The 55,074-nt window shown below is 61.0% G+C and carries 58 protein-coding genes and 1 tRNA gene (1 of these 59 running past the window's edge); 37 read left to right on the plus strand and 22 right to left on the minus strand.

Translation table 11 applies throughout. The features are described 5' to 3' along the window. Window positions 1-2: 2 nt before the first annotated feature. Complete coding sequence (gene aat / locus QK296_RS12100) at window positions 3-683, minus strand: leucyl/phenylalanyl-tRNA--protein transferase (RefSeq protein WP_094774532.1); 681 nt, start codon at window positions 681-683, stop codon at window positions 3-5. Window positions 684-1,159: 476 nt separating this feature from the next. Between aat and ftsK the strand changes: the two genes are divergently transcribed. From ftsK to cysG, 6 genes are read left to right on the plus strand one after another with little or no spacing between them, the layout of a single operon-like run. Beyond that, window positions 1,160-3,568 carry a DNA translocase FtsK gene (gene ftsK / locus QK296_RS12105; RefSeq protein ID WP_003192084.1) on the plus strand — a complete coding sequence of 803 codons (2,409 nt, stop codon included), beginning with the start codon at window positions 1,160-1,162 and terminating at the stop codon, window positions 3,566-3,568. Window positions 3,569-3,622: 54 nt separating this feature from the next. Continuing rightward, the gene (gene lolA / locus QK296_RS12110) at window positions 3,623-4,246 is read left to right on the plus strand and encodes an outer membrane lipoprotein chaperone LolA (protein WP_003174700.1); all 624 of its coding nucleotides are present in this window, start codon (window positions 3,623-3,625) and stop codon (window positions 4,244-4,246) included. 27 nt (window positions 4,247-4,273) lie between these two features. Further along, on the plus strand, window positions 4,274-5,599 hold the full coding sequence (locus tag QK296_RS12115; RefSeq protein ID WP_003192082.1) for a replication-associated recombination protein A: 1,326 nt from the start codon (window positions 4,274-4,276) through the stop codon (window positions 5,597-5,599). Then, window positions 5,596-5,970, plus strand: a complete 375-nt coding sequence (gene crcB, locus QK296_RS12120; protein WP_003192080.1) for a fluoride efflux transporter CrcB — start codon at window positions 5,596-5,598, stop codon at window positions 5,968-5,970. The genes QK296_RS12115 and crcB overlap by 4 nt, the downstream gene beginning before the upstream one ends. A gap of 15 nt (window positions 5,971-5,985) precedes the next feature. Beyond that, window positions 5,986-7,266: a serine--tRNA ligase gene (serS, locus tag QK296_RS12125; protein ID WP_047711147.1), complete on the plus strand. Its 1,281-nt coding sequence runs from the start codon at window positions 5,986-5,988 to the stop codon at window positions 7,264-7,266. Next, entirely contained in the window at window positions 7,267-8,661 is a 1,395-nt protein-coding gene (gene cysG / locus QK296_RS12130; protein WP_003192077.1) for a siroheme synthase CysG, read from the plus strand. It begins immediately after the preceding gene. A gap of 123 nt (window positions 8,662-8,784) precedes the next feature. On the opposite strand, the gene QK296_RS12135 is transcribed toward cysG, so the two are convergent. The 6 genes from QK296_RS12135 to tusD all read right to left on the minus strand — a co-directional run bounded on the left by QK296_RS12135 (window position 8,785) and on the right by tusD (window position 12,221). Beyond that, on the minus strand, window positions 8,785-9,780 hold the full coding sequence (locus QK296_RS12135) for a glutathione S-transferase family protein (RefSeq protein ID WP_034134537.1): 996 nt from the start codon (window positions 9,778-9,780) through the stop codon (window positions 8,785-8,787). An 88-nt stretch (window positions 9,781-9,868) separates the two neighbouring features. Continuing rightward, complete coding sequence (locus tag QK296_RS12140) at window positions 9,869-10,870, minus strand: glycosyl transferase family protein (RefSeq protein ID WP_003192074.1); 1,002 nt, start codon at window positions 10,868-10,870, stop codon at window positions 9,869-9,871. Beyond that, window positions 10,867-11,202: a TusE/DsrC/DsvC family sulfur relay protein gene (locus tag QK296_RS12145; protein WP_003192072.1), complete on the minus strand. Its 336-nt coding sequence runs from the start codon at window positions 11,200-11,202 to the stop codon at window positions 10,867-10,869. The genes QK296_RS12140 and QK296_RS12145 overlap by 4 nt, the downstream gene beginning before the upstream one ends. Beyond that, window positions 11,199-11,477, minus strand: coding sequence for a sulfurtransferase complex subunit TusB (gene tusB, locus QK296_RS12150; RefSeq protein WP_003192071.1), 279 nt, complete (start codon window positions 11,475-11,477; stop codon window positions 11,199-11,201). Before tusB ends, QK296_RS12145 begins: the two co-directional genes overlap by 4 nt. Continuing rightward, window positions 11,477-11,827, minus strand: a complete 351-nt coding sequence (gene tusC / locus QK296_RS12155; RefSeq protein WP_137204379.1) for a sulfurtransferase complex subunit TusC — start codon at window positions 11,825-11,827, stop codon at window positions 11,477-11,479. The genes tusB and tusC overlap by 1 nt, the downstream gene beginning before the upstream one ends. Window position 11,828: 1 nt before the next feature. Further along, complete coding sequence (gene tusD, locus QK296_RS12160) at window positions 11,829-12,221, minus strand: sulfurtransferase complex subunit TusD (protein WP_003192069.1); 393 nt, start codon at window positions 12,219-12,221, stop codon at window positions 11,829-11,831. A 157-nt stretch (window positions 12,222-12,378) separates the two neighbouring features. Here tusD and QK296_RS12165 point away from each other — a divergent pair, with 157 nt between their 5' ends. Next, window positions 12,379-13,554, plus strand: a complete 1,176-nt coding sequence (locus QK296_RS12165) for a CaiB/BaiF CoA-transferase family protein (protein WP_003192068.1) — start codon at window positions 12,379-12,381, stop codon at window positions 13,552-13,554. A gap of 95 nt (window positions 13,555-13,649) precedes the next feature. On the opposite strand, the gene QK296_RS12170 is transcribed toward QK296_RS12165, so the two are convergent. Beyond that, on the minus strand, window positions 13,650-14,144 hold the full coding sequence (locus QK296_RS12170; protein ID WP_003192067.1) for a SprT family zinc-dependent metalloprotease: 495 nt from the start codon (window positions 14,142-14,144) through the stop codon (window positions 13,650-13,652). Between the two features lie 128 nt (window positions 14,145-14,272). Continuing rightward, window positions 14,273-14,875, minus strand: coding sequence for a Yip1 family protein (locus tag QK296_RS12175; RefSeq protein ID WP_003192065.1), 603 nt, complete (start codon window positions 14,873-14,875; stop codon window positions 14,273-14,275). A 362-nt stretch (window positions 14,876-15,237) separates the two neighbouring features. On the opposite strand from QK296_RS12175, the gene ttcA reads away from it, so the two are divergent. Further along, complete coding sequence (gene ttcA / locus QK296_RS12180; protein ID WP_003192064.1) at window positions 15,238-16,062, plus strand: tRNA 2-thiocytidine(32) synthetase TtcA; 825 nt, start codon at window positions 15,238-15,240, stop codon at window positions 16,060-16,062. A gap of 67 nt (window positions 16,063-16,129) precedes the next feature. After that, entirely contained in the window at window positions 16,130-16,801 is a 672-nt protein-coding gene (locus QK296_RS12185; protein WP_034127867.1) for a DNA-3-methyladenine glycosylase I, read from the plus strand. 123 nt (window positions 16,802-16,924) lie between these two features. Here the strand turns inward: QK296_RS12185 and QK296_RS12190 are convergent, their stop codons facing one another. From QK296_RS12190 to arsC, 3 genes are read right to left on the minus strand one after another with little or no spacing between them, the layout of a single operon-like run. After that, complete coding sequence (locus tag QK296_RS12190) at window positions 16,925-17,329, minus strand: DUF2069 domain-containing protein (protein ID WP_003192061.1); 405 nt, start codon at window positions 17,327-17,329, stop codon at window positions 16,925-16,927. Further along, window positions 17,313-17,927, minus strand: coding sequence for an NAD(P)H:quinone oxidoreductase (gene wrbA, locus QK296_RS12195; RefSeq protein ID WP_003192060.1), 615 nt, complete (start codon window positions 17,925-17,927; stop codon window positions 17,313-17,315). Before wrbA ends, QK296_RS12190 begins: the two co-directional genes overlap by 17 nt. Further along, window positions 17,924-18,277: an arsenate reductase (glutaredoxin) gene (gene arsC / locus QK296_RS12200; RefSeq protein WP_003192059.1), complete on the minus strand. Its 354-nt coding sequence runs from the start codon at window positions 18,275-18,277 to the stop codon at window positions 17,924-17,926. Before arsC ends, wrbA begins: the two co-directional genes overlap by 4 nt. A 115-nt stretch (window positions 18,278-18,392) precedes the next feature. Here arsC and QK296_RS12205 point away from each other — a divergent pair, with 115 nt between their 5' ends. Next, window positions 18,393-18,854 (plus strand): TlpA disulfide reductase family protein, encoded by a 462-nt coding sequence (locus QK296_RS12205; RefSeq protein WP_003192057.1) that lies wholly within the window; start codon window positions 18,393-18,395, stop codon window positions 18,852-18,854. 132 nt (window positions 18,855-18,986) lie between these two features. On the opposite strand, the gene QK296_RS12210 is transcribed toward QK296_RS12205, so the two are convergent. The 4 genes from QK296_RS12210 to QK296_RS12225 form a co-directional block, all read right to left on the minus strand. Further along, the gene (locus QK296_RS12210) at window positions 18,987-19,391 is read right to left on the minus strand and encodes an META domain-containing protein (RefSeq protein WP_014718883.1); all 405 of its coding nucleotides are present in this window, start codon (window positions 19,389-19,391) and stop codon (window positions 18,987-18,989) included. Further along, on the minus strand, window positions 19,388-19,828 hold the full coding sequence (locus tag QK296_RS12215) for a hypothetical protein (RefSeq protein WP_003192054.1): 441 nt from the start codon (window positions 19,826-19,828) through the stop codon (window positions 19,388-19,390). The genes QK296_RS12210 and QK296_RS12215 overlap by 4 nt, the downstream gene beginning before the upstream one ends. Before the next feature lie 71 nt (window positions 19,829-19,899). Then, on the minus strand, window positions 19,900-20,889 hold the full coding sequence (locus tag QK296_RS12220; protein ID WP_003192052.1) for a 2-hydroxyacid dehydrogenase: 990 nt from the start codon (window positions 20,887-20,889) through the stop codon (window positions 19,900-19,902). Between the two features lie 147 nt (window positions 20,890-21,036). Beyond that, window positions 21,037-23,790 (minus strand): response regulator, encoded by a 2,754-nt coding sequence (locus QK296_RS12225; protein ID WP_003192050.1) that lies wholly within the window; start codon window positions 23,788-23,790, stop codon window positions 21,037-21,039. A 205-nt stretch (window positions 23,791-23,995) separates the two neighbouring features. On the opposite strand from QK296_RS12225, the gene QK296_RS12230 reads away from it, so the two are divergent. Further along, window positions 23,996-24,724: a response regulator transcription factor gene (locus QK296_RS12230; protein WP_094774224.1), complete on the plus strand. Its 729-nt coding sequence runs from the start codon at window positions 23,996-23,998 to the stop codon at window positions 24,722-24,724. Next, entirely contained in the window at window positions 24,711-26,069 is a 1,359-nt protein-coding gene (locus QK296_RS12235) for a sensor histidine kinase (RefSeq protein ID WP_282390961.1), read from the plus strand. Before QK296_RS12230 ends, QK296_RS12235 begins: the two co-directional genes overlap by 14 nt. 3 nt (window positions 26,070-26,072) lie before the next feature. Here QK296_RS12235 and QK296_RS12240 read toward each other — a convergent pair whose 3' ends face one another. Then, complete coding sequence (locus tag QK296_RS12240; protein WP_003192045.1) at window positions 26,073-26,588, minus strand: DUF2062 domain-containing protein; 516 nt, start codon at window positions 26,586-26,588, stop codon at window positions 26,073-26,075. Between the two features lie 135 nt (window positions 26,589-26,723). On the opposite strand from QK296_RS12240, the gene QK296_RS12245 reads away from it, so the two are divergent. The 8 genes from QK296_RS12245 to murB all read left to right on the plus strand — a co-directional run bounded on the left by QK296_RS12245 (window position 26,724) and on the right by murB (window position 33,579). After that, window positions 26,724-28,949 (plus strand): DNA internalization-related competence protein ComEC/Rec2, encoded by a 2,226-nt coding sequence (locus QK296_RS12245; protein ID WP_282390962.1) that lies wholly within the window; start codon window positions 26,724-26,726, stop codon window positions 28,947-28,949. A 108-nt stretch (window positions 28,950-29,057) separates the two neighbouring features. After that, window positions 29,058-29,693, plus strand: coding sequence for a MotA/TolQ/ExbB proton channel family protein (locus tag QK296_RS12250; RefSeq protein WP_003192043.1), 636 nt, complete (start codon window positions 29,058-29,060; stop codon window positions 29,691-29,693). Then, window positions 29,690-30,118, plus strand: coding sequence for a biopolymer transporter ExbD (locus tag QK296_RS12255; protein WP_282390963.1), 429 nt, complete (start codon window positions 29,690-29,692; stop codon window positions 30,116-30,118). Before QK296_RS12250 ends, QK296_RS12255 begins: the two co-directional genes overlap by 4 nt. Further along, on the plus strand, window positions 30,118-31,128 hold the full coding sequence (lpxK, locus tag QK296_RS12260) for a tetraacyldisaccharide 4'-kinase (RefSeq protein WP_212614450.1): 1,011 nt from the start codon (window positions 30,118-30,120) through the stop codon (window positions 31,126-31,128). The genes QK296_RS12255 and lpxK overlap by 1 nt, the downstream gene beginning before the upstream one ends. A gap of 24 nt (window positions 31,129-31,152) precedes the next feature. Beyond that, on the plus strand, window positions 31,153-31,338 hold the full coding sequence (locus QK296_RS12265) for a Trm112 family protein (RefSeq protein WP_003174668.1): 186 nt from the start codon (window positions 31,153-31,155) through the stop codon (window positions 31,336-31,338). Further along, complete coding sequence (gene kdsB / locus QK296_RS12270) at window positions 31,335-32,099, plus strand: 3-deoxy-manno-octulosonate cytidylyltransferase (RefSeq protein WP_282390964.1); 765 nt, start codon at window positions 31,335-31,337, stop codon at window positions 32,097-32,099. Before QK296_RS12265 ends, kdsB begins: the two co-directional genes overlap by 4 nt. After that, on the plus strand, window positions 32,099-32,563 hold the full coding sequence (locus tag QK296_RS12275; protein ID WP_057710367.1) for a low molecular weight protein-tyrosine-phosphatase: 465 nt from the start codon (window positions 32,099-32,101) through the stop codon (window positions 32,561-32,563). Before kdsB ends, QK296_RS12275 begins: the two co-directional genes overlap by 1 nt. After that, window positions 32,560-33,579 (plus strand): UDP-N-acetylmuramate dehydrogenase, encoded by a 1,020-nt coding sequence (gene murB / locus QK296_RS12280; RefSeq protein ID WP_057710368.1) that lies wholly within the window; start codon window positions 32,560-32,562, stop codon window positions 33,577-33,579. Before QK296_RS12275 ends, murB begins: the two co-directional genes overlap by 4 nt. Before the next feature lie 71 nt (window positions 33,580-33,650). On the opposite strand, the gene QK296_RS12285 is transcribed toward murB, so the two are convergent. Further along, window positions 33,651-34,322 (minus strand): Bax inhibitor-1/YccA family protein, encoded by a 672-nt coding sequence (locus tag QK296_RS12285; RefSeq protein ID WP_003192030.1) that lies wholly within the window; start codon window positions 34,320-34,322, stop codon window positions 33,651-33,653. Window positions 34,323-34,474: 152 nt separating this feature from the next. On the opposite strand from QK296_RS12285, the gene QK296_RS12290 reads away from it, so the two are divergent. Then, a tRNA-Ser gene (locus QK296_RS12290) sits at window positions 34,475-34,565 on the plus strand. Between the two features lie 67 nt (window positions 34,566-34,632). Here QK296_RS12290 and QK296_RS12295 read toward each other — a convergent pair. Further along, window positions 34,633-35,409: a hypothetical protein gene (locus QK296_RS12295; RefSeq protein WP_232964647.1), complete on the minus strand. Its 777-nt coding sequence runs from the start codon at window positions 35,407-35,409 to the stop codon at window positions 34,633-34,635. 119 nt (window positions 35,410-35,528) lie between these two features. Between QK296_RS12295 and QK296_RS12300 the strand changes: the two genes are divergently transcribed. From QK296_RS12300 to QK296_RS12325, 6 genes are all read left to right on the plus strand, one after another. Then, the gene (locus QK296_RS12300; RefSeq protein WP_232964648.1) at window positions 35,529-35,906 is read left to right on the plus strand and encodes an Ivy family c-type lysozyme inhibitor; all 378 of its coding nucleotides are present in this window, start codon (window positions 35,529-35,531) and stop codon (window positions 35,904-35,906) included. Between the two features lie 130 nt (window positions 35,907-36,036). Then, complete coding sequence (locus QK296_RS12305; RefSeq protein WP_034134641.1) at window positions 36,037-36,438, plus strand: hypothetical protein; 402 nt, start codon at window positions 36,037-36,039, stop codon at window positions 36,436-36,438. A gap of 92 nt (window positions 36,439-36,530) precedes the next feature. Further along, on the plus strand, window positions 36,531-36,728 hold the full coding sequence (locus tag QK296_RS12310) for a hypothetical protein (RefSeq protein WP_034134528.1): 198 nt from the start codon (window positions 36,531-36,533) through the stop codon (window positions 36,726-36,728). Between the two features lie 331 nt (window positions 36,729-37,059). Continuing rightward, window positions 37,060-37,800, plus strand: a complete 741-nt coding sequence (locus tag QK296_RS12315; RefSeq protein WP_003192025.1) for a hypothetical protein — start codon at window positions 37,060-37,062, stop codon at window positions 37,798-37,800. Window positions 37,801-37,933: 133 nt separating this feature from the next. Further along, window positions 37,934-38,203 (plus strand): hypothetical protein, encoded by a 270-nt coding sequence (locus tag QK296_RS12320; RefSeq protein ID WP_044273968.1) that lies wholly within the window; start codon window positions 37,934-37,936, stop codon window positions 38,201-38,203. Window positions 38,204-38,346: 143 nt separating this feature from the next. Beyond that, window positions 38,347-40,464 carry a TonB-dependent receptor gene (locus tag QK296_RS12325; RefSeq protein WP_282390965.1) on the plus strand — a complete coding sequence of 706 codons (2,118 nt, stop codon included), beginning with the start codon at window positions 38,347-38,349 and terminating at the stop codon, window positions 40,462-40,464. A gap of 1 nt (window position 40,465) precedes the next feature. Here QK296_RS12325 and QK296_RS12330 read toward each other — a convergent pair whose 3' ends face one another. Then, a complete protein-coding gene (locus tag QK296_RS12330) occupies window positions 40,466-42,283 on the minus strand; it encodes a sigma-54-dependent Fis family transcriptional regulator (protein WP_057710372.1) in 1,818 nt (605 codons plus the stop codon). Window positions 42,284-42,634: 351 nt separating this feature from the next. On the opposite strand from QK296_RS12330, the gene QK296_RS12335 reads away from it, so the two are divergent. The 10 genes from QK296_RS12335 (at window position 42,635) to QK296_RS12380 (ending at window position 53,786) form a co-directional block, all read left to right on the plus strand. Further along, the gene (locus QK296_RS12335) at window positions 42,635-43,729 is read left to right on the plus strand and encodes an ABC transporter ATP-binding protein (protein WP_003192018.1); all 1,095 of its coding nucleotides are present in this window, start codon (window positions 42,635-42,637) and stop codon (window positions 43,727-43,729) included. Beyond that, the gene (locus tag QK296_RS12340) at window positions 43,729-44,826 is read left to right on the plus strand and encodes an ABC transporter ATP-binding protein (RefSeq protein ID WP_282390966.1); all 1,098 of its coding nucleotides are present in this window, start codon (window positions 43,729-43,731) and stop codon (window positions 44,824-44,826) included. Before QK296_RS12335 ends, QK296_RS12340 begins: the two co-directional genes overlap by 1 nt. After that, window positions 44,823-45,689 (plus strand): sugar ABC transporter permease, encoded by an 867-nt coding sequence (locus QK296_RS12345; protein WP_003192014.1) that lies wholly within the window; start codon window positions 44,823-44,825, stop codon window positions 45,687-45,689. Before QK296_RS12340 ends, QK296_RS12345 begins: the two co-directional genes overlap by 4 nt. Window positions 45,690-45,699: 10 nt before the next feature. Continuing rightward, entirely contained in the window at window positions 45,700-46,515 is an 816-nt protein-coding gene (locus QK296_RS12350; RefSeq protein ID WP_124527973.1) for a carbohydrate ABC transporter permease, read from the plus strand. A gap of 11 nt (window positions 46,516-46,526) precedes the next feature. Continuing rightward, window positions 46,527-46,799 carry a DUF2160 domain-containing protein gene (locus tag QK296_RS12355; protein WP_003192011.1) on the plus strand — a complete coding sequence of 91 codons (273 nt, stop codon included), beginning with the start codon at window positions 46,527-46,529 and terminating at the stop codon, window positions 46,797-46,799. Window positions 46,800-46,960: 161 nt separating this feature from the next. Further along, window positions 46,961-48,703: an ABC transporter substrate-binding protein gene (locus tag QK296_RS12360; RefSeq protein ID WP_282390967.1), complete on the plus strand. Its 1,743-nt coding sequence runs from the start codon at window positions 46,961-46,963 to the stop codon at window positions 48,701-48,703. A 293-nt stretch (window positions 48,704-48,996) separates the two neighbouring features. Continuing rightward, window positions 48,997-50,376 carry an iron-containing redox enzyme family protein gene (locus QK296_RS12365; RefSeq protein WP_282390968.1) on the plus strand — a complete coding sequence of 460 codons (1,380 nt, stop codon included), beginning with the start codon at window positions 48,997-48,999 and terminating at the stop codon, window positions 50,374-50,376. 11 nt (window positions 50,377-50,387) lie between these two features. Then, window positions 50,388-51,332 (plus strand): class I SAM-dependent methyltransferase, encoded by a 945-nt coding sequence (locus QK296_RS12370; RefSeq protein ID WP_003192004.1) that lies wholly within the window; start codon window positions 50,388-50,390, stop codon window positions 51,330-51,332. A 6-nt stretch (window positions 51,333-51,338) separates the two neighbouring features. Beyond that, window positions 51,339-52,457 carry a carboxylate-amine ligase gene (locus tag QK296_RS12375; RefSeq protein WP_282390986.1) on the plus strand — a complete coding sequence of 373 codons (1,119 nt, stop codon included), beginning with the start codon at window positions 51,339-51,341 and terminating at the stop codon, window positions 52,455-52,457. An 84-nt stretch (window positions 52,458-52,541) separates the two neighbouring features. Then, window positions 52,542-53,786, plus strand: a complete 1,245-nt coding sequence (locus tag QK296_RS12380) for a zinc-dependent alcohol dehydrogenase (RefSeq protein WP_094774109.1) — start codon at window positions 52,542-52,544, stop codon at window positions 53,784-53,786. Between the two features lie 152 nt (window positions 53,787-53,938). On the opposite strand, the gene QK296_RS12385 is transcribed toward QK296_RS12380, so the two are convergent. Then, window positions 53,939-54,370 (minus strand): hypothetical protein, encoded by a 432-nt coding sequence (locus tag QK296_RS12385; RefSeq protein ID WP_034134520.1) that lies wholly within the window; start codon window positions 54,368-54,370, stop codon window positions 53,939-53,941. Between the two features lie 92 nt (window positions 54,371-54,462). Then, window positions 54,463-55,074: the 3' portion of a helix-turn-helix transcriptional regulator gene (locus tag QK296_RS12390; protein ID WP_057710376.1), read on the minus strand. Its footprint extends 177 nt past the window's final position; 612 of the gene's 789 nt are visible here — the last part of the coding sequence; the start codon falls outside the window, past its right edge; the stop codon is at window positions 54,463-54,465.

Here is a 55,074-nt window from a genome sequence, read left to right on the forward strand (position 1 = left end):
GCCTAGGAAACCCACGGCCCAGCGTTGGGTTGGTCCAGATGTTTGTGCAGGAAGTCGGCGAAGACGCTGCGCGGTATGCCGCGGGCACCCAGGCTGTGCAGGTGATCGTTGGGCATCTGGCAGTCGATCAGCGCAAACCCCCAGGCTTGCAGTTGCCGGGTCAATGTGGCGAAACCGAATTTGGAGGCGTTGTCGGCGCGGCTGAACATGGACTCGCCAAAAAACAGCTGCCCCATCGCCAGGCCATACAGGCCGCCCACGAGTTCGCCCTGGTCCCAGACCTCGACGGAATGCGCGTAGCCTCGCTGGTGCAGCTCCAGGTAGGCCTGCTGGATGCCTTCGGTGATCCAGGTGCCATCGGCGTAGGCGCGGGGCGCGGCGCAGGCTTGGATGACGGCGGCGAAATCCTGGTCGAAGGTCACGGTATAGCGCTGCTGGCGCAATAATTTGCCCAGGCTGCGGGAAACATGCAGCTCGTCGGGGAATATCACTGTGCGCGGGTCGGGTGACCACCAGAGGATAGGCTGGCCTTCGGAGAACCAGGGGAAGCAGCCATGTCGGTAGGCCTGGATCAATCGTTCGGCCGACAGGTCGCCACCGGCGGCGAGCAGGCCGTTGGGTTCGCGCATGGCCTTGGCCAGGGGAGGGAACGTCAGGGTGTCGCGTTGTAACCAGGTCAGCATGGCATCCAGGCTTACGGTAGGGGAGGGGAGTGGCAGGTCATTCACCTGCGCCGCAAGCGTTGATTATTGACGACCCGGCGCCACGGGGCCAGCCCGAATAGGCTATTGACGTGGATTAGCATGAGCGGGTGTTTCTGCAACTCTATACACAGGGTGTGGTCGTAATCGGGTCTGGCACATGCCGGCCATTTGCCAAGCTTGCCTGGATTGCTAAATACAGCTCATAAGCCTTTGTCAGCAAAGACAATGCGTGCTCAAATTGTCCGCGCAGTCAGGTGAAGGGCAAGTGTGTGGCATCACGCACGCAAACCCGTACAATGCGGCCATTGTGGCGTTATCGCCATTTCACCTATCCGTCACCTGATGTTAAAAGTAGATTCAGCAACATTCGTTCATTTTTCAGCTGCTCCGGATAGAGCAGTCGTGTGTAGTCATTCAACAGATGGACGCGCTAAAGGCGCAGGAATAGACCCGTTTTGAAGAAATCCGCCGCAGCACCTAAAGCAGCAGTCGTACCGGCCTGGCGCCAGCACCTGCATTACCGACTCAAGGAAGGCGCACTGATTGCCATCGGTGCGCTGTGCCTGTTCCTGATGATGGCCTTGCTCACCTATGGCAAGGACGATCCGGGCTGGAGCCATAACAGCAAGATCGATGATGTGCAGAATTTCGGCGGCCCGGTAGGTTCCTACAGCGCCGATATCCTCTTCATGATCCTGGGTTACTTCGCCTACATTTTTCCGCTGTTGCTGGCGATCAAGACCTGGCAGATCTTCCGCCAGCGTCACGAGCCGTGGCAGTGGAGCGGCTGGCTGTTTTCCTGGCGCCTGATCGGCCTGGTGTTCCTGGTGCTGTCGGGCGCGGCGCTGGCGCATATCCACTTCCATGCACCGACCGGCTTGCCGGCGGGCGCAGGCGGGGCTCTGGGCGAAAGCCTTGGCGACCTGGCGCGCAGGACCCTGAATATCCAGGGCAGCACCCTGATGTTCATCGCGCTGTTCCTGTTCGGCCTCACGGTATTCACCGACCTGTCATGGTTCAAGGTGATGGACGTGACCGGCAAGATCACCCTCGACCTGTTCGAATTGTTCCAGGGCGCCGCCAACCGCTGGTGGGCCGCCCGTGTCGAGCGCAAGCAAATGGTGGCGCAGCTGCGTGAGGTTGACACCCGTGTCAACGAGGTGGTGGCTCCAAGCACGCCGGATCGACGCGAGCAAGCCAAGGTCAAGGAGCGCTTGATCGAGCGCGAGCAGGCCCTGAGCAAGCACATGTCGGACCGTGAAAAGCAGGTGCCGCCCGTGATCGCCCCGGCACCGCCCAAGGCGCCGGAGCCCAGCCATCGCGTGCAAAAAGAGAAGCAGGCACCGTTGTTTATCGACAGCGCCGTCGAAGGCACCTTGCCGCCGATCTCGATTCTGGACCCGGCCGAAAAGAAACAACTCAACTATTCCCCGGAATCCCTGGCGGCCGTGGGCCACCTGCTGGAAATCAAGCTCAAGGAATTCGGCGTCGAAGTGTCGGTGGACTCGATCCATCCTGGCCCGGTGATTACCCGTTACGAAATCCAGCCGGCCGCCGGGGTAAAAGTCAGCCGCATTTCCAACCTGGCCAAAGACTTGGCGCGTTCCCTGGCCGTGACCAGCGTGCGTGTGGTGGAAGTGATCCCGGGCAAGACCACCGTGGGTATCGAGATCCCCAACGAAGACCGGCAGATCGTGCGCTTCTCCGAAGTGCTGTCGACCCCTGAATACGACAACTTCAAATCGCCGGTCACCCTGGCACTCGGCCATGACATCGGCGGCAAGCCGGTGATTACCGACCTGGCGAAAATGCCGCACCTGCTGGTAGCCGGTACTACCGGTTCCGGTAAGTCGGTGGGTGTGAACGCCATGATCCTGTCGATCCTGTTCAAGTCCGGGCCGGATGACGCCAAGCTGATCATGATCGACCCGAAGATGTTGGAACTGTCGATCTACGAAGGCATCCCGCACCTGCTATGCCCGGTGGTCACCGACATGAAGGACGCCGCCAACGCTCTGCGCTGGAGCGTTGCCGAGATGGAGCGCCGCTACAAGCTGATGGCGAAGATGGGCGTGCGTAACCTGTCGGGCTTCAACGCCAAGGTCAAGGAAGCCCAGGACGCCGGCACACCGCTGACCGACCCGCTGTACAAGCGCGAAAGCATTCACGATGAAGCACCGCTGCTGACCAAGCTGCCGACTATCGTGGTGGTGGTCGATGAATTTGCCGACATGATGATGATCGTCGGCAAGAAGGTTGAAGAGCTGATCGCCCGTATTGCCCAGAAGGCGCGGGCGGCGGGTATCCACTTGATCCTTGCGACCCAGCGGCCGTCGGTGGACGTGATCACCGGCCTGATCAAGGCCAACATTCCGACGCGCATGGCGTTCCAGGTCTCCAGCAAGATCGACTCGCGCACCATCATCGACCAGGGTGGCGCCGAGCAACTGCTGGGCCACGGTGACATGCTCTACATGCCGCCGGGCACCAGTCTGCCGATTCGCGTTCACGGTGCCTTTGTTTCCGATGACGAAGTCCACCGTGTGGTCGAAGCCTGGAAACTGCGTGGCGCGCCGGAATATAACGACGACATTCTCGCTGGCGTGGAAGAGGCCGGCAGCGGCTTCGACGGTGGCAGCAGCGGTGGCGACGATGATGCTGAAACCGACGCACTCTACGACGAAGCCGTGGCCTTCGTACTGGAAAGCCGCCGCGCCTCGATTTCGGCGGTGCAGCGCAAGCTGAAAATCGGCTACAACCGCGCCGCCCGCATGATCGAAGCCATGGAAATGGCCGGCGTCGTGACCGCAATGAACACCAATGGCTCGCGTGAAGTCATCGCCCCCGGGCAGATGCGCGACTGATTCCGCGCCGCGTGGCAACACGCGGCGTGCCCTGACTACTCAATGAGGACTCCCATGCGCTTTATCCGCATGCTGTTGTTGCCGGCCCTGGCCCTGACCGCTGTTTCGGCTCACGCTGACCCGGCTTCCGTCGCCAGCCTGAAGAACCTGTTGGACAAATCCCAGACCCTCACCGCGCGCTTCTCCCAGCTGACCCTGGATGCCGGCGGCACCCAGTTGCAGGAAACCGCCGGTGAAATGGCCGTGCAGCGCCCAGGGCTGTTCTACTGGCATACCGAAGGCAAGGCGGAGCAGACCATCGTTTCCGACGGCCAGAAAGTCACGCTGTGGGACCCGGACCTGGAACAGGCCACCATCAAGAAGCTCGATCCGCGCCTGAACCAGACCCCGGCGCTGTTGTTGTCGGGTGATGTGTCGAAAATCAACGACAGCTTCGACATCACCTCCAAGCAGACCAGCAACGTCATCGAGTTCACCCTCAAGCCAAAATCCAAGGACACGCTGTTTGACACGCTGTCCCTGTCGTTCGGCAACGGCGTGATCAACAACATGCGCCTGGTCGACAGCGTCGGCCAGCGCACCGATATCCTGTTCTCCGGGGTCAAGGCTAACCAGCCGGTGCCCGCGTCCAAGTTCAAGTTCGACATCCCCAAGGGTGCCGACGTGATCCAGGAATAAACTGCCCAGAGGTTTCAAACGCTGCCCATGGATCTGTTTCGAAGTGACCCGATTGCCCAGCCATTGGCCGCGCGCTTGCGTTCGACCAATCTGGATGAGTACGTCGGTCAGGAACACCTGCTCGCTCGGGGCAAGCCCTTGCGTGAAGCCCTGGAGCAGGGTGCGCTGCATTCGATGATTTTCTGGGGCCCGCCGGGCGTGGGCAAGACCACCCTTGCGCGGCTGCTGGCGAAAGTCTCGGACGCGCACTTTGAAACGGTCTCGGCGGTGCTCGCCGGGGTGAAGGAGATCCGCCAGGCGGTGGAAGTGGCCAAGCAGCAGGCCGGGCAATACGGCAAGCGCACTATCCTGTTCGTCGACGAAGTGCATCGCTTCAACAAGTCGCAGCAGGATGCGTTCCTGCCCTACGTCGAGGACGGTACGCTGATCTTTATCGGCGCCACCACCGAAAACCCGTCCTTTGAATTGAACAACGCCTTGTTATCACGGGCGCGGGTCTATGTGCTCAAGAGCCTGGATGAAGCGGCGATGCGAAAGCTGCTGCACCGTGCCTTGAGCGAAGACAAGGGCCTGGGCAAGCGCCAGCTGAGCCTCAGCGATGAAGGCTTCAAGATTTTACTGACCGCCGCCGATGGTGACGGGCGTCGCTTTCTCAACCTGCTGGAGAACGCCTCCGACCTGGCCGAAGACGGTGGCGAGATTGGCGTCGACCTGTTGCAAAGCCTGCTCGGTGACACACGCCGGCGTTTCGACAAGGGCGGCGAAGCCTTCTATGACCAGATTTCCGCGCTGCACAAGTCTGTACGCGGCTCCAACCCTGACGGCGCGCTGTACTGGTTTGCGCGCATGATCGATGGCGGTTGCGACCCGCTGTACCTGGCGCGTCGTGTAGTGCGCATGGCCAGCGAAGACATCGGCAATGCCGACCCGCGCGCCCTGAGCCTGTGCCTGGCCGCCTGGGAGGTGCAGGAGCGCCTGGGCAGCCCGGAAGGCGAGCTGGCGGTGGCCCAGGCCATCACCTACCTGGCCTGCGCGCCGAAAAGCAACGCGGTGTACATGGGCTTCAAGTCGGCCCTGCGTGCGGCCGCCGAGCACGGCTCCCTCGAAGTGCCGCTGCACCTGCGCAACGCGCCGACCAAGTTGATGAAGCAACTGGGGTATGGCGACGAATACCGTTATGCCCACGATGAGCCGGACGCCTATGCGGCCGGCGAAGACTACTTCCCCGATGAGCTTGAACCGCAGCCGTTCTATCAGCCAGTGCCCCGTGGCCTGGAGCTGAAGATCGGTGAGAAGCTCAATCACCTGGCCGCCCTCGACCGTCTGAGCCCCCGGCAGCGGAGAAAATCATGATTCCTTTGGTGGTCGCCGTCTCGGCCGGAGGTATCGCCGGTACACTGCTGCGCTTTGCTACCGGCAATTGGATCAACGCCAATTGGCCGAAACACTTCTATACGGCGACGCTCGCCGTTAATATCGTGGGCTGCCTGTTGATCGGCGTGTTATACGGCCTGTTTTTGTTACGCCCGGAAGTGCCTGTCGAGGTACGTGCCGGCCTGATGGTTGGCTTTCTTGGCGGCCTGACGACTTTTTCATCCTTTTCACTGGATACCGTGCGCCTGCTGGAAAGCGGGCAAGTGCCGCTGGCGATTGGCTATGCGGCCATCAGCGTATTCGGCGGGCTGCTCGCCACCTGGGCTGGCCTGTCCTTGACCAAACTTTGATAACGAGAGACCGACATGCTCGATTCCAAACTGTTACGTAGCAACCTTCAGGACGTAGCGGACCGCCTGGCATCCCGTGGCTTTGCCTTGGATGTTGCGCGCATCGAAGCGCTGGAAGAACAGCGCAAGACCGTCCAGACCCGCACCGAAGCACTGCAGGCTGAACGTAATGCGCGCTCCAAGTCCATCGGCCAGGCCAAGCAGCGCGGCGAAGACATCGCGCCGTTGATGGCGGATGTCGAGCGCATGGGCACTGAGCTGTCCGACGGCAAAATCGAGCTGGAAGGCATTCAGACCCAATTGGATTCGATCCTGCTGGGCATTCCGAACCTGCCCCACGAATCCGTCCCGGTCGGCGAAGACGAAGACGGCAACGTCGAAGTGCGCCGCTGGGGCACGCCGAAAACCTTCGATTTCGAGATCAAGGACCACGTCGCCCTGGGCGAATTGACTGGTGGCCTGGATTTTGAAACCGCGGCAAAAATGTCCGGCGCGCGCTTTGCCTTGCTGCGCGGCCCGATTGCGCGCATGCACCGTGCCCTGGCGCAGTTCATGATCAACCTGCACACCGGCGAACACGGTTACGAGGAAGCCTACACCCCGTACCTGGTTCAGGCGCCGGCGTTGATGGGCACCAGCCAACTGCCGAAATTCGAAGAAGACCTGTTCAAGATCAGCCGCGACGGCGAAGCCGACCTGTACCTGATCCCGACGGCCGAAGTGTCGCTGACCAATATCGTCGCCGGCGAAATCCTCGACGCCAAGCAACTGCCGTTGAAGCTGGTGGCCCACAGCCCGTGCTTCCGTAGCGAAGCCGGCGCGTCGGGGCGCGATACCCGTGGCATGATCCGCCAGCATCAGTTCGACAAGGTTGAGATGGTGCAGGTAGTAGAGCCGTCGACCTCCATGGACGCCCTGGAAGGCCTGACTGCCAACGCCGAGCGCGTGTTGCAGCTGTTGGAGCTGCCTTACCGTGTACTGGCCCTGTGTACGGGCGACATGGGCTTCAGCGCCGTGAAAACCTACGACCTGGAAGTGTGGGTGCCGAGCCAGGACAAATACCGCGAGATTTCGTCGTGCTCCAACTGCGGTGACTTCCAGGCCCGTCGCATGCAGGCGCGTTTCCGCAACCCGGAAACCGGCAAGCCGGAGCTGGTGCACACCCTCAACGGTTCGGGCCTGGCCGTAGGCCGTACCCTGGTGGCCGTGCTGGAAAACTACCAGCAGGCCGACGGTTCGATCCGTGTACCTGAGGTGCTCAAGCCGTACATGGCGGGCGTTGAGGTCATCCGCTAAATGGAATTTCTGCCGCTGTTTCATAACCTGCGCGGCAGTCGTGTGTTGGTCGTCGGTGGTGGGGAGATTGCCTTGCGCAAATCCCGACTGCTGGCCGACGCCGGCGCGGTGTTGCGGGTGGTTGCTCCCCAGATCGAAAGCCAGCTGCGTGAGCTGGTGCTGGGCAGTGGCGGGGAATTGATGTTGCGCGGTTATCAGGAGGCCGACCTGGACGGTTGCACCCTGATTATCGCGGCCACCGACGATGAGCCACTGAATGCGCAGGTGTCCAGTGATGCCAAGCGTCGCTGCGTGCCGGTCAATGTGGTGGACGCGCCAGCGTTGTGCAGCGTGATCTTCCCGGCGATTGTCGACCGTTCACCCTTGGTGATTGCCGTCTCCAGCGGCGGTGACGCGCCGGTACTGGCACGCCTGATCCGTGCCAAGCTGGAAACCTGGATACCTTCCACCTACGGCCAACTGGCCGGTTTGGCGGCGCGTTTTCGCGCCCAGGTCAAAGGTTTGTACCCGGATGTGCAGCAGCGTCGCGCGTTCTGGGAAGAAGTGTTCCAGGGCCCGATTGCCGACCGCCAGTTGGCCGGGCAGGGCGAGGAGGCCGAGCGCCTGTTGATCGAAAAGGTCAATGGCGCGCCGCCTTATGCGCCCGGCGAGGTGTACTTGGTGGGCGCGGGCCCAGGTGACCCGGATTTGCTGACCTTCCGTGCACTGCGCCTGATGCAGCAGGCCGATGTGGTGCTGTACGACCGTTTGGTGGCGCCGGCGATTTTGGAACTGTGCCGTCGTGATGCCGAGCGCGTGTACGTCGGTAAGCGTCGCGCCGATCACGCCGTGCCCCAGGACCAGATCAACCAGCAACTGGTCGACCTGGCCAAACAAGGCAAGCGCGTGCTGCGCCTTAAAGGTGGCGATCCGTTCATCTTTGGCCGTGGTGGCGAAGAGATTGAGGAATTAGCAGCCCACGGCATCCCGTTCCAGGTGGTGCCGGGTATCACGGCAGCCAGTGGTTGCGCGGCTTATGCCGGGATTCCGCTGACGCATCGCGACTATGCCCAATCGGTGCGCTTCATCACCGGCCACCTGAAGAACAATACCTCGGATCTGCCCTGGCAGGACCTGGTCGGGCCGTCGCAGACCCTGGTGTTCTACATGGGCCTGATTGGCTTGCCGATTATTTGCGAGCAGTTGATCAAGCACGGGCGTGCAGCCGATACCCCAGCGGCGTTGATCCAGCAGGGCACCACGTCCAACCAGCGCGTGTTCACCGGCACCCTGGCCGACCTGCCGCGCATGGTGGCGGAGCATGAAGTGCACGCGCCGACATTGGTGATCGTGGGTGAGGTGGTGGTACTGCGTGAAAAGCTCAAGTGGTTCGAGGGCGCCCAGTCCCAGGTCTGAACGACTGACCCACTGTAGGAGCGAGCTTGCTCGCGAAAAACTCAAGGACGCCAAGGGCTACCTGATAGCTGCGTTATCGTTGGCGTTCTTCGCGAGCAAGCTCGCTCCTACAGGCGGTTTATGTCAGCTCCATACACCTTTGCCGTGCAATGCATGGCGATCATGCTCGGTATCAAACCCCTGCAACGGCCCCTTCGGCACAATCCCCGTCGGGTTGATCGTGCGATGGCTGGCATAGTAATGCCCCTTGATATGCTCGAAATCCACCGTCTCGGCCACCCCTGGCCACTGATACATCTCCCTTAGCCAGTTCGACAAATTCGCATAGTCGGCAATCCGCCGCAGGTTGCATTTGAAGTGGCTGTAATACACCGCATCAAAACGAATCAGCGTGGTGAACAGCCGCACATCGGCTTCGGTCAGGTACTCGCCGGCCAAATAACGATGGCTGCCCAGGTGCTGTTCCAGATGATCCAATTCGGCAAACACATCATCAAACGCGCTTTCATACGCCTGTTGTGAGGTGGCGAAGCCTGCGCGGTACACGCCGTTGTTGACGGCGGGGTAGATGCGTTCGTTGAGGGCGTCGATGGTCGGGCGTAGGGCTTGGGGGTAGAAATCCAGGGTATTGCCGGTCAGCTCATTGAACGCACTGTTAAACATGCGGATGATCTCCGCCGATTCATTGCTGACGATGCGCTTGAGCTTTTTGTCCCACAGCACCGGCACGGTGACGCGCCCGGTGTAGTCGGCGGTATCGGCGGTGTAGCGTTGGTGCATGAAGTTGAAATCGTCCAGTTTGTCGCCGCTGGAGCCGTGGGCCTGGTCGAAGGTCCAGCCGTTTTCCAGCATCAGCCAACTGACCACCGAGACGTCGATCAGGCTTTCCAGGCCCTTGAGCTTGCGCAGGATCAAGGTGCGGTGCGCCCACGGGCAGGCGAGAGACACATAGAGGTGATAGCGACCGGCCTCGGCCTTGAAGCCGCCTTCGCCGCTCGGGCCTGGCGCGCCATCGGCGGTCACCCAGTTGCGGCGTTGCGCCTGTTCCCGTTGGAAAGCGCCGTCTGCGCTACTTTCGTACCACTGGTCTTTCCATTGTCCTTCGATCAATAAACCCATGACTGGCTCCTTGGCTGATAAGCGTTGGAGCCCAGTCTAAAGAGATGAGTTCGAACTAAAAGCGCAAAGAACCGGCGTGAATGATCGATTAAATCGATTTATCCCGCGCGTCCCAGTACTGCTGGGCCAATTCGAACGCCTGTTGCCGTGGGTGGCCAAGGCCGCGCAGGGCCAACGCCATGGTGGCGATCAACGCCAGTTGTGGGTAGCTGTCTTCAGCGTCGCCGCGCCACAGCGCTTTGAGGTGCTCGGGCTCAAGCGTTGCCGGCTTGACGTGGCGCTGGTCGGAGAGGGCGGGCCACTCTTCGTCCCAGCTCTGGCCGCCAGTGGTGCCGTACAAGTGACTCAGGGTGTCGGGGTTGATCTCGATCTCACCGCCGTCGCCCTTGACCACAATCACGTTGTCACCCAGCAGGCCGCTGGCATCACGATGCACGCCCTGGTAACCGGGGTGGAAAATGCTTTGCAGGCCACAGCGGGCATTCAGTGGGTTGAGCAGGCGCGCCAAGGAATGGATAGGCGAACGCAGGCCCAGGGTGTTACGCAGGTCGATCATGCGTTGCAACTGTGGCGCCCAATCACCCAGCGGGATAAACGCCAGGTTGCCGTGGGCAAAGGCGCTCTCGACCTGTTGCCAATCGCGGCACAGCGGGATGTTCAAGCTGTCCAGCAATTGTTCGGTGTACAAGCGCCCCGCGGTGTGGGCGCCGCCGCCGTGCATCAGGATGCGCACGCCGTTCTGTGCCAGGCATTTGGCTGCCAGCAGGAACCACGGCAGGTGGCGCTTTTTACCGGCGTAGGTCGGCCAGTCGATATCGACGTTCAACGCTGGCGCGTGCAGGCGCTCACGGACCGCTTCGGTGAAACCGGCGAGTTCTTCCGGGCTTTCTTCCTTGTGGCGCAGCAGCATCAGGAAGGCGCCGAGCTGGGTGTCCTCGACCTTTTCATCGAGCAGCATGCCCATGGCTTCCCGCGCTTCCTCGCGGGTGAGGTTGCGCGCGCCACGCTTGCCTTTGCCGAGGATGCGCACGAATTGTGCAAAGGGATGCTCTTGGGGCGTTACGAGAGTCAGGGGGGCAAAGTCGGTCATAAGCAATTCGTCGGCCTGGGCAGGCCCGCCAGCTTGGCGGCGAGTTTGGCGGGAGTGCCGTTGAACAATCTGTTGAGGTGCAGGCTGTTGCCCTTTTCCGGGCCAAGCTTCAAGGCGGTGTACTTGATCAGCGGGCGCGTGGCGGGAGACAACTGGAATTCGGCGTAGAACTGGCGCAGCAGGTCGAGGATTTCCCGGTGATCCGGGGTCAGCTCGATGGCTTCGGCGGTGGCCAGGGCATGCGCCACTTCATCGGACCAGTCGTTGAGGTCGACGAGGTAGCCGTCCTTATCCAGTTCCAGGGTGCGTGCGCCTACGGTCAGGGTGTTCATAGCCAGGTGTTGACCTTGTCGTAGTCGATCGACAGCTGCACGAAGCCTGGGTAATCGACGCTGTCAGCCCAGTCGGGCAGCGGCAGGTTACGCGCCTGCATGTCTTCGGCCAGCACAAACACCTTTACGCCTCTGGTTTGCAGGGCGGGCGTGTGCAGGCCGTAGGCTCCGTCACCACACAAGAGGATTGCGTCTTCGGCGCCACAGAGGCGCAGGCAGCTGTCGAGGCGGCTGTCAGTAAACGGGGAATGAGACACCACATGTAGAGTCGACATCAGAGGGTAATCACCTGGTCGTAAAGGTCAATCAACTGGGAAATAGCTTGGCTGTCGAGCGCCTGCGCATTGGCGGGCGGCGGCAGCCCGCGTGCGGACAGGCTGTGGTCGCAGGCGAACACGTCGTCAATGCCGAACAGACCCAGGGCCTGCAGATTGGCACTCAGGTCTTTCTGTTGCACGGATTTGGCAGCTTGGTTCGGCGCCAGTTGGAACACACCGTCATCCAGAAACAGCAGGCCAATGGGCAGATCGAAAGCGCCACCGGCCAGCACGATATCCAGCGCTTCCCGCGCACTCGGCCCGGACCACGGGGCCTGGCGGCTGATCACCAATAAGGATTTGGACATGTCACGGCCCTCCAAAACAGATCAGGCGGTCGGCGTCCTGGATCGCGTCATGCAATTGCCCCAGGCCCGACAACGCCCAGGGGGCTTCCAGGTTGACTGCGCTGCGTTGATAGCGCGCAGCTTCCTCGGCATTCAGCACACCCCGGCGCAGGGCGGCGGCGATGCACACCACGCCGTCGAGTTGGTGCTGGCTGACAAACTCGCGCCATTGGCGCGCAATGTCTTGCTCATCCTGGGGCGCGACAATGTTGTTGGACGCGCTGTACACGCCGTCCTGGTAGAAAAACAGCCGCACAATCTCGTGCCCGCCGGCCAGCGCTGCCTGGGCGAACAACAGGGCGCGGCGCGAAGAGGGCGCGTGGGCGGCGCTATACAGTGCAATCGCGAACTTCATGGAAGACTCTGCCAACAAACGTCGGCCAATGATAAAGCCGCCGCCGCGAAAAAGCCCGCCGTGATCAAAACGGTCACTGTGGTTGATCGTTCTGACGATTGCCGGCAGGCGCCCGGCTGCCTAGTCTGTGGGTATTCGCAACCCAACTGGAGTCTCTATGTCAGGTCCCTTGGCGTCCCTTAAAGTGTTGGATTTTTCCACCTTGCTGCCCGGCCCATTTGCCTCCTTGATGCTGGCGGACATGGGCGCCGAGGTGCTGCGCATCGAATCGCCCACGCGGATGGACCTGTTGCGTGTATTGCCGCCCCATGATCGTGGCACCTCGGCCAGCCACGCCTACCTCAACCGCAACAAACGCAGCCTGGCCCTGGACCTCAAGCAGGCCGAGGCGCTGGAGATTGTGCGTGAGTTGGTCAAGGGCTATGACATCTTGCTCGAACAGTTCCGCCCCGGCGTCATGGAGCGTCTGGGCCTGGGCTATGAGGCGCTGAAGGCGATCAACCCGCGGCTGATCTACGTGTCGATCACCGGCTACGGTCAGACCGGCCCCTATAAGGACCGCGCCGGGCACGATATCAACTACCTGGCGTTGGCCGGCGTGGCCAGCCATACCGGGCGCCAGGACACCGGCCCATTACCGCTGGGCGTACAACTGGCGGATGTGGCGGGCGGTTCGCTGCATGCCGTGGTGGGCTTGCTGGCGGCGGTGATTGCCAGGCAGCAAAGCGGGGTGGGGCAATACCTGGATGTGAGCATGACCGATTGCTCGTTCAGCCTGAACGCCATGGCTGGGGCCGGTTACCTGGCTTGCGGGGTCGAGCCTGGGTGGGAGAACCATGTGCTCAATGGCGGGAGTTTCTACGACTACTACCGCACACGCGATGGGCGCTGGATGTCGGTGGGCAGTCTGGAGCCGGGGTTTATGCAGCAGCTGTGCGAGGCATTGGGGCGGCCGGAACTGGCGGCACACAGCGTGACGCCCGAACGCCAGGCCGTGCTCAAACAGGCGTTGCAGGTGGAGTTCGAGAAGCGCAGTTTTGACCAGTTGTGTGAGTTGTTTGCCGGGGTGGATGCGTGTGTGGAGCCGGTGTTGAGTTTGAGTGAGGCGGTGGAGCATCCACAGTTGAAGGCGCGGGAGCTGGTCAGCCAGGTGCCCCGGGGGGATGGCTCGACACAAGCGCAATTGGCCTGCCCGCTGAAGTTCTCCGAGGGTTTACCAGCGCCCAGGCATATTGGGGTGGCGGTGGGGGCGCACAGTGATGAGGTGTTGGTGGAGTTGGGGATCAGTGCTCAGCGGATAGATGAATTGCGCCAGGCCAAGGTTGTAGGTTGACTGAGCGGGCGCTTTCGCAGGCAAGCCAGCTCCCACATTTTGGATTGCGCTCACAGATCCAAATGTGGGAGCTGGCTTGAACTGCGATGAGGCCCTCATTCCACCCGAGTTTCCCCGGTGAACACCAAGGTCTGCCGACACCGCCGACACAAATACCGCCGCCCCTGATTCACCAGCCCATGGCGCTGCGGTGAAAACGGAAAATCACTGTCCGCACACGGGCAGCGGTAAATATAGCGAGTCACCTGTCGGCGCTTGACCTCGTAGGTATGGCAACGGTCGGGCGGCAGTTCGTAAACCCCGCGCATGATCAACTGCCATTCCTCGCCATGAGGCTGGATACGCTCGCCAAACAACTGGTGGGCAATCAGGTGCGCCACTTCGTGGGCCACGGTTTGCTTGAGAAAGTGTTGGCTGTTTTCACGGTACAACTGAGGGTTGAAGCGCAGCAGGTTCTCGTGCAAATGCGCGACACCGGCTTTCTGGCCCCGCAGCTTGAGGCTGACCTGGGGGCGTTTGAAGCTTCGTTTGAAAAAGGATTCGGCTTGCAGGAAACAATCTTCGACGCGGGTATTGAGTTGCTCGGGCATGCTGTACATATCTCCAGAGACGCCCAGTATGCCGCAAAGCTGGGTGTTTCCGAATCTGTCAGGCGCCGAATGGTCATGCATAACGCACAAAGCCACCTTGCGGTGGCCTTGCCTGCGGTTTTTTTCGGTCAACTGGTGTAGATCGGCCCGACGCCCAGGCCCCAGACGATCACGGTAAAGGCCATGATCGCCACTAGCACCACCAGGCCGACGGCCAATACCGAACTGGAGAACAGGAAGCCTTCATCCGGGTCGATACTCATGAAGGTCGGCAGCCCTACATACAACAGGTACACCGTGTAGCAGATCGCCGCCGTGCCCACGACCATGCCCAGCCACATATGCGGGTAGAGCGCCGCCAGCCCGCCGATAAACAACGGTGTGGCAGTGTAAGTGGCAAACGCCACGCAGCGGGCCATGCTTGGGCTGGCGTCGTAGGTGCGGGCCATCCAGTGAATGAATGCGCCCATCACGGCCACGCCGCATAGCATGGCCGCGTAAGACATGAGGGTCATCCACAGCGCGCTTTCCTGGGTCAGCATCACCGGGGCGCGGTTGCCGATGACCCAGCCGACCTGGGTGGTACCAATAAAGGCGGAAATGGCGGGGATCGCCGCGAGAATCAGGGTATGAGTGAGGTACATGTGGCCGATGCTTTCTTCTTTATCGCCACGGATTTCCCGCCATTCCTGGTCGGGATGGGTAAACAGCCCCACGACGTGATGGATCATGCCAGTCACTCCTGTCGTTATTACCATCGCCCCCCATCGGAGCGCCCACGGGCCAAATGGCCTGAAAGGTCTGGATAGATGTGCGACCTCAAGTCGCAGTATAGGAAGGGATGACCGGAATAACCGTAGGGCCTTTAGAGCAAATTGCGCTGTAAACACGGGCGCTAATCGCGGTGCGGTCTGTCAGGGCTCATGCGACCCAGTGTGGGAGCTGGCTTGCCTGCGATGGCGGCCTGTCAGGACCGCAGGTGTTGACTGGCACACCGCTATCGCAGGCAAGCCAGCTTCCACATTGGAACTGCGCCAGTCTTGCCGGTAAAATGCTGCGCTTTTCGTCACACACCTTTGCGGATCCAAGCGCCATGGGCACTCTTACAGTCAACCAGAACAAACTGCAAAAACGCCTGCGTCGCCTGGCCGGTGAAGCAGTCGCCGATTTCAACATGATCGAGGACGGCGACAAGGTCATGGTCTGCCTCTCCGGCGGCAAAGACAGCTACACCATGCTCGACGTGTTGCTGCACCTGCAAAAGGTCGCACCGATCAAGTTCGAGATCGTGGCGGTCAACATGGACCAGAAGCAACCCGGTTTCCCCGAGCATGTGCTGCCGGCCTACCTGAAAGAACTGGGCGTCGAGTACCACATCGTCGAGAAAGACACCTACTCGGTGGTCAAGGAACTGATCCCGGAAGGCAAGACCACCTGCTCACTGTGCTCGCGCCTGCGCCGTGGCACGCTCTACACCTTTGCCGATGAGATCGGCGCGACCAAGATGGCCCTGGGTCATCACCGCGATGACATCGTCGAGACCTTCTTCCTCAATATGTTCTTCAACGGCTCGCTCAAGGCCATGCCGCCCAAGCTGCGTGCCGATGACGGGCGCAATGTGGTGATCCGCCCGCTGGCGTATTGCAACGAGAAGGACATCCAGGCTTACTCCGACTTCAAGCAATTCCCGATCATTCCGTGCAATCTGTGCGGCTCCCAGGAAAACCTGCAGCGCCAGGTGGTCAAGGACATGCTGGTGGACTGGGAGCGCAAGACCCCAGGGCGTACCGAAAGTATCTTCCGCAGCCTGCAAAACGTGATCCCGTCACAATTGGCCGACCGCAACCTGTTCGACTTCACCAGCCTGAAAATCGACGAGACCGCCGCATCGCGTTTCGTCAATGTAGTGAACCTCTGAGCCTTCCCAAGGCTCTAGTACACGGCGCTTGCGAGCGCCGTTTTCAATTCGACTGACAGGAGAGGGCATGCGCGATTACAAGTGGCTGCACGAATATTGTCTGAACCGCTTCGGTTCGGCGGCCAAGCTGGAAGCCCATCTGCCGGTGCCCAAGACCCCGGCGCAATTGCGCAAGATCACGGATGACCGTTACCTGTCGACCTTGGCGCTGCGAGTGTTCCGCGCCGGTTTGAAGCACAGCGTGGTCGATGCCAAATGGCCGGCGTTCGAGCAGGTATTCTTCGGCTTCGACCCGGAAAAAGTCGTGCTGATGGGCGCCGAGCACCTGGAACGGCTGATGCAGGACACCCGCATCATCCGCCACCTGGGCAAGCTCAAGAGTGTGCCGCGCAATGCGCAGATGATCCTGGATATCGAGCAGGAAAAAGGCAGCTTCGGCGCATTTATCGCCGATTGGCCGGTGACTGATATTGTCGGGCTGTGGAAGTACCTGAGCAAGCATGGCCACCAGTTGGGCGGGCTGTCGGCGCCGCGCTTTTTGCGCATGGTCGGCAAGGACACCTTTGTGCCAAGCGATGACGTGGTGGCGGCGCTGAATGCGCAGAAGATCGTCGACAAGGCCCCGACCAGCCTGCGCGATTTGGCGACGGTGCAGGGTGCCTTCAACCAGTGGCACGCCGAGAGTGGGCGGCCGATGTGTCAGCTGTCGATGATGTTGGCCTACACCGTCAACCATTGATACTGATCGTTCCCACGCTCCGCGTGGGAATGCATCCTGTGACGCTCCGCGTCACCCTTGCACTAGGCCCGGGACGCAGAGCGTCCTGGGCAGCATTCCCACGCGGAGCGTGGGAACGATCAGTCAATCGGCCAGTCGCCGGTTCAACTGATGCCGCCAACGCACATACAGCAACGCCGTGCAAAACACCGCCAGGCTAGCGAGCATTTCCAGCACCCCAAACCACTGGCGGTTCGGGTCATACGCGGCCAGCGCGCCCTTGATGAAATACAGGTTCACCACAAAACACATCCACGAATGCCCGCGTGCGCTGCCCATCAGCATGCCTGGCGCGAGTATCAGCAGCGGCACCAGTTCGATCAGCAGGATGACCCACGGGCGCGCCCCATGCAGGTCGGCGACAAACAGGTAATAGCCACACAGCAAGCCCACCAGGCCCAAAAACGCCAGCAGGCTCAGCGCGCGTGCCACCTTGACCCGCGGCTCCAGCCACTCCCGTGGCGGCAGGACCTTAGGCTTCCTGGCCACGGCCGTTCTCCAGCAGCGTGGCGGTCTTGGCCAGGCGCAGGCCCAGGGCCCGGCACAGGGTTATTTCATGTTGGTCGAGCATGCGCTTGCCGTCTGGCCCGGAATGGTGGCTGGCGCCATACGGCGTGCCGCCGCCCTGGGTGTCGAGCAGGGCCTGTTCGCTGTAGGGCAGGCCGGTGATCAGCATGCCGTGGTGCAGCAGCGGCAGCAGCATCGACATCAGCGTGGTTTCCTGGCCGCCATGCAGGCTGGCGGTGGAGGTGAACACGCCGGCTGGCTTGCCGACCAACGCGCCGGTAAGCCACAGGTTGCTGGTGCCATCGAGGAAGTACTTGAGCGGCGCGGCCATGTTGCCGAACCGGGTCGGGCTGCCCAGGGCCAGGCCCGAGCAGTGCTTCAGGTCATCCAGGCTGGCATACAGCGCGCCTTCGTCGGGAATGCTTGGTGCCACCGCTTCGCACTCGGTGGAAATCGCCGGCACCGTGCGTAACCGCGCCTCCATTCCGCCTTGCTCGATACCCCGGGCAATCTGCCGGGCCATCTCGCTCACCGAGCCGTTGCGGCTGTAATACAACACCAGCACATAGGGCGTACTCACGGCAGAATCTCCAGCACGTTCTCGGGCGGGCGGCCGATGATGGCTTTATCGGCGGTTTCCAGGATCGGGCGTTCCATCAGCTTGGGATGGGCGGCGATAGCGGCGATCAGTTGCGCTTCGCTCAAGCTGGCGTCGGCCAGGTTCAGGGTTTTGTATTCGTCCTCACCGGTGCGCAGCAGTTGGCGTGCGCTGATGCCAAGTTTTTTCAGCAGGGCCTTGATTTGCGCGGCATTCAGCGGGGTTTCCAGGTAGCGCACCACGGTCGGGGTAAGGCCGCGGGCTTCCAGCAGTTCCAGCGCACCGCGCGATTTCGAGCAGCGCGGGTTGTGATAAAGCGTCAGATCGGTCATGTGCGGGTCGCATCTTGCGTAAGGTGGCGGGTATTCTACCTGCGCTGGCGCCTGTCCTTAAACCGTAAGAGGCGATAGGCCGCAGCCAACGTTCATTTTTGCGAAGGAATACCCCATGACAAGGCGACTGATCGGTGCATTGGCGATCATCACAACCCTGCTGCTCAGCGGCTGCGGTAACGATTACGGCGTTGACCAATATGGCCAGAAAGTGGCGGCCGAACGCTTGGACAAACAGTGGCTGGTGGTCAACTACTGGGCCGAATGGTGTGGCCCGTGCCGCACGGAAATCCCTGAGCTCAATGCCCTGGCAGAACAGTTGAAAGGCCAGAATGTCGGGGTGTTCGGCGTCAACTTCGACAATGTGCAGGGTGAAGAACTGAAGGCCGCCAGCGACAAGCTGGGGATCAAGTTCACGGTGCTGGCCCAGAACCCGGACGGGATCTTCGAGATTCCGCGCAGCGAGGCCTTGCCGGTGACCTACATCATCGACGACAAGGGCAAGGTGCGTGAGCAGTTGATGGGTGAGCAGACAGCGGAAGGGGTGTTGGCCAAGCTCAAGGCGCTGAAAGGATAAAACTGTGGGGGCTGGCTTGCCTGCGATGGCATCGCTGCGGTGTACCTGATACACCGCGTCGTCCGCATCGCAGGCAAGCCAGCTCCCACAGAACCAGAGGACACCGCGTTAATACAGGAGAGTGCGCCTAGATCAGCCTTCTTCGAGCCACAAGCGGATCGGCTTGCCTTCGGCCGGCCAGAACCGCGTCTGCTCGATCGGCGAGATGTCCCAACGCTGCACGCCTTGCAGGGCCTGGAAGAAGCGATGTTCTTGCTCCATCAGGGCCTCGGCGCACATTTTTCGGGTGCTGCCGACTGGGCCGAAGCTGAGCTTGTCGCCTTCGACCGTGTACGGCGCAAACCAGTGGTTACAGCCGCCATTGCCATAGGCGCGGCCATCGGCGCCCAGGGTGACGGTGAGGTGCGCGTAGTCCATCAACGGCCGCTCACCGATCCATTCCACTACGTAGCTGTGGTCGCGCTCGAGCTTGGCGCCATCGGCAGCGCAGCCTGCCAGGCCCATGCCGATGGCGGCGAGCAGCAGCGGGCCTTTCATTGCGCGGCCTGCTGGCATTTCGGGCAGCGGTGCTTATCGCCTTCGCTGGCCCAGCCCAGTTCTTTGATACGCGCGTTGGCGGCCGGTTGCAGCGGTGCCTTGGTCAGCTTGGTTTCTACCGCGAATTCAAACTCCAGCACGGCGTCGCAGCTGTCGCAATTGACCTTCCAGGTGTGAATCTCCAGTTCGCCGAACTTCGGCCCTTGGGCCATGGCGACCCACTGGCCCGCTGGGCGGATGGAGTAGCGTGCGTCACCTTCGACGGTCAGTCGCATCGACAGGGTTTTACTGCCGCGCAGGCTGACGATCAGGACGTCGCCATGTTTGATCGAACCACCGTTGCCGGTGACCTGGTAACGGCCCGGCACCAGGGCGCGGCATTCGATCAGGGTGTGTTGCGGGCTCAGCAAGCTGAAGCGGAAATCGTGTTCGGCCATGGATCCTCCAAATAGGCGCGGCATCCTATCACGGGTGCCGGCCTATCATGAGCCTGGTATGTGACCGCTGATCATCCCTCGACCAGGTTCTGCGCCCGGCCATCGGCCCACGCGGCAATGTTGGCCAATGTGGTGCCGGCAATCGCCGCCAGGGCCTCACGGGTGAGGAAGGCCTGGTGCGCGGTGATGATCACGTTGGGGAAGGTCAGCAGGCGGGCGAGCACGTCATCTTGCAGGGGCAGGTCCGAGCGGTCCTCGAAAAACAATTGAGCTTCTTCTTCGTAGACGTCCAGCCCCAGGTAGCCCAACTGGCCCAGCTTGAGCGCTTCGATCAGTGCCGGCGTATCGACCAGGCCACCGCGCCCGGTGTTGATCAGCATCGCACCGGGCTGCATCTGCGCCAGTGAGCGGGCATTGATCAGGTGTTTGCTGTCGGCGGTCAGCGGGCAGTGCAGGCTGATGATCTGCGCCTCGGCCAACAGTTCAGGCAGGCTTACGTAGCGGGCGCCAAGTTCATGCACCTGTGGGTTGGGGAAGGGGTCGTAGGCCAGCAGTTGGCAGCCGAAGCCGGCCATGATCTTGGCGAAGGTCGCGCCGATCTGCCCGGTGCCGACCACGCCGACCGTTTTGCCGACCAGATCGAAACCGGTGAGCCCGTGCAGGCTGAAATCACCGTCGCGGGTGCGGTTGTAGGCACGGTGCAGACGGCGGTTGAGCGCCAGAATCAGCGCGACCGCGTGTTCGGCCACCGCGTGGGGCGAATAGGCGGGCACGCGCACGATACTCAGGCCCAGGCGCTGGGCGGCGGGCAAGTCGACATGGTTGTAGCCCGCCGAGCGCAGGGCAATCAGGCGTGTGCCGCCCTTGGCCAGTTGCTCCAGCACGGGGGCGCTGAGGTCGTCGTTGATAAAGGCGCAGACCACTTCGTGGTGTTCGGCCAGGGCCACGGTATCGAGGTTCAGGCGTGCCGGTTGGAACTGCAGTTCGATACTGGCCGGCAGCGGTTCGCCGAGGAAACTCTCGCGGTCGTAGGTTTGGCTGCTGAAGAGAATGACGCGCATTGAAAAGGCTCCCTGCAATGACAGAATAGATGCGTACTTGTAGGAGCGAGCTTGCTCGCGAAAAACGTCAACGATAACGCGTTCATTCTGGTTTAACGCGGTGTTCTCTGGTTTTTCGCGAGCAAGCTCGCTCCTACAGTCGGACGGTCAGGCACTCACTCTGGCTTCACTGGCCAACCGTGCAATCGCCATGTCCAGTTCATCCAGCGCAGCCATGGCCTTGGCGTCATCCTGCTTGAGCAGGGTTTCGGCGCGCTGGCAGGCCGCCCGCAATTGCGGCACGCCACAATAGCGCGTGGCGCCGTGCAGGCGGTGCACGCGTTCGATCAAGGCGTGGTTGTCATTGGCTTCGCGGGCGACGGTAATCGCCAGGCGATCAGCCTCCAGGGAGGCCAGCAGCATGGCGAGCATATCGGCGGCCAGGTCGGCCTTGTTGGCGGCCAGGCGCAGGCCTTCTTCGTGGTCGAGTACCAAGAGCTGCACGCCCTGGGCTGCACCCTCATGGGTGCGCTCCGGGCCTTGGTTACGCAGCGCCAGGCCGGTCCATTTCAAGACCACCTGGGCCAATTGCCGCTCGCTGATGGGCTTGGTCAAGTAGTCGTCCATGCCGCTTTGCAGCAGGGCGCGTTTTTCGTTGGCCATGGCATGGGCCGTGAGGGCTACCACCGGCAGCGGCGTGCCGTGGCGTTCGCTTTCCCACTGGCGGATCGCCTCGGTGCTCTGGCGGCCATCCATGCCGGGCATTTGCACGTCCATCAGCACCAAATCGAAAGTTTCTTGCTTCACGGCGTCGACCGCCGCGTAACCGCTTTCCACCGCCTGCACCTTGGCACCCATGTCTTCCAACAGGGTTTGCACCAGCAGCAGGTTGGCCGGGTTGTCGTCCACGCACAGCACCCGTGGCGCACGGCTGGACAACGGCTCACCGGGTTCGCTGCGCGAAGGGCGCGGGCTGATCAGATCGGCCAGCGAGCGGCGCAGCTTGCGCGTACAAGCGGGCTTGGCCTGCAATTGGCTGTTGGGGTTGGGCACCGATTGGTTGAACAGCATCTGCTCGGTGGTCGGGCACAGCACCAGCACCTTGCAGCCCAGGTGTTCAAGGTCCCACAGGTGTTGGTTGAGGCGCTCGGGCGGAATGTCATTGGCCGTGACACCCAGCACCGCCAGGCTGATGGCCTGTTCGGTCTGGTGCGCACTGGTGATGCCATTGGTCAGGCTTTCCAGGGTGTTGAAGGGCGTGACTTCCAGGCCGCAGTCTTCCAACTGATGTTGCAGGGCCTGGCGCGCCAGTTCGTGGTTTTCCAGCACGGCCACACGCCGCCCCAGCAGCGGCGCGGCGGGTAGGTCCTCGACGTCGTCACGGGTTTTGGGCAGGTTCAGGCTGATCCAGAATTCGGAGCCTTCACCCGGCGTGCTGTCGACGCCGATTTCGCCGCCCATCTGCTCGATCAACCGCTTGGAAATCACCAGGCCCAAACCGGTGCCGCCGGGCTGGCGCGACAGCGAGTTGTCGGCCTGGCTGAATGCCTGGAACAGGGCGCGCACATCCTGGTTGGACAGGCCGATGCCGGTGTCTTGCACGCTGATGCGCAATTGCACGCTGTCTTCTTGTTCATCTTCAATCATCGCTCGGGCCACAATGGTGCCTTCGCGGGTGAACTTGATCGCATTGCTGATCAGGTTGGTCAGAATCTGCTTGAGCCGCAGCGGGTCGCCCACCAACGCCAGCGGCGTGTCGCGGTACACCAGGCTCACCAGTTCGAGCTGCTTGGCATGGGCGGCGGGGGCGAGGATGGTCAAGGTGTCTTGCAGCAAGTCGCGCAGGTTGAAAGGCACGCTGTCGAGCACCAGTTTGCCGGCTTCAATCTTCGAGAAATCGAGGATTTCGTTGATGATGCCCAGCAGGTTATCCGCAGATTTTTCGATAGTGCCCAGGTAGTCCAACTGGCGCGGCGACAGCTCGCTTTTTTGCAATAGGTGAGTAAAACCGAGGATGCCGTTGAGCGGCGTGCGGATTTCATGGCTCATGTTGGCCAGGAACTCCGACTTGATACGGCTGGCCTCCAGGGCTTCCTTGCGCGCCAGGTCGAGCTCGATGTTCTGGATCTCGATGGTTTCCAGGTTCTGGCGCACGTCTTCGGTGGCCTGGTCGATGCTGTGTTGCAGCTCTTCCTGGGCATTTTGCAGGGTTTCGGCCATGCGGTTGATGCCCGAGGCGAGCTGGTCCAACTCCTGGCTGCCCAAGGGTGGCAAGCGTGTCTCCAGGTTGCCGTCCTTGAGTTGGGCCACCGCTTGCTTGATCTGGCCAATCGGCGAATTGATGGTGCGGCTGATACGCAGGGCGAGGGCGGCGGTGCACATCAGGCCGATGGCGATCAACAGCAGGCTGGCGAACAGGCTGCGATAGCCACGCAGCAACATGCCATTGTGAGACAGCTCCACTTCGACCCAACCCAGCAGGCGGTCGGCCTCATCCGGAATCAGCTCGCCCGCCAGGTTGCGATGGCGGCCAAACACCGGCAGTAAATAGCGGGTGGCGTCGTTGCCGGTGCGCTGCAACAGGTGCGAACTGTTGCCGGTGGGCGGCTGGTTGAGCATGGTCGGGCCGGCGTGGGCCAGGGAAGAGCGGTCTGGCGCCAGGAACGACACCGCGCGCACATCCGGCTGCTCCAGGGACTGGGTCGCGATGCGCTCCAGCAGGTCGGTGTTCTTATGACCGAGGGCAGGTGCCACCAACGGCGCCAATTGCTCGGCGATCATTTCGCCGCGTTGCAGCATCTGGGTTTGCAACTCCGAGAGCTGCATCCAGGTGAAATAGCCGCCCAACAGCAACGCCATCAGGCTGGTCGGTAATAAGGTCAGCAACAGTACGCGGCCTTTTATCCCCATTCTTCTAAGCACGCCACTCTCCTGCTACCACGTTGTTATCAATCATCCACGCCGGCATCCGGCCCGCGCCACCTGCGCAGTGTAGCCATTTGCACGGCCTGGAATCTTGCAAATTAATGACATACGGCAATCTTCGGGCCATTCGGCGCCGGGTGGCGATTGCCTGTGAACGTTTAATCTTGAATAATCAGTGATTGAGAATGACTTGCAGACGCTAATGACTCCCGCAGCAGTTGGCCTACCCAGTATCCTGACCATCGAAGACGACCCGGTGTTGGGCGCCTATGTGCACGAGCAGCTTGGCCGCAGTGGCTTCCAGGTGACCTGGTGCCGGAACGGTCAGCAGGGCCTGCAACTGGCCCGCGCCCAGGCCTTCGACCTGGTGCTGATGGACATTCTGCTGCCGGGGCTGGACGGTTTGTCGATCCTCACCCATTTGCGCCAGAGCCACGCCATGCCGGTGATCCTGATGTCGGCCCTGGGCGCTGAAGCTGATCGTATCAGCGGTTTTCGCCTGGGCGCGGACGACTATCTGCCTAAGCCGTTCAGCATGGTTGAACTGTGCGTGCGTATTGAAGCGATTCTGCGCCGCGTTGCCCTGGACCGCCGACCCGAGCCGCCGCGTGCCCCGGCACCCGAAGATGCCCGCGTGCTGCACTTTGATGATGAGCGCTGCGATGTGTCCTGCCAGGACCAGTGGGCCGCGCTCACGCGCAGCGAATACCGCCTGCTGGAAACCCTGCACCGCAATACCGAAGAAGTCCTCAGTAAAGCCTTCCTGTATCAGCAGGTGTTGCAGCGCGGTTATGCACCCCATGACCGCAGTCTCGACATGCACGTCAGCCAGATCCGCCGCAAGCTCAAGGCCATCGGTTACATCGAGCGTGAAGTGCGCACCGTGTGGGGCAAGGGCTACGTGCTGAGCGGTCACGATGAAGGGCTTTGAGCGACTGCCCGGCAAACACTCGTTGTTCTGGAAGCTGGCCTGCCTGTTGATCGCCTTCTGTTTGCTGATGATTTGGCTCAGTTGGTCGTGGGGCCGCTACATGGAGCAGCAGAGCGCGTACCTGTCCGAGAAGTCGCGGGAGATTCTCACTGGCTATGCCGCCGGCGCCGAACTGGCGTGGAGCACACAGGGCAGTGCTGGCGTGGACGCTTGGCTGCAGCGAATGGCCGAGCGTGAAAGCACCTGGGTTGGCGTGATCGGTAACGACTTGCAGTCCCTGGGCAGCACCCCCTTGAGTGACAAGGAAAGCCAGCGCCTAACGTTTTTGCGTGGATTGGACTGGCCGGTCAGCCGGCATGTCATCGGTTTGCCCTGGATGAAGGTGCCGTTTCCGGTCGACCCTGGCGCGGGGTCGCTGGTGATCGAGCTGCCGCAGCGCTTTATGCCTGGGCGCTATCAGCTGTTCTGGCGAGTGGTCACCCATGGTGTGATTCCAGGTCTATTTACCCTGTTGCTGTGCATCGGCCTTTATCGGCTGCTGATCATGCCCCTCAATCAATTGCGCGAGCAGGCCAACGCCTGGCGTGCGGACCAACTCAATACGCGAATGTCCCGTGATGCCACCAGCCGCCAGGATGAACTGGGCGAGCTGGGCCGCGCCTTTGACCATATGTCCGAACGCCTGCAGGGCACCGTGCGTTTGCAGCAGCAGTTGCTGCGCGATATGTCCCATGAACTGCGCACACCCTTGAGCCGCCTGCGGGTAGCCTGCGACAGCGAGCAAGACCTGGCCAAACTGCGCGAACGCCTGGGTCGGGAAATCGACGCCATGCAGCGCCTGGTGGAAGACAGCCTGCAACTGGCCTGGCTCGACAGCGAAACGACGCCACTGCCCCAGGAAGATATTCAGCTCCAGGCGTTATGGGACATATTGAGTGAGAACGCGTGTTTTGAAAGCGGTTGGCCCGCATCGCGCTTGCCGTGCCTGTTACCGGCGGACAGTTGGGTGCGAGGCAACCTGAATGCACTGGCCCAGGCCCTGGAAAATATCCTGCGTAACGCCATACGCCACTCGCCCAAGGGCGGCTGCGTGCAACTCGACGGCTGCCGTGAGGGAGATTATTGGCATATCTGGCTGCAGGATCAGGGGTCGGGGATTGTGGAGGGTGACTTGGAGCGCATCTTCGCGCCCTTTACCCGCCTGGACGGCTCGCGGCCCGGCGATGGCGGTTTCGGCCTGGGCCTGAGCATTGCCCGCAACGCCGTGCAGCGCCAGGGCGGTCGCTTATGGGCAGAAAACACCGGGCAGGGTCTGCGGGTGCATTTGCGTTTGCTGGCCCGTTAGCGCTCAGCGCCTACGCAGTTTGCGTTTTTTCCACTGGTGCGCTACCCACCAGCGCCAGTACGCCATGGTCAGGCAGTAGGCCAGGGCGCCCAATACCACCCCCAATACCACCGAACCCAGCAAGAATGGCTGCCACAGGGTGCTCAACTGGCCGCTGATCCATTCCCACGTCAGGTTATCGGGCAAGCTGCGTGGCGGCACGTTCATCAGCCAGGCGCCGGTCATATAGGTGCAGATGAACACCACCGGCATGGTGATGGGGTTGGTCAACCACACCAGGCTGATGGCAATAGGCATATTGCCGCGCACCGAGATCGCGAGCACTGCGGCGAGCAACATCTGCAACGGAATCGGGATAAACGCCGCAAATAAACCCACCGCCATGGCGCGCGCCACGGAGTGCCGGTTCAGATGCCAGAGGTTGGGGTCATGCAGCAGCGTGCCAAGAAACTGTAATGACTTGTGTTCCCTGATACTGCTGGGATCGGGCATGTACCGTTTGAATAAGCGCCGGGGCATATGGGGTCCAGGTCAATTCGAGGGGCAAGTATGCCCGGATTCTATAAACAGAAAATTCAGACTTTGTGACAAAACATCATAGGCGCTGTCGTTCAGCCGGCTAAGACTGAGTGGATCACTGGAAAAGGATGATCCATGAAGACAGGGATGTTGGCGTTGGCGCTGGGGTTGCTGACGTTGCGTTGGTTGCCGGTGTTGCCGCCTGGTGCCGGGTTATTGGCCATGCTGGTGCTGGCCTTGATGCCGTTGCCTTTTCGGTCCTATCCCGTGGCGTTCTTTCTGGTCGGCTTGAGTTGGGCTTGCTTCAGCGCGCAGCGGGCGTTGGATGATCGACTGCAGCCGGCCCTGGACGGGCAAACTCGCTGGGTGGAGGGGCGTGTGGTCGGCTTGCCCCAGCAGACGGTTACGGGCGTGCGCTTTGAACTGGCCGACGGCCGGTCGCGCAAGGTCCGGCTGCCCAAACGTATCCGCGTGTCCTGGCACGGCGGGCCAGTGGTGAACAGCGGCGAACGCTGGCGCCTGGCGTTGACACTCAAGCGGCCTGCGGGCCTGCTCAATTTTCATGGAGTTGACCACGAAGTCTGGCTGCTGGCCCAGCGTATCGGTGCCACTGCAACGGTAAAAGACGGTGAGCGTCTCGCATCCGCCCGCAATGCCTGGCGCGATGCTGTTCGCCAGCGCCTGATGGCGGTGGATGCCCAAGGCCGCGAGGCAGGGCTGGCGGCGCTGGTATTGGGCGACGGTTCCGGCCTGGCACCTGAGGATTGGCAGGTGTTGCAGGACACGGGCACGGTGCATCTGCTGGTGATTTCCGGGCAGCACATCGGCTTGCTGGCGGGCTTGATCTACGGCTTGGTCGCGGTATTGGCGCGCTATGGTTGCTGGCCCCGAACCTGGCCGTGGCTGCCGTGGGCGTGCGGCCTGGCTTTTGGCGCAGCGTTGGGTTATGGCCTGCTGGCGGGGTTTGGCGTGCCGGTGCAGCGGGCCTGTGTGATGGTCGGCCTGGTGTTGCTGTGGCGTCTGCGTTTCCGCCATTTGGGGCTGTGGTGGCCGTTGCTGCTGGCGCTGAACGGCGTGCTGGTGCTGGAGCCCTTGGCCAGCCTGCAGGTAGGGTTCTGGTTATCGTTTGCGGCGGTCGCGGTATTGTTGCTGGCGTTCGGCGGGCGCTTGGGGCCGTGGAGCGTCTGGCAGGCGTGGACCCGGCCTCAGTGGTTGATTGCCATTGGCTTGTTTCCGGTGTTGCTGGTGCTGGGTCTGCCCATCAGCCTCAGCGCACCGGTGGCCAATCTGTTTGCCGTGCCGTGGATCAGCCTGGTGGTGCTGCCCTTGGCGCTGCTGGGCACGGCGTTGTTGTGGGTGCCGCTGGCGGGGGAAGGTGTGCTGTGGCTGGCTGGCGGCGCGCTGGACGGATTGTTCAAGGGCCTGGCACTGCTGGCTGCGCAGTTGCCGGCGTGGGTGCCGCCCGAGGTGCCGCTGGGGTATTGGCTGGTCAGCCTGATGGGCGCAGTGGTGTTACTGCTGCCCAAAGGGGTGCCGTTCCGGGTGTTGGGCTGGCCCATGCTGTTGATGGCCGTTTTTCCGCCCCGGGAGTGGGTGCCCCACGGACAGGTAGAGGTGCTGCAACTGGATGTCGGCCAGGGGCAGGCACTGATCCTGCGTACCCGCCACCACACCTTGCTCTACGATGCCGGGCCGCGCTCGGGGCCTGTCGACCTCGGCGCGCGCGTCGTGTTGCCGTCGTTGAAAAAACTCGGGGTAGGGCAGTTGGACATGATGCTGCTCAGCCATGCCGACGCCGATCACGCCGGTGGTGCGGCGGCGGTGGCTCGGGGGCTGCCCGTCAAACGCGTGGTGGGCGGCGAAACCGAGGGCTTGCCATCCTTTCTCGCCACCCAGCCCTGTACCAGCGGCGAGCGCTGGGAGTGGGACGGCGTGTCGTTTGAGCTGTGGCAGTGGGCGGGTGGGCTTGAGGGCAATCCGAGGTCGTGCGTGCTGCAAGTCGAGGCCAATGGCGAACGCCTGCTGCTCACCGGCGACATTGATCGCGCCGCCGAACAGGCGTTTCTGGCATCCCCGCTGGCGGTTCCGACCGACTGGCTACAAGCTCCGCACCACGGCAGCCGTAGTTCTTCGTCCTGGCCTTTCGTACAACGGTTGGCGCCCACCTCGGTGTTGATTTCCCGCGGGCGCAGCAATACGTTCGGCCATCCTCATCCGCAGGTCCTGGAACGCTACCAAGCGCTGGGCAGCCGGGTGTATGACAGCGCCGAACAGGGCGCCGTGCGCCTGCGCCTGGGGGCGTTTGTGCCTGCGACGGTTGCGCGCAGCCAACGTCGTTTCTGGCGCGGACCGTTACCGTAATCAGGCGTTACCAACGTCTCGAACCGCGACAGACGGACCTGTAGCCGGTGAACCCCTCTGTTGACCCTATATGGTAAAGTGGCGCACTTTTTCGAGGGGACATTCACTGTGTGGGAATTGGTCAAATCCGGCGGCTGGATGATGTTGCCGATCATTCTGAGCTCCATCGTCGCACTCGGCATCGTCGCCGAACGCCTGTGGACCCTGCGCGCCAGTCGCGTCACCCCCGAGCACTTGCTGGGGCAGGTCTGGGGCTGGATCAAGAACAAGCAGCTCGACAAGCAAAAGCTCAAGGAGCTGCGTGCCAATTCGCCACTGGGTGAAATCCTCGCCGCCGGCCTGGCCAATTCCAAGCATGGTCGCGAGATCATGAAGGAGTGCATTGAAGAAGCGGCCGCCCGGGTCATCCATGAGCTGGAGCGCTATATCAACGCCCTTGGCACTATCGCCGCCATGGCGCCGTTGCTGGGTTTGCTTGGCACGGTCCTGGGCATGATCGATATCTTCAGTGCGTTCACGGGCTCGGGTATGACCACCAACGCGTCGGTGCTGGCCGGGGGCATTTCCAAGGCCTTGATCACCACCGCCGCGGGTTTGATGGTGGGTATCCCTTCGGTGTTCTTCCACCGTTTCCTGCAGCGGCGCATTGATGAGCTGGTGGTCGGCATGGAACAGGAAGCTATCAAGCTGGTAGAGGTGGTGCAGGGCGACCGTGATGTAGACCTGGTCGAGGGCAAAGCGTGAAATTTCGCCGCAAGCAACGGGAAAATGTCGATATCAACCTCGCGTCGTTGATCGACGTGGTGTTTATCCTGCTGCTGTTTTTTGTCGTGACCACCACCTTCACCCGCGAAACCCAGCTGCGTGTCGACTTGCCTGAAGCGGTAAGCGGCTCGCCTGCCGAAGACCAGCAGGTCAAGCAACTGGACATCGCCATCAGCGCCGAAGGGGTGTTTTCGGTGAATAACCAGTTGCTCGAGAAAAACGACCTAGCCAGCCTGATGGAGGCCTTGCAGAAGGAGTCCGGCGGCGACACCCAGTTGCCTCTGTCCATCAGCGCCGATGGCAAGACTCCGCATCAAGCTGTGATCACCGCCATGGACGCTGCCGGCAAGCTCGGTTTCAGCCATTTGCGCATGACCACCGTCGAGGCGGCGAGCTCGCCCTGATGGCCATGTCCGAGCGTTTACTCAAGGCCTGGTACGAGGGCCACCCGGCACTGGCATTGTTGCGGCCGCTGGAATCGCTGTATCGCCGCGTGGTGCAACGTAAGCGTGCGCGCTTTGTGGCAGGCGAGGGCGAGATTTATCAAGCGCCGGTGCCGGTGGTCGTGGTGGGCAATATCACTGTAGGAGGCACCGGCAAGACGCCGTTGATCCTGTGGTTGATCGAGCACTGCCGCCGCAGCGGTTTGCGCGTGGGCGTGGTCAGTCGAGGCTACGGTGCCAAGCCGCCGCAGTTGCCGTGGCGGGTCGAGGCCGGCCACAGTGCCGAGGTGGCCGGTGATGAACCCTTGCTGATCGTGCAGCGCAGTGGCGTCCCTTTGATGATCGACCCCGATCGCAGTCGCGCGGTAAAGGCCCTGCTGGCCAGTGAGCCCCTGGACCTGATCCTCTCCGATGACGGCCTGCAGCACTACCGCCTGGCCCGCGATCTTGAACTGGTGCTGATCGATGCCGCCCGCGGCCTCGGCAACCGCCGCTGCCTGCCTGCCGGGCCGTTGCGCGAACCGGTGGAGCGCCTGCACAGTGTGGATGCGGTGCTCTATAACGGTGCCGTCTCGGACCGTGAAGAAGGTTTTGCCTTTCGCCTACAGCCCACAGCGCTGGTCAACCTGCACAGCGGCGAGCGCCAGCCGGTCACCTATTTCCCGCAGGGCCAGCAGGTGCATGCGGTGGCCGGTATCGGTAACCCGCAACGTTTCTTCAATACCCTTGAAACGCTACACTGGCAGCCGCTGCCCCATGCTTTTGCCGACCACGCGCCCTACAGCGCCGAGGTCTTGAGTTTTACCCCGTCATTGCCGCTGGTCATGACCGAAAAGGACGCGGTGAAGTGCCGCGCCTTTGCCCAGCCCGACTGGTGGTACCTTGCGGTGGATGCGGTACCGTCGCCGGCGTTCGTCGCCTGGTTCGACACGCAGCTGATGCGTCTGCTGCCCAACCGTCTCTTGCCTTAAAACGCTTCTTTCCAGGAAACACTCATGGACACCAAACTGCTCGATATCCTCGCTTGCCCGATCTGCAAAGGCCCGCTCAAGCTCAGCGCCGACAAAACCGAGCTGATCAGCAAAGGTGCCGGCCTGGCTTACCCTATCCGTGATGGCATCCCGGTCATGCTCGAAAGCGAAGCCCGTACCCTGACCACCGATGAGCGCCTGGATAAATGACCACCGCCTTTACCGTTGTCATCCCCTCGCGCTATGCCTCGACGCGCCTGCCGGGCAAACCGTTGCAAATGATCGGCGATAAGCCGATGGTTCAGCTGGTGTGGGAGCAAGCCTGCAAAAGCAGCGCCGAGCGCGTGGTAGTGGCCACCGATGACCCGCGTATTATCGAGGCGTGCAAAAGCTTTGGTGCCGAAGCGGTACTGACCCGCGAAGACCATAACTCCGGCACTGATCGCCTGGCCGAAGTCGCCACTCAGCTGGGTCTGGCACCCGACGCGATCGTAGTGAACGTGCAGGGTGACGAGCCATTGATACCGCCGGGTGTCATCGATCAGGTCGCTGCCAACCTCGCGGCCCATGGCGAGGCGCGTATGGCGACCCTGGCCGAACCGATCGAAGACATCGAGACGCTGTTCAACCCGAACGTGGTGAAAGTGGTCAGCGACATCAACGGCCTGGCACTGACGTTCAGTCGCTCCACCTTGCCGTGGGCGCGGGATGCCTTTGCCAAGAATCGCGACGTGTTGCCGGAGGGCGTGCCATATCGCCGCCATATCGGCATCTATGCTTACCGCGCCGGTTTCCTGCACGACTTCGTCAGTTGGGGCCCTTGCTGGCTCGAGAATACCGAGTCCCTGGAACAACTGCGTGCCCTCTGGCACGGCGTGCGTATCCACGTGGGCGATGCCTTGGAAGCACCGCCAGCCGGTGTCGACACTCAGGAAGACCTCGAGCGCGTCCGTCGCCTGCTGGGCGCCTGATGGAAGTTCTGTTTGTATGTCTGGGCAATATCTGCCGCTCGCCAACCGCTGAAGGCATCTTGCGCCATAAATTGCGCGAGGCCGGCTTGGCGGGGCAGGTTGAGGTGGCGTCTGCTGGTACCGGCGAATGGCATGTCGGTAACCCACCGGACCAGCGCAGCCAACGTGCGGCGCTGGCGCGAGGTTATGATTTGTCGAGCCAGCGTGCCCAGCAAGTTTCCCGCGCTGACTTTGCCCGCTACGACCTGATCCTGGCCATGGACCACAGTAACCTGCGCAACCTCAAAGCCATGCAGCCAGGGCAGGGCAAGGCCGAGCTGGATTTGTTCCTGCGTCGCTTTGATGGCGAAGTGGACGAGGTGCCAGACCCTTACTATGAAGGTGAGCAAGGTTTCGAACGGGTCCTGGACCTGATCGAACGCGCCTGTGATTTATTGGTGATCGAATTGAAGGGGCGGTTATGACCTTGCAAGTGCTTGCGCAGGTATCGCTCAAGCCATTCAACAGCTTTGGCATCGATGTGAACGCGCAATTGTTCGCCGAGGCCCACAGTGATGCTGACGTGCGCGAGGCCATCGCCTATGCCTCGGCAAACGCGGTGCCGTTGCTGGTGATCGGTGGCGGCAGCAATTTACTGTTGACCCAGGATATTCCGGCGCTGGTGTTGCGTATGGCGACCCAAGGCATTCGCGTGCTGAGCGACGATGGCACGCACGTGGTGGTCGAAGCCGAAGCGGGCGAAGCCTGGCATCCGTTTGTGCTGTGGACCCTTGAACACGGCTTCTGCGGCCTGGAAAACCTCAGTCTGATCCCCGGCACTGTCGGTGCGGCACCGATGCAGAATATCGGTGCCTATGGCGTAGAGATCAAGGATGTGTTTGCCGGTCTCACCGCCCTGGATCGCCAGACGGGCGAACTGCGGGACTTCAGCCTCGACGAATGCAACTTTGCTTACCGTGACAGCCTGTTCAAGCACGAAGTCGGGCGTTGGCTGATCGTGCGGGTACGCTTTGCCCTCAGCCGCGCCACTCACCTGAAACTCGACTACGGCCCGGTGCAACAGCGCCTGGTCGCGCAGGGCATCACCCACGCCACGCCAAGCGATGTGAGCCGCGCGATCTGCAGCATTCGCCGCGAGAAACTGCCAGACCCGGCGGAGCTGGGCAATGCGGGCAGCTTCTTCAAGAATCCGCTGGTACCCCAAGCCCTGGCTGTGGAGCTGCAAAGCCAATATCCGGACCTGGTGGCCTACCCTCAGGCCGACGGCCAGATGAAACTCGCCGCCGGTTGGCTGATCGACAAGGCCGGTTGGAAGGGCTTCCGGGAGGGCGATGTGGGCGTGCACAAGCTGCAAGCGCTGGTGCTGGTCAATTACGGCACTGCCACCGGGCAGGAGATTGCCCAACTGGCGCTACGCATCCAGCAAGATATCTTCAAGCGCTTCAAGGTCGAGTTGGAGATGGAACCTAATCAGTACTGAGCTTTATCGGGCCTGAAAATGAAAATGCCCCGTATCTTGCGATACGGGGCATTTTTTATAGCGCTTGCTGATCAGTCATCGCGGCTCATGATGCCGAAGATCTGCAACAGGCTGATGAACAGGTTGTAGATCGACACATACAGGCTGATGGTCGCCATGATGTAGTTACGCTCACCGCCGTGGATGATGGCGCTGGTCTGGAACAGGATGCACACCGAGGAAAACAGCACAAAACCCGCGCTGATCGCCAGTTGCAGGCCGCTGATCTGGAAGAACATGCTGGCCACCACGGCCGCCAGCAACACGAAGAAACCTGCGGTGATGAAGCCACCCAGGAAGCTCATGTCCTTACGGCTGATCAGCACGTAGGCCGACAGACCACCAAACACCAGGGCCGTCATGGCAAATGCCGAACTGACCACTTCCGCACCGCCGGCCATGCCCAGGTAACGGTTAAGGATCGGGCCGAGGATAAAGCCCATGAAACCGGTCAAGGCAAACGCCGACACTAGGCCCCAGGCCGAGTCACGTAGCTTGTTGGTCAGGAAGAACAGACCGTAGAAGCCGATCAACACGACAAAGATATTCGGGTAACCGACGCGCATCTGCTGGGCCACGTAAGCCATCACGCCGCTGAATGCGAGGGTAAGGGCGAGCAAGCCGTAGGTGTTGCGCAACACGCGGCTGACTTCAAGCTGCTCAGCCTGCGCGTTGCCATTCACTGCGTAATTCTGTTCGCGCATGGCGACACTCCTTCAGTTTTGAAACGTTCAGTCGCAAAGATCATAACAGACGCCTTGTAACAAGCGATGCAGAGAGTTTGACAGTGTGTTTCATTCGGGTATTATGGCGCCCGCTGACACGGGATGGGCTACTATAATCCTGTGATGCACAAGGGAAATTGGCAGAGTGGTTGAATGCACCGGTCTTGAAAACCGGCGGACGTTAATAGCGTCTCCAGGGTTCGAATCCCTGGTTTCCCGCCAAGATTTACACGAAAGCCTCGCGAAAGCGGGGCTTTTGCGTTTCTGGGGTTTGGTTATGCCGGGCTATTCATGCAATAGGCCTGACTCGAAAGGCCAGAAACACCGGCCCGAATGGGAAGGTACTGACTTCCAGCTCATCCAGTGGATTGAGCGTGTGCGTGCGGCTTCCAGCGTTGCTGTAGATCACGTGGCTGCTGGATACAGCAATGTTGATCTTGCCGGCGGCCGCCTGGATTAGATTCACCTTGAACCCTTCAATTACGTCATCACCGATTGTCAGCGTGACATCTGTATCGCTGATGACCAGGATCGACTTGCCTGAATCCGCCATGGTCAAGGGCCTGCTGCCGGTGATAGAGACATTGGTGTGCACATGTCCGCCAGCGTGATAGCTGACCATCCTCGGATCAGCGAAGACCCGGGCAAAGGAGCCGACATAATTCACACTGGCGCGCATGTCGTCGAATTGCTCGACCACATAAGTACCGATGCTGCCGGAGACTTCCCCGTTGGGGTCCAAAACCCATTTGCGTCCCACCATCAACCCGATCTGGGTATTGGCACGTACACCGGCACGCATTTCTTCCAGAAAGAGTTGGCTGATCTGGCCACCGCCTTTGCCCTGAACATAGGTAAATCGCGCAATGGAATGGCTGTCGCCAGTGGGGCTGCCCTGGGCAGTATCGACCTTGTAGTCGACAAAGTCTGCCGAGACGATGGTGGTCGTGGTGTTGGCGTTTGGCGCCCAGGTAAAATCCAGGACTCTGCCGGTTTTGACCTGCTCTAGAGAGGTAGTGGCTTGTGATGTAGTAGTAGAGCCTGACTGCTTCAAATCGTCATTCATGATACTCATCCGTAAGTGGGGTGTGGGTCGAAAGTACACGAAGCAAATGACCGCCGTCATCACGCCACGTTTTCTACAAGACCATGCTGTCTTGCCTTTCAATGCTTGCGGGTGCCTCCATGATGCTAGTGTCTGAAGGCGTTTGGGCTAAACAATATCTGCCCGAGATTGCCAGCAAAGCGCCTTACAAAAAAGCCTACGCAGAGATGCTCAGTTATCCGGACTGGGTCAGTAAAGCTCAGGGCACAGCGTCGCCAGTCGAGACAGTTTCGGCGGATGGTAAACGCTTTACGGTAGGCCACATGTGCAAGCCACATGATTGTGCAGACAATCAGCTAATCGTGGTCTTTAACGCAGATGGAACAAAGTCCTGGGGGCTACTGGCGACTCGTCCAGCCGATGGAGATGCATTCAGTAAGCAATTACTGGGTTATCCCGACAGTGTCGTTCAGGGCCTACTGAATAAGTCGTTTGCTGACAACAATCCCGAAGATTGATGACCGGTGTCGCTCTGCTGCGGCAAGCGGTGGGTGGGTAGAACGACCATCAGATAAGATGTAGCGACCAGCCAGCTTGTTACGGTTATCGTGGATGTTAAAGTCGCACAAAATTTTTCGAGGGAACGATATGCGAGGCTTAATCGGAGCATTACTGCTTGTTGCTATTGGGGGGTGCTCCACATCGCCTATATCTGCAGACATCGCAGACCCTGTGCCATCCACAAGAATGTATGCCTTTACGGAAAAGAACGCGGCTCAGTTGGTGGTGACTAGAGACTCGGGCATCTACGGAGCTGAAGTCCGTTTTATTTTGCATATTGATGGAAAACCGGCTGCCGAGTTTCACCCTGGGGAGGTTGCCAAGTTTGGGCTGGCCCCTGGCAAGCATATTCTTGGTGTCTCGAAATACATGCTTTTCGGCACCTCAAGAATCATCGAATCAGAAATTGATATAAAGCCGGGAGACCTTGTTCGCCGCAGAATTTCTCAGCACGGCAGCAGTTTTTCTTTCACCCCGACTGCCTACTAAACGCCATTCGTCTAACGCCTGGCACTCTCAATCCCGTCGCAGCATCTCAATCCTAAGCGCGGATATCCCGAGCCTATAAACGGAGTGCCAGCATGGAAATCAACGAAAAAGCCCCAGGCAACATTTCCCAGCAAGCGGTTACCCGGGGCACCGACAACGAGACAGGGCATGACCCGCGGCGTGACGAGGACAATATCCCGCTGCCGCCGGATGACGAGGCGCCTCTTGAAGAAGATATGTCGGATGTAGATGCGGCCGATTCCGTAGCAAGTGAACATCCCGACACCTGAAGGCGTTCAGGCAAACGAGCCCGGCCCTGTGCCGTAATGCCGTTGTAGGAGCAAGCTTGCTTGCGAAAACCTCACAGGCGCCGCGGTCATTCAGGAAACACGCGTTATCGTTGACGTTTTTCGCGAGCAAGCTCGCTCCTACAGAGGACGATGTATCGGGCTTTGTCTGCTGGGCGCTTGATGGCTCAGGTAGCGTGGTCTCGTTCACCTCGTTGCTGTAGTCCTATGCTGATCCGACCCGCACCGCTGCACTTTTTTCCATTTTGCTGATCTACCCCTGTCCCGGCCACCCGACTCCCGTAGGTGGCCAACAGAATCAGACCCGGTGCCGATGGATCGAACGTCAACTGTTTTTACCTCCCGATGGCCGCTGCTGCTTGCTGCGGTTTTCGCGCTCTGCGCAACAGGTTGCAGCCAACAACAGGGCCGCGATATCGCCAGGCAGTTCAGCGATGGCAAGCCTGATGAGTTCTTCCAGACCAGCGTCGACCGCATGGCCACACTCGGCATGCGCGACAACCTGCAAAGCCTCTACTTGCTGATGAGCAAGCTCTACCTGCGCAACCCCAACCAGTGGCGTCAATCGGGCTACCCGGATGCGGTGACCGCCGCCCGGCAAATCCGCCAGGCCATCGAAAATCGCCAACCCTTGCCCGCACTGGGTGACCGGCGTGACCTGGCTGCCCTGAGTTATTCCTTGAGCCCTGACTTTCGCGGCGACCGCGTCGGCGCGTTTATCTACGCGATTGGCAGTATGCTCGTGACCGCCCACGGTGGGCGCACGCAGTTTTATGTGACTGACTCGATCAACCCGCAGTTTGTCAGCAACGCCGCGCGCAATATCGAAAAGGCCACTTGGTTGCTCAGCCAGCGTCAGGATGCCAATGGTGTGTTGCTGTTGTTTTCCAATGAAATATCGGAGGAGGGCAGTAACCTCAGTTTCGCCGTTGAGTTCGGCAAGATCGTCGCGCGTTTGGACCTGCTTACCCAAATCCTCGATGAGCGCTACCGGCGCATTGGCCTGAATTACGCACAAAGCCTGTTGCTGATGAATTTCCTGCCGGTGCAATAAGGCCCATCGCATCGACCAATCGGTGCGGTGTTTCCCTTTCCGCTGTAGGAAGCGGCCTATCTTGCCTCCTGTGGCTTGAAACGCTTGCCTGCGGGCAATAGCCTCGGATTTTTCTTAAACACGAGGCCCTACCTTGGGTAAACGAAAAACGGTTTGGCCCACGGATCGCGAAATACGCTTGCGGTTTATCCTCTATGCGGTGATCGACGCCGCGACGGCCCAGGGCGTGTCTGCCGAGTTGTTGCTGCCGGCGCATAAGTTATTGCGTGACTCGCCCACGGAAGCCCAGTTGCGCGACACCTTGGGGGAGATTCTCGCCACTGACGAAATGTATGGCTTTCGCTTTGCGCCGGGGTCGGATGCAGATGATCTGCTGCGGGCATTGTCGGCGCCCGATGGCTGAACCTGCCACCGGGTTCGCCGCTGTTTTTAAATCGTCCTTGTCCTTCATTAAGGAGTGACCTGAGGGGCGTGCCTGCCTTCCCATCACTGTTCGCGTGGTGGGCTTGGCCTGGCACGTTCCCGGATTCCAAGGACCTGCCCCCAATGCTGCTGCGCCACCCCCCGTTTATTTTTGCCGCCTTGACCCTCAGTTCGCTGGTACAGGCCGAAGGCCTGCAATTGGCGCCGGTTGAAGTCACCACGGCCGAGGCCAGCGCCGCAGAAATCGCCCAGGCGCAGCTCAAAAGCGTGCCCGGTGGCACCAATTACATCGATATGGACAGCGTGCAACAGGGGCGGGTCAGCAGTAACGAAGACGTTTTCAAATATCAGGCCGGTGTGTACGCCAAGGCGGCCAATAACGAAGGGGTGAAGGTGTCCATTCGTGGCTCGGGCCTCAACCGCGCCCCCGGTGCCCACGCCTCCGGCCTGTATGAAATGTTCGACGGTCTGCCGCTTACCGGCCCAGGTGGTACGCCTTATGAGCTGAAGGACCCGCTGTGGCAAAGCCGGGTAGAGGTGCTGCGTGGCGCCAACGGGTTCGATCAGGGTGCATTGGCCTTGGGCGGTGCGGTCAACTACGTCACCCGCACCGGCTTGGACGCGCCCAAGCTGCAAGTGCGCTATGAGGTCGGCAGTCGCGGCTATGCCCAGCGTGAAGTCAGTTCGGGGCAAGTGCTGGGGGACGCCGACTATTACATCAGCCTCACCGATTCGGAGTCCGACGGTTATCAGCACCAAAGCGCTGGTACCGGCAAGGGCATCGCTGCCAATTTCGGCTACCGCTTTAACCCGGACCTGGAAACGCGCTTCTATTTGCGTTATCGCGAAACCACCAACGATTCTCCCGGCAGGCTCACGCGTGACCAGATCAGCCATGATCCGCGTGCCGCCAACAGCCTCAATGCCGCCCGCGACTCAAAACGCCTGCAACCGGGCTCCACCTGGATCGCCAACAAGACCACCTTGCGCTTGGACGATAATTCACGGGTCGAGGTCGGGCTGGCTTACCACGATTACCCTATGGACCTGCGCGAAGGCACCAACCGCCTCAAAGTTGCCTACACCGATATCAGCGGCACCCTGAATTACATCCGCCAGGACAGCCTGTTCGGCCACGCGAGTACTACCACTCTCGGCCTGCGTACCACCCAGGCGATGCCGAACAATGGGGCGTCGGAATATGTTCGCATTCCTGCGGGCAATACCGCCATTTATGCCCCCGGCACCAAAACCCGCGACTACAGCTACCTGGGCTCCGACACCGTGCTGCATGTAGGCAACGAACTGGAACTGGTTGAGGATCTATGGCTGACCAGCGGCCTTGCCGCGATCTACACGCGCCGCGAAACCCAGGTCACTTACCCCGACGGCCAGGCGCCGCTCAGTCAGCATGACTGGGATTACGCGCCGCGCATTGGCCTGCGTTACGACCTCACCCCGCAGTTGCAGGTCTACGGCAACCTGAGCCGCTCGGTAGAGCCTCCGCATGCGTGGTCGATGATTTGGGGTTCGAACAAATATTTTGGCCCGGGCAATGGGGCAGCTACGGGATTGCAGCGTGAAGGCGTAAAGCTGCGTAATCAGACCGCCACCACCCTGGAAATCGGCGGGCGCGGTGAAGCCTGGCTCGGCCAATGGGACCTGGCGCTCTATCGTTCTGAGGTTCGCCACGAGCTGCTTTCGGTCGAGACCCAGGCCCAGACCGCCACCAGCAACGCCATCATCGCCGAATCCAACGCCAGCCCCACCGTGCACCAGGGTGTGGAACTGAGCCTGCTCAGCCCGCTGTGGGACGGCGGGCGCAGCGGTAAGCTCGATCTGCGCCAGGCCTACACTTTCAACGACTTCCATTACCGCGACGACGACCGTTTCGGCGACAACACCTTACCCGGCATTCCCAAGCACTATTACCAGGCGCAACTGCGCTACAGCCATCCGACGGGTTTCTACACCAGCCTCAACACCGAGCATGCCTCACGGGTGGCGGTGGACTACGCCAATTCCTACTACGCGGCGGCCTACACCACCTTTGGCGCCACCTTCGGCTACGACGCGGCCAAGCAGGACTGGCAAGCCTGGGTCGACCTGCGCAACCTCACCAACCGCCGTTACGCCAATACCGTCACGCCGGGCTACGACGACAAAGGCATGGACGCCGCACGCTCCACCCCGGCTGATGGGCGTGGTATCTACACCGGCGTTTCCTGGAGCTGGCGTTAAATCAAACTTCGTGTTGGCGCAGGCGCTTGTACAGGGTGTTGCGACTCACCCCCAGCTCTCGCGCCAGGTGGGAAATATTCCCGCCCACGGCTTCCAGGCGCTGGCTCAGGTCAAGGTGTTCATCCAGGTGTTCGGGTTTGGACTGCGGCACCGTCGCCTGCAAATCCACGAAAAAATCATCGGGCAGGTGCTCTGCGCGGATCGGCTGCTCTTCGGCCATTGCCAACGCTACCTGCAACACGCTGCTCACCTGGCGTAAATTCCCCGGCCACGGGTGTTGCTCGAATAGCCTCAGCACCTCGGCGCTCAGCCCGGCCCATTGCGTCGGCTCGCGGTGTTGCTGCCACAGTTGCTGGAACAGCGCCTGCTTGTCGGTACGCTCGCGCAATGGCGGCAATTCCAGGGTCAGGCCGCCGATGCGGTAGTACAAGTCCTCGCGAAAGCGTCCGGCCTGCACCAGCTCGCGCAGTGCGCGGTTGGTCGCCGAGATGATGCGCAAGTCCACCGAGAACACCTCGCTGCTGCCCACCGGCTGCACACAGCGTTCTTGCAGCACCCGTAACAGACGGGCTTGGGTGGGCAGCGGCATATCGCCGATCTCGTCGAGAAACAACGTGCCCTTGTCCGCCTTGCGGATCAGGCCGATGCTGCCTTTTTGGTTAGCGCCGGTGAAGGCGCCTTTTTCGTAGCCGAACAGTTCCGATTCCACCAGCTCTGCGGGAATCGCCGCACAGTTCACCGCGATCAACGCCTGTCGGCTGCGGGAACTTGCCTGGTGCAGAGCTTTGACGAACACCTCTTTGCCTACGCCGGTCTCGCCGTGGATCAACAGCGGAATGTCCTTTTCCAACAGGCGCTCGGCCTGGCGCACGGCTTTTTCCACGCGCACATCGCCAAAATGCAGGGTTTGGAGGTTGATCGACGTCGGTGCTGGCGGCGGCGGTTGGCTGAACACCCGGGCCTGCACCGGCATCTGCTTGGGCCGCTTCAACAGGCACTGGAACCGATTGCGTCCCGCTGCCTGCAAGGCGAAGGGCAGCCCTTCCGGTTGGTTGAGCAACTCCAGTAGCGAGACCTTGAACAGGCTGTCGATCATCACCCGCGACAGGCTGATGCCCAGCAGGTTATCCGCACGCCGATTGGCCGACAGCACCTGGCCGCTTTCATCAAAGATCAGCAGGCCGGCCCATTGGCTGTCGAGGTTGCTCAAGCCGGTGTTGAAGGTCAGTTGGAAATGTTCGCCGCGAAACAGGTTGAGGATCAGCCGGTTTTCCACGGTCTGGCTCATCATCTTGACCATGCCCAGGGTGTGGGAGGGCGGCAGGTAACTGTCGCTGGATACGTCCAGCACCGCGATGATTTCGCGCTGAGCGTCGAAAATCGGCGCCGCGGAGCCGGTCATGAAGCGGTTGGCCTTGAGGAAGTGTTCATCGTGTTCAATATGCACGGCCTGGGCGCAGGCCAGCGCGGTGCCGATGGCATTGGTGCCGCTGGCGCGTTCCATCCAGCTGGCGCCGGGGCTGAAGCCGCGGGCCAGCGTGGGTTCGATAAACCGTTGAGTGCCCCACGAGGTCAGCACCTGGCCCTGATTGTCGGCCAGCATGATCAGGCAATTGGAATTGCTGAGGATGTTCTCGTAGTAGGGCAACACTTCCTGATGGGTGGTCTGCACCAGGGAATGCTGGCTTTCCAGCAGTTGGCGAATGCCTTCGGCGGGCAGTTGGTCAAAGCTGGGGGCACTCTGGTGGTCCAGGCCATAGGCGCGGCAACGGCGCCAGGATTCCTGGATAAGGGTGTCGTGGGTCAAGGGTTCGGCCATCGTGCGACCTTCTTTATTATTGTTGTCGGGTCTTGCGCCATCTAACGTCAGACATCGAACAATGTGGGAGCGGGCTTGCCCGCGATGGCAATGGGTCAGGCACAGCATCTACAAACTGATGCACCGCCATCGCGGGCAAGCCCGCTCCCACATTTGATCTTCGTCGCGCATAAAGTGTTGTTCACAACTGTTCATTGTCAACCCCGGCAGTGTTCAGTTGTTCAGCCGGATTGTTCACTCCTGAACATCATGGTTCACCCATTTCCTTACACATCAAGCGCTTGCGGTTTTGGCACGAAACTCGCTCTGACAACGGACCAGATTCATTCCAATAATAAAAAAGGTCGTGTCATGTCATTGACCCTGGAACATGTCTCCCGCGTTGTCGACGGCCAAACCTGGATCGACGACGCCAACCTGCGGTTCGAAGCCGGTTCTTTCAACGTCCTGCTCGGTCGCACCCTGTCGGGCAAGACCAGCCTGATGCGCCTGATGGCCGGCCTGGACAAGCCCGACAGCGGTCGCATCCTGATGAACGGCGTGGACGTCACGCAAAAGCCGGTGCGCCTGCGCAATGTGTCGATGGTCTACCAGCAGTTCATCAACTACCCGACCATGACCGTGTTCGAGAACATCGCCTCGCCGTTGCGTCAGGCCGGTGTGTCCAATGAGGTTATCCAGAGCAAGGTGCTGGAAACCGCCAAGATGCTACGCATCGAGAAATTCCTGCAGCGCCACCCCCTGGAATTGTCCGGTGGCCAGCAACAACGCACCGCCATGGCCCGCGCCCTGGTGAAAGACGCCGAACTGATTCTGTTCGATGAGCCGCTGGTCAACCTGGACTACAAACTGCGCGAAGAGCTGCGCCAGGAAATGCGCGAACTGTTCAAGGCGCGCCACACCATCGCGATATATGCCACCACCGAGCCCAACGAAGCCCTGGCCTTGGGGGGCACCACCACCATTCTTCACGAGGGGCGGGTGATTCAGAGCGGCAAGGCCGCCGAGGTCTACCACCAGCCGCAAACCGTGCTCGCCGCTGAGCTGTTCTCCGAGCCGCCGATCAACCTGATGCCAGGGCGCATCAGCGGTAACGAAGTGAGCTTCGCCAATTTCGTGCATTTCCCACTCAATGTTGACCTGCGGCCCATCGGCGAAGGCGATTTCCGCTTCGGCGTGCGCCCCAGCCATATCAGCCTGGTGCCCAGCAACGATGATGACCTTGAGTTGGCGGTGACCGTGGAAGTCGCCGAAATCAGCGGCTCGGAAACCTTCCTGCATGTGCGCAGTGAGCATTTCCTGCTGGTGCTGCACCTGCCGGGGGTGCATGAGTACGACGTGGACGCGCCGATCCGCGTGTATATCCCCACCCATAAACTGTTTGTGTTCGATGGTCAGGGCCGCTTGGTCCAGGCCCCCGGGCGCCGTGTCGCGAGGGTTGCCTGATGGCCGAGATCCATTTGCGCAACCTGGCCCATAGCTACAACCCTACGCCTACAGGGCCAGAAGACTACGCCATCCGGGAAATGAATCATGTGTGGGAGCAGGGCGGTGCCTACGCCTTGCTCGGGCCGTCAGGCTGCGGCAAGTCCACGCTGCTCAATATCATCTCCGGCCTGCTCAGCCCGTCCGAAGGCCAGGTACTGTTCGATACCCAAGTGGTCAACGACTTGACCCCGGAAAAGCGCAATATCGCCCAGGTGTTCCAGTTCCCGGTGGTGTACGACACCATGACGGTGTTCGACAACCTGGCGTTCCCGCTGCGCAACCAGGGCATGGCCGAAGCGAAAATTCACAGCAAGGTGCAGGAGATCGCCGAAGTCCTCGACTTGCAAAACCTGCTGAGCAAAAAAGCCCGTAACCTCACCGCCGACGAAAAACAGAAAGTCTCCATGGGCCGTGGCCTGGTGCGCGATGACGTGTCGGCCATTCTGTTCGATGAACCGCTGACGGTGATCGATCCGCACCTGAAGTGGAAACTGCGGCGCAAGCTCAAGCAGATTCACGAGCAGTTCAATATCACCATGGTCTACGTCACCCACGATCAACTGGAAGCCTCCACGTTCGCCGACAAGATCGCGGTGATGTACGGCGGGCAGATCGTGCAGTTCGGTACGCCGCGTGAATTGTTCGAGCGGCCCAGCCACACCTTTGTCGGTTATTTCATCGGTAGCCCTGGGATGAATCTGATCGAGGTGCAGGCCAAGTCTGGCGGTGTAGGGTTTGCCAATACCCTGTTGCCGCTGTCCGAAGCGTTGCAGCAACGTCTCAACACCACCGACTACAAAAAGCTCCAGGTTGGTATCCGTCCGGAATTTATCCACGTGTGGGACGAGTACAACCCTGACGCCCTGCAAGCCGAAGTCGTCCATGTGGAGGACCTCGGCACCTACAAGATCATGACCCTCAACCTCGATGGCGCCACCCTCAAGGTGCGGCTGGCCGAGGACAAGCCGGTGCCGGAAGGCAAGGCTTGCATCAGCTTCCCCGCGCAATGGCTGATGCTCTACGCCGACGATTACCTGCTGGAGGTGGCACCATGAACAAGGTGCAGAATAACAAGGCCTGGTGGCTGGTGTTGCCGGTGTTCCTGCTGGTGGCGTTCAGTGCGGTGATCCCGATGATGACCGTGGTCAACTATTCGGTGCAGGACATTTTCGACCAGTCCAGCCGCTATTTTGTCGGGGCCGACTGGTACAAGCAGGTGCTGCTCGACCCGCGCCTGCACGATTCGCTGCTGCGCCAGTTCATCTACTCGGCCTGCGTGCTATTGATTGAGATCCCGTTGGGCATCGCCATCGCGCTGACCATGCCCACCAAGGGCCGCTGGTCCTCGCTGGTGCTGATCATCCTCGCCATTCCGTTGCTGATCCCGTGGAACGTGGTCGGCACCATCTGGCAGATTTTTGGCCGTGCCGACATCGGCCTGCTGGGCTCGACCCTCAACGCCCTGGGCATCAGCTACAACTACGCTGCCAATACCATGGACGCCTGGGTCACCGTGCTGGTCATGGATGTGTGGCATTGGACCTCGCTGGTAGCACTGCTGTGCTACTCAGGCTTAAGGGCCATTCCGGACGTGTACTACCAGGCCGCGCGGATTGATCGTGCATCGGCCTGGGCGGTGTTCCGACATATCCAGTTGCCGAAGATGAAAAGCGTGCTGCTGATCGCGGTGATGCTGCGTTTCATGGACAGCTTCATGATCTACACCGAACCCTTCGTGCTGACTGGCGGTGGACCGGGTAACGCCACCACCTTCCTGAGTCAGACGCTTACCCAGATGGCCGTCGGCCAATTCGACCTGGGCCCGGCGGCGGCGTTTTCCCTGGTGTATTTCCTGATCATCCTGTTGGTGTCCTGGCTGTTCTACACCGCCATGACCCATTCCGACGCCAACCGCTGAGGCCGCCAACATGAGCAAGCGTCTTACGTTTATGAAGAAAGTGATCCCACTACTGATCTACATCCTGTTCCTGCTGGTGCCGATCTACTGGCTGCTGAACATGTCCTTCAAGAGCAACACCGAAATCCTCGGCGGCCTGACCCTGTTTCCGCAGGATTTCACCCTGGCCAACTACAAGGTGATCTTCACCGACCCGAGCTGGTACACCGGTTACCTCAACTCGCTGTACTACGTGAGCCTGAACACGGTGATCTCCCTGAGCGTGGCGCTGCCGGCGGCCTATGCGTTCTCGCGTTACCGCTTCCTGGGTGACAAGCACCTGTTCTTCTGGCTGCTCACCAACCGTATGGCGCCGCCGGCGGTGTTCCTGCTGCCGTTCTTCCAGCTTTATTCATCCATTGGCCTGTTCGACACGCACATCGCCGTGGCCCTGGCCCATTGCCTGTTCAACGTGCCGTTGGCGGTATGGATCCTGGAAGGCTTCATGTCCGGTGTACCGAAGGAAATCGACGAAACCGCTTACATCGACGGCTATAGTTTTCCCAAGTTCTTCGTGAAGATTTTTATCCCGCTGATTGGCTCCGGTATCGGCGTCACGGCGTTTTTCTGTTTCATGTTTTCCTGGGTCGAACTGCTGCTGGCGCGCACGCTCACCTCGGTCAACGCCAAGCCCATCGCAGCGGTGATGACCCGCACGGTGTCGGCCTCCGGCATTGATTGGGGCGTGCTGGCAGCGGCGGGGGTGTTGACCATCCTGCCGGGCATGCTGGTGATCTGGTTTGTTCGCAACCATGTGGCCAAGGGCTTTGCCCTGGGCCGGGTCTAGAGGAGTCGATGATGGAATGGATGGCCTGGACCACCCCCACAGCGCTGTTCTTTGGCGGTATTGCCCTGATTCTGGCGGGCATGACCACTTGGGAATTGCGTTCGCCGAGTATCCCGCGGCGCGGTTTGCTGCCGATCAGCACCACCCGTGGCGATCGCTTGTTTATCGGTCTGCTCGGCAGCGCCTACCTGCATTTGCTGGTCATTGGCGTTACCGACTGGAGCATCTGGGTGGCGTCCGCGCTCTCCCTGTTATGGCTGTTGAGTGTGATGCGTTGGGGCTAGGTCTACACGACCCTGTAGGAGCGAGCTTGCTCGCGAAAATCGTCAACGATAACGCAGTGTTCCTGGTAGCCCGCGGTGTCTTTGAGTTCTTCGCGAGCAAGCTCGCTCCTACAAGGGAGGTGGTTGCCGATAGCCCTTTTGAAACTAACCTGGAGGTCTCTATGTTGAATAAAAACAATAAGCTGCGACATAGCATTTCATTGGCCGCCGTACTGGCCCTCAGTGGTTTGAGCGCTTCGGCCTGGGCCGATGCGTATGAAGAAGCCGCAAAAAAATGGATCGGCAGCGAGTTCAAACCCTCGACCCTTACCGAAGCTCAACAGTTGGAGGAGTTGAAGTGGTTTATCAAGGCGTCGGAGCCGTTCCGTGGGATGAAGATCAACGTGGTGTCGGAAACCCTCACCACCCACGAGTACGAATCCAAGGTGCTGGCCAAGGCCTTCAGTGAAATCACCGGCATCAAGCTGACCCACGACCTGCTGCAGGAAGGCGACGTGGTGGAGAAGCTGCAAACCCAGATGCAATCCGACAAGAACATCTATGACGGCTGGGTCAACGATTCCGACTTGATCGGTACGCACTTTCGCTATGGCAAGACCGAATCCATCACTGACCTGATGGCCAACGAAGGCAAGGATTTCACCTCGCCCACCCTGGACCTCAAGGACTTTATCGGGCTGTCTTTCACCACCGCGCCGGACGGCAAGATCTACCAGTTGCCCGACCAGCAGTTCGCCAACCTCTATTGGTTTCGCGCCGACTGGTTCGAGCGCCCGGAGCTGAAGGCCAAGTTCAAGGAAAAATACGGCTACGACCTGGGCGTACCGGTGAACTGGTCGGCCTATGAAGACATCGCCAAGTTCTTCAGCGAAGACGTCAAGGAAATCGACGGCAAGCGCATTTATGGGCACATGGATTACGGCAAGAAAGACCCGTCCCTGGGCTGGCGCTTCACCGATGCCTGGTTCTCCATGGCCGGCGGCGGCGACAAGGGCTTGCCCAACGGCTTGCCGGTGGACGAGTGGGGCATCCGTGTGGAGGACTGCCACCCGGTGGGTTCCAGCGTCACCCGTGGCGGCGACACCAACGGCCCGGCAGCCGTATTCGCCACGCAGAAATACGTGGACTGGATGAAAGCCTACGCGCCTCCGGAAGCGGCGGGCATGACTTTCTCCGAATCCGGCCCGGTGCCGTCCCAGGGCAACATCGCCCAGCAGATCTTCTGGTACACCGCGTTTACCGCCGATATGGTCAAGCCGGGCTTGCCGGTGGTGAATGCCGACGGTACGCCGAAATGGCGCATGGCGCCGTCGCCGGTCGGGCCGTATTGGGAAAAGGGCATGAAGAAGGGCTATCAGGACGTAGGTTCTTGGACCTTCCTCAAGTCCACCCCCGAGAAGCAGAAACTCGCGGCCTGGCTCTACGCGCAGTTCGTGACCTCAAAAACGGTGTCGCTGAAGAAAACCATCGTTGGCCTGACGCCGATTCGTGAGTCGGATATCAACTCCCAGGCCATGACCGACATGGCGCCCAAACTCGGTGGGCTGGTGGAGTTCTACCGCAGCCCGGCCCGCACCGAGTGGTCGCCGACCGGTACCAACGTGCCCGACTACCCACGCCTGGCGCAACTGTGGTGGAGCAACATCGCCGCCGCAGCCAGCGGCGAGAAAACCCCGCAACAGGCGCTGGACAACCTGGCCAAGGAGCAGGACGCGATCATGACGCGCCTGGAACGCTCCAAGGTGCAACCGGTGTGCGGCCCGAAAATGAACCCCGAGCGTGACGCGCAATACTGGTTCGACCAGCCGGGCGCACCGAAGCCGAAACTGGCCAACGAGAAGCCCAAGGGCGAAACCGTGAACTACAACGACCTGCTCAAGCAGTGGGAGGCGGCGCGTAAGTAACAGCGCCATCTCAACCTCTGTAGGAGCGAGCTTGCTCGCGAAAAACGTCAACGATAACGCGTGCTTTCTGAATAAACGCGGCGTCTGCGGCTTCTTCGCGAGCAAGCTCGCTCCTACAGGCATTTTGGTTTTGTGAGCCCTGACAAACGACCGCTTATCCCTCCCAACCCAACCCCGTTTGAATTTTCTGCACACCCCGAGGCTCTGCATTTTAGAAGCGCGTGATGTTGAACGCTCTTGCGGGGCCACCTTGTGGGAGGCCCGTTGTAACGGACTTTGCGGAAACTGCCATCATGACACTCCTTACAGCGCTGTCTGGCCAGCCGGCCTCTCTCACCCATTCGGCCCAGGGCCGCCATCAACAGGTGTACCAACAGCTGCATGGCGAAACCCAAGGCGCCACCGAACTGGCGCGTGAATACCTGCACGATCAATTGGCCCTGGTAGAAGCCACCGACTGCGACTTGCCAGAGGCGCCCGAACAGCTGCTGGCCTGGGTCGAGCAGCGCTGCGCCGAGGTGGCCCAGGCCTATGCCGACTACCTTGAGCAGCGCCGGCAAGGCGGGCCACGGCGGTATTTCCAGAACAAGGCCCATGCGTTGTATTTCCTGCAGTGCGTGGCGCCCACCAAACAGGTCGACGGCGCCTGGCTCTACGGCTTGCTGCGCTATTGGCAAGACCAGCGCTTCGACGGCCTGCTCACCACTTACCTGGAAGAGTTGGGCGACGGTGAAGCCGCGCAGAACCATGTGGTGATCTACCGCAAGTTGCTCAGCGAGCACGATGCCGACAGCGAAGCCGGCCTTGAGGATGATCATTACCTGCAAGGCGCCCTGCAACTGGCGCTTGGCGTGTGCGCCGACGAGTTCCTGCCGGAGGTCATTGGCTTCAACCTGGGTTACGAGCAACTGCCGCTGCACCTGTTGATCACCGCCTATGAACTCAGTGAGCTGGGTATCGACCCTTATTACTTCACGCTGCATGTCACCATCGACAACGCCAGCAGTGGTCACGCGTGCAAAGCTGCACAATCGGTGCTGAACCTGCTGCCGCTGGGCGAGGGCAGGGCAGACTTCTATCGCCGGGTGGCCGCAGGCTACCGCCTGAATGATCTGGGCGCGGGTACCACGTCTGTGATCAAACAATTCAACCTGCAGGACCAGGTGGTGGCGATGCTCGAACGCAAGCGCGCCTTCGGCCAGCATATGCATTCGGACTACTGCCGCTTCGAAGGCCAGACCGTCAACCAATGGCTGGCCCAGCCTGGGCAGATCGGCGCGTTCCTCAAGGCCCTGGAAGACAAAGGCTGGATCCAGCACAACCAGGACCCTGCCAACAGCCGCTTCTGGCAACTCATCGAGGGTGCTGGCGCCGCGATGTTCGGGGTGTTCAGCGGTTATGAAAAACAACTGATCCATGACTGGATCGCCGGGGAATGGGTGGCCAGCGAACGCGTGCCGCCCGTGCGGCCGGGACGCGGCAGCCGGTTTTCCCGCGAACAGCATCGTCCAGCGGACCCAGATACCCAGGCCCTGGCGGAGTCGTTGTGCAACTTGCCTGATGTGCAACAGCTCAATGCGCTGATCCCGTGGCTGTCGGCACGCCGTCACTGCACGCCTGCCGGGCTGTATGCCACTCGCCGCTTTATCCAACTGCGTGCGCGCTTGCGCTAAGGAATATGCCTATGTCTGCGCAACAACTGGCTGATCGCGCCTTGTTGAATTTGGGCCGGGGGTTGAAGGAGGGCGGTTATCGCTTTATCACACCGACGCCCTTGACCCACGAGCGTGTCTACCGGCGGCTGGCAACGCCCCTGGCAATGACGCTGCGCGATGTGTTCGGGTGGTCGATGCCGTTCGATCAAGGCCTGTTGCCCGAGGCCCTGCGTGAAGAGTTGCAACAGGCGGATGTGATCGAAAAACACGGCGCGCTATGGCGCAGCGCGGTGCGTTGGTCGAGCCTCGATGAGCTGTTGTTCGCGCATTCACCTTATCCCACCGACCAGGCGGACGCGGTGTTTTTCGGCCCCGACAGCTACCGCTTTGCCCAGGTAATCGAAGCCTACCTGCAACAGCGTTTCGAGCCGCTCAAGCGCGCCGTGGACATCGGCTGTGGCGCCGGTGTCGGCGCGCTGGTGATTGCTAAAGCCAGGCATGACGCCCAGGTGCTAGCAGTGGACATCAACCCCCGGGCGCTGCGCATGACGGCGGTGAATGCCGAGCTGGCCGGGCTGAATAACGTCAGCGTTTACCACAGTGACGTGTTAGCCAGTGTGGAGGGCGAGTTCGACCTGATCGTCGCCAACCCGCCGTACATGAAAGATGACCGTCAGCGCGCCTATCGCCATGGCGGTGGCGCCCTGGGGGAGCAGTTGTCGCTGCGCATCGTCAGTGAATCCATCGGGCGCCTGGCCCTGGGCGGTAGCCTGCTGCTGTATACCGGGGTGGCGATGGTGGCCGGCAGCGATCCCTTCCTGGAGGCGGTCAAGCCGCTGCTGGGCAGCGACGCCTACGGCTGGACCTACCGCGAACTGGACCCGGACGTCTTCGGTGAAGAACTGGAAAAACCAGGCTATGAGCAGGTGGAGCGCATTGCCGTGGTCGCACTGACTGTCACCCGACTGCGCTGAATGTCGATGCTCACCTTTGGCATTGAAGAGGAATACTTCATTACCGACCTGCACAGCCGCCAGATGGTGTGCGAGCCCTCGGCAGCGGTGCTGGCGGCCTGCCGCGAAGCGATTGGCGCAGGCTTCTCCTATGAGATGTTCCAAGGGCAGATCGAGGCGGCCTCACCGGTGTTCACCTCCAGCGCCGAAGCGGCGGATTACTTGCGGGCAGTACGCGGCAACCTGGCGCAATCCCTGGCTGAGTTCGGCCTCGGTGTGGTGTGCGCCGGCAGCCACCCTCTGGCCGATTGGCGTGGGCAGCGGCCGACCGATCAGGCGCATTTCCGGCAACTGTTCGACGATATTCAGTATGTAGCGCGGCGCAGTGTGTTGTGCGGGCTGCATGCGCATGTGCAGGTGCCGCAAACGCTGGACCGCATAGCGGTGATGAACCAGGTGTCGCCGTGGTTGCCGTTGTTGCTGCTGCTCAGTTGCTCGTCCCCCTTCTGGGACGGCGCGCCCAGCGGCTTCATGAGCTACCGCCAGGCCGCGTGCGACGAGTGGCCCCGCATGGGCGTGCCGGAACACTTCAGCGATTGGGCCGAGTACCAGCGCTACCTGGTCATGTTGCAGCGCATCGGCGCGATCAAGGCCGATGGCAATGGCTGGTGGGGCATCCGCCCCGCGGCGCGTTACCCCACACTGGAACTGCGCATGACCGACGCCTGCCCACGGCTGGCGGACGCCTTGGCCCTCGCCACGCTGTTTCGGGTAATGGTTACCCATGCCTGCGCGATGCAGCGCCCTGGAGCCAGGTTCAGTGCCGAGGCGCGCTGGCTGCTCAAGGAAAATCGCTGGCAGGCCAAGCGTTATGGGGCCGCTGGTACCTTTGCGTTGGACGACACCGGCACCCTGGGCAGCGCTGAGCAATGGCTGCAATACGCCCGACAGACCTTTGCCGCCACCGCAGAGGCCATGGGCGAGCCGCTGTTGTTCAATACCTTGGATGCCTTGCTGCAACGCGGCAACAGCGCGACTGAGCAGTTGCGCTGGCACGCCCAGGCCCAGGCCACCGGTGCCGATGCGCTTGCCAGCTTGCGCCAGGTAGTCGACCTGCTGTTGGCCCAGACTCGCGGCGACCATTGATCGGGTCTTGATCGAGGTTGATGGAACACTGAGGGGGTTGCTCCGCCCTTAATCAGTAACCCCTCAACGGCAGGAGCGCAGAGCATGCGAGCGATGACTTACCAGGGCGCACACAAGGTGCAGGTGGATACCGTGCCCGATCCGATCATTGAACAACCCGACGACATCATTCTGCGGGTCACCGCCACCGCGATCTGTGGCTCGGACCTGCACCTGTACCGGGGCAAGATCCCGACCGTGGAGCACGGCGATATCTTCGGCCATGAGTTCATGGGCATCGTCGAAGAAACCGGCCCGGCCGTCACCGCGGTGCAACGCGGCGACCGTGTGGTGATTCCGTTCGTGATTGCCTGTGGCGATTGCTTTTTCTGCCAGCTCCAGCAATTCGCCGCCTGCGAAACCACCAATGATGGGCGCGGTGCGATCCTGAATAAAAAAGCCATCCCACCGGGTGCCGCGCTGTTTGGCTACAGCCGCCTGTACGGCGGTATTCCCGGCGGTCAGGCGGAATGGGTGCGGGTGCCCAAGGCCAATACCGGGCCGTTCAAGGTGCCCGGCACCCTGGCGGATGAGAAGGTGCTGTTCCTCTCCGATATTCTGCCCACCGCTTGGCAGGCGGTGACCAACGCTGGCATCGGCAAAGGCTCCAGCGTGGCCATCTATGGCGCCGGGCCCGTGGGTCTTCTCAGTGCGGCATGCGCGCAGATGCTGGGCGCCGAACAGATCTTCATGGTCGACGACCATCCGTATCGTTTGGCCTACGCGCAGAAAACCTACGGCGTGATTCCGATCAATTTCGAAGAAGACGATGACCCGGCTGACACCATCATCCGCCAAACTGCCGGCATGCGCGGCGTCGATGGCGTGGTGGACGCGGTGGGTTTCGAGGCCAAGGGCAGCACTACAGAAACCCTGCTCACTGCCCTCAAGATCGAAGGTAGCAGCGGCAAGGCGCTGCGCCAGTGCATCGCCGCCGTGCGTCGCGGTGGCGTGGTCAGTGTCGCCGGGGTGTATGCCGGGTTTATCCATGGCTTCATGTTCGGCGATGCCTTCGACAAGGGCCTGACCTTCAAGATGGGCCAGACCCATGTGCAGCGGTTCTTACCCGAGTTGTTGGAGCATATCGAGCTGGGGCATCTGCACCCGGAGGCGATCATCACTCACCGGCTGCCCCTGGAGCAGGCGGCGCGGGGGTATGAGCTGTTTGATAAAGCCGAGGAGGAGTGCCGCAAGGTGATCCTCCTGCCGGGTGGGAGCGACCGGCCGCTGACCGAACCGCTGGACGAACTGAACCCTGAGTTGCGCGTACAAGGCGTTCCCGGTTTCTAAATTAATATCCGGAAAAATGTGGGAGCTGGCTTGCCTGCGATGGCGGTGCGACAGTCACTGCATCTGTGACTGCACTACCGCTTTCGCAGGCAAGCCAGCTCCCACATGGATCTTCTTTGCTTCGACAGTGGTGTTTCCCACATTAGCCGGTGTCAAGCTGCGGCTTGCGGCTGGATGCGCAGTTCGCCGTCGACATCCTTGACCAGCCCACTGGCGACAAACAGCGGCGCCAGGCGTTTGTGCAGCTGCGGCTCGACGAATTCCTTCACCGTATCCAGCGCCAACACACCACTGAGCGGCAGCTCGGCCTTGGTGTACGACAACCAGGCCTTTTTCAACGCCATTAATACATCACTGCCCGCCGTCGAAGCGAAGCGACGGTGCACGGGCTTACCCTCGAAGGTAAAGGTATGTTGGAACTCATAACCGCTTTCATCGCCACCGTTGGCCGTGCAGCGCACACAGGTGCAAGGGCCGTCGCCGAAGGCGCTGCGTAGGTAGGCGTTGAAGTCCACCACGGGCTTGAGTGACAGGCGCTTATCAACCTCGAACAGGTCCCCGGTCATTTTTTCGTCAGTGTTCAACGTCCATTTCCTCGCAGTCGGTTGCTGTGTTTCAAAGCGCGGCACAATACCAGCCGAGCGTGGGTTTGGGGATTATTTGCGTCAAGGGAGGGTCAGCGGAAGAATTCACCGGGGGTGGAGTCAAACTGCTGACGAAATGCATTGATAAAGGCTGAGGTCGATTCATAGCCACACCCCAATGCCACATCCGTCACCCGCTCGCCTTGTTCCAGGGCGGGCAGGGTGCTCAACAGGCGCAGGCGCTGGCGCCACGCGCGGAATGTCAGCCCGGTGTCACTCAGGAACACCCTACTGAGGGTTTTTTCGCTGACTCCCAGCTTGCGGCTCCAATCGCCCAACGTGGTCTGCTGCTCGGGGTGCAGGTTCAGGCTGCGGTAGATCTGCCGCAGCCGTGGGTCGTGAGGCAGCGGCAACATCAAATCCACCTGGGGCGCGGCAGCGAGTTGGTCGAGCAGTACCTGAGCCAGGCGTCCGTCCGGTCCGTCCTCGGTATATTCGACCGGCAATTGGCTGAAGTTGCGGATCAACTCGCGCAACAAACTGCTCACCTCCAGCACTTGGCAACGCTCGGCGGCCCAGGCGGTGACGCTGCAGTCGAGGTACAAGCTGCGCATTTCCGTATGGGGCGAACTGAACACCCGATGGGGCATGCCGGCCGGAATCCACACCGCGCGCTGGGGTGGTGCGACGAAACGGCCGACGCT

The organism is Pseudomonas sp. AL10, from assembly GCF_029960685.1.
GTDB classification, from domain to species: Bacteria; Pseudomonadota; Gammaproteobacteria; order Pseudomonadales; family Pseudomonadaceae; genus Aquipseudomonas; species Aquipseudomonas lactis.

Bases quoted from the DNA above. Each gene is read 5' to 3' on its own strand.
- tusC (WP_137204379.1), bottom strand. From the start codon at position 11,827: ATGTCCAAATCCTTATTGGTGATCAGCCGCCAGGCCCCGTGGTCCGGG.
- QK296_RS12210 (WP_014718883.1), bottom strand. From the start codon at position 19,391: ATGAAAGGCCCGCTGCTGCTCGCCGCCATCGGCATGGGCCTGGCAGGC.
- QK296_RS12380 (WP_094774109.1), top strand. From the start codon at position 52,542: ATGCGAGCGATGACTTACCAGGGCGCACACAAGGTGCAGGTGGATACC.
- aat (WP_094774532.1), bottom strand. From the start codon at position 683: ATGCTGACCTGGTTACAACGCGACACCCTGACGTTCCCTCCCCTGGCC.
- QK296_RS12355 (WP_003192011.1), top strand. From the start codon at position 46,527: ATGGAATGGATGGCCTGGACCACCCCCACAGCGCTGTTCTTTGGCGGT.
- QK296_RS12325 (WP_282390965.1), top strand. From the start codon at position 38,347: ATGCTGCTGCGCCACCCCCCGTTTATTTTTGCCGCCTTGACCCTCAGT.
- QK296_RS12330 (WP_057710372.1), bottom strand. From the start codon at position 42,283: ATGGCCGAACCCTTGACCCACGACACCCTTATCCAGGAATCCTGGCGC.
- lpxK (WP_212614450.1), top strand. From the start codon at position 30,118: ATGGCCATGTCCGAGCGTTTACTCAAGGCCTGGTACGAGGGCCACCCG.
- tusD (WP_003192069.1), bottom strand. From the start codon at position 12,221: ATGAAGTTCGCGATTGCACTGTATAGCGCCGCCCACGCGCCCTCTTCG.
- QK296_RS12145 (WP_003192072.1), bottom strand. From the start codon at position 11,202: ATGAACACCCTGACCGTAGGCGCACGCACCCTGGAACTGGATAAGGAC.
- QK296_RS12245 (WP_282390962.1), top strand. From the start codon at position 26,724: ATGAAGACAGGGATGTTGGCGTTGGCGCTGGGGTTGCTGACGTTGCGT.
- QK296_RS12370 (WP_003192004.1), top strand. From the start codon at position 50,388: ATGTCTGCGCAACAACTGGCTGATCGCGCCTTGTTGAATTTGGGCCGG.
- QK296_RS12205 (WP_003192057.1), top strand. From the start codon at position 18,393: ATGACAAGGCGACTGATCGGTGCATTGGCGATCATCACAACCCTGCTG.
- serS (WP_047711147.1), top strand. From the start codon at position 5,986: ATGCTCGATTCCAAACTGTTACGTAGCAACCTTCAGGACGTAGCGGAC.
- cysG (WP_003192077.1), top strand. From the start codon at position 7,267: ATGGAATTTCTGCCGCTGTTTCATAACCTGCGCGGCAGTCGTGTGTTG.
- QK296_RS12175 (WP_003192065.1), bottom strand. From the start codon at position 14,875: ATGATCCATCACGTCGTGGGGCTGTTTACCCATCCCGACCAGGAATGG.
- ttcA (WP_003192064.1), top strand. From the start codon at position 15,238: ATGGGCACTCTTACAGTCAACCAGAACAAACTGCAAAAACGCCTGCGT.
- QK296_RS12340 (WP_282390966.1), top strand. From the start codon at position 43,729: ATGGCCGAGATCCATTTGCGCAACCTGGCCCATAGCTACAACCCTACG.
- QK296_RS12220 (WP_003192052.1), bottom strand. From the start codon at position 20,889: ATGCGCGTCATTCTCTTCAGCAGCCAAACCTACGACCGCGAGAGTTTC.
- QK296_RS12335 (WP_003192018.1), top strand. From the start codon at position 42,635: ATGTCATTGACCCTGGAACATGTCTCCCGCGTTGTCGACGGCCAAACC.
- QK296_RS12360 (WP_282390967.1), top strand. From the start codon at position 46,961: ATGTTGAATAAAAACAATAAGCTGCGACATAGCATTTCATTGGCCGCC.
- murB (WP_057710368.1), top strand. From the start codon at position 32,560: ATGACCTTGCAAGTGCTTGCGCAGGTATCGCTCAAGCCATTCAACAGC.
- QK296_RS12375 (WP_282390986.1), top strand. From the start codon at position 51,339: ATGCTCACCTTTGGCATTGAAGAGGAATACTTCATTACCGACCTGCAC.
- QK296_RS12165 (WP_003192068.1), top strand. From the start codon at position 12,379: ATGTCAGGTCCCTTGGCGTCCCTTAAAGTGTTGGATTTTTCCACCTTG.
- QK296_RS12295 (WP_232964647.1), bottom strand. From the start codon at position 35,409: ATGAATGACGATTTGAAGCAGTCAGGCTCTACTACTACATCACAAGCC.
- QK296_RS12230 (WP_094774224.1), top strand. From the start codon at position 23,996: ATGACTCCCGCAGCAGTTGGCCTACCCAGTATCCTGACCATCGAAGAC.
- crcB (WP_003192080.1), top strand. From the start codon at position 5,596: ATGATTCCTTTGGTGGTCGCCGTCTCGGCCGGAGGTATCGCCGGTACA.
- QK296_RS12170 (WP_003192067.1), bottom strand. From the start codon at position 14,144: ATGCCCGAGCAACTCAATACCCGCGTCGAAGATTGTTTCCTGCAAGCC.
- QK296_RS12140 (WP_003192074.1), bottom strand. From the start codon at position 10,870: ATGACCGACTTTGCCCCCCTGACTCTCGTAACGCCCCAAGAGCATCCC.
- QK296_RS12115 (WP_003192082.1), top strand. From the start codon at position 4,274: ATGGATCTGTTTCGAAGTGACCCGATTGCCCAGCCATTGGCCGCGCGC.
- QK296_RS12345 (WP_003192014.1), top strand. From the start codon at position 44,823: ATGAACAAGGTGCAGAATAACAAGGCCTGGTGGCTGGTGTTGCCGGTG.
- QK296_RS12300 (WP_232964648.1), top strand. From the start codon at position 35,529: ATGATGCTAGTGTCTGAAGGCGTTTGGGCTAAACAATATCTGCCCGAG.
- QK296_RS12310 (WP_034134528.1), top strand. From the start codon at position 36,531: ATGGAAATCAACGAAAAAGCCCCAGGCAACATTTCCCAGCAAGCGGTT.
- QK296_RS12365 (WP_282390968.1), top strand. From the start codon at position 48,997: ATGACACTCCTTACAGCGCTGTCTGGCCAGCCGGCCTCTCTCACCCAT.
- QK296_RS12265 (WP_003174668.1), top strand. From the start codon at position 31,153: ATGGACACCAAACTGCTCGATATCCTCGCTTGCCCGATCTGCAAAGGC.
- lolA (WP_003174700.1), top strand. From the start codon at position 3,623: ATGCGCTTTATCCGCATGCTGTTGTTGCCGGCCCTGGCCCTGACCGCT.
- QK296_RS12285 (WP_003192030.1), bottom strand. From the start codon at position 34,322: ATGCGCGAACAGAATTACGCAGTGAATGGCAACGCGCAGGCTGAGCAG.
- QK296_RS12350 (WP_124527973.1), top strand. From the start codon at position 45,700: ATGAGCAAGCGTCTTACGTTTATGAAGAAAGTGATCCCACTACTGATC.
- QK296_RS12315 (WP_003192025.1), top strand. From the start codon at position 37,060: ATGGATCGAACGTCAACTGTTTTTACCTCCCGATGGCCGCTGCTGCTT.
- QK296_RS12275 (WP_057710367.1), top strand. From the start codon at position 32,099: ATGGAAGTTCTGTTTGTATGTCTGGGCAATATCTGCCGCTCGCCAACC.
- arsC (WP_003192059.1), bottom strand. From the start codon at position 18,277: ATGACCGATCTGACGCTTTATCACAACCCGCGCTGCTCGAAATCGCGC.
- QK296_RS12185 (WP_034127867.1), top strand. From the start codon at position 16,130: ATGCGCGATTACAAGTGGCTGCACGAATATTGTCTGAACCGCTTCGGT.
- tusB (WP_003192071.1), bottom strand. From the start codon at position 11,477: ATGTCGACTCTACATGTGGTGTCTCATTCCCCGTTTACTGACAGCCGC.
- QK296_RS12235 (WP_282390961.1), top strand. From the start codon at position 24,711: ATGAAGGGCTTTGAGCGACTGCCCGGCAAACACTCGTTGTTCTGGAAG.
- QK296_RS12215 (WP_003192054.1), bottom strand. From the start codon at position 19,828: ATGGCCGAACACGATTTCCGCTTCAGCTTGCTGAGCCCGCAACACACC.
- kdsB (WP_282390964.1), top strand. From the start codon at position 31,335: ATGACCACCGCCTTTACCGTTGTCATCCCCTCGCGCTATGCCTCGACG.
- QK296_RS12135 (WP_034134537.1), bottom strand. From the start codon at position 9,780: ATGGGTTTATTGATCGAAGGACAATGGAAAGACCAGTGGTACGAAAGT.
- QK296_RS12305 (WP_034134641.1), top strand. From the start codon at position 36,037: ATGCGAGGCTTAATCGGAGCATTACTGCTTGTTGCTATTGGGGGGTGC.
- QK296_RS12240 (WP_003192045.1), bottom strand. From the start codon at position 26,588: ATGCCCCGGCGCTTATTCAAACGGTACATGCCCGATCCCAGCAGTATC.